This window comes from Rhizobium sp. NZLR11 (genome assembly GCF_019685115.1).
Lineage (GTDB): Bacteria > Pseudomonadota > Alphaproteobacteria > Rhizobiales > Rhizobiaceae > Rhizobium.
Genome location: NZ_JABDWD010000032.1, coordinates 1 through 53,085, shown reverse-complemented (window position 1 = coordinate 53,085; position 53,085 = coordinate 1). Strand labels below are relative to the sequence as shown.

At 62.3% G+C, this 53,085-nt stretch carries 41 protein-coding genes and 1 riboswitch; of the genes, 18 read left to right on the top strand and 23 right to left on the bottom strand.

From position 1 onward, the window contains the following. Positions 1–235 precede the first annotated feature (235 nt). Both alaS and recA read right to left on the bottom strand, forming a co-directional pair. Positions 236–2,890, bottom strand: coding sequence for an alanine--tRNA ligase (gene alaS / locus HJB83_RS31810; protein ID WP_221133176.1), 2,655 nt, complete (start codon positions 2,888–2,890; stop codon positions 236–238). Between the two features lie 165 nt (positions 2,891–3,055). Next, on the bottom strand, positions 3,056–4,144 hold the full coding sequence (gene recA, locus HJB83_RS31805) for a recombinase RecA (RefSeq protein ID WP_207580652.1): 1,089 nt from the start codon (positions 4,142–4,144) through the stop codon (positions 3,056–3,058). A gap of 229 nt (positions 4,145–4,373) precedes the next feature. Between recA and HJB83_RS31800 the strand changes: the two genes are divergently transcribed. Together HJB83_RS31800 and HJB83_RS31795 are read left to right on the top strand one after the other, a co-directional pair. Continuing rightward, complete coding sequence (locus tag HJB83_RS31800) at positions 4,374–5,318, top strand: carbohydrate kinase family protein (RefSeq protein ID WP_221117082.1); 945 nt, start codon at positions 4,374–4,376, stop codon at positions 5,316–5,318. A gap of 86 nt (positions 5,319–5,404) precedes the next feature. Then, positions 5,405–6,331, top strand: coding sequence for a pseudouridine-5'-phosphate glycosidase (locus HJB83_RS31795; protein ID WP_164014206.1), 927 nt, complete (start codon positions 5,405–5,407; stop codon positions 6,329–6,331). Positions 6,332–6,595: 264 nt separating this feature from the next. Here HJB83_RS31795 and cckA read toward each other — a convergent pair whose 3' ends face one another. Then, entirely contained in the window at positions 6,596–9,190 is a 2,595-nt protein-coding gene (gene cckA, locus HJB83_RS31790) for a cell cycle histidine kinase CckA (RefSeq protein ID WP_221133175.1), read from the bottom strand. Between the two features lie 307 nt (positions 9,191–9,497). Between cckA and HJB83_RS31785 the strand changes: the two genes are divergently transcribed. Together HJB83_RS31785 and HJB83_RS31780 are read left to right on the top strand one after the other, a co-directional pair. Beyond that, positions 9,498–10,553, top strand: a complete 1,056-nt coding sequence (locus HJB83_RS31785) for a flagellar biosynthetic protein FliO (RefSeq protein ID WP_207580656.1) — start codon at positions 9,498–9,500, stop codon at positions 10,551–10,553. Between the two features lie 413 nt (positions 10,554–10,966). Next, positions 10,967–11,611 carry a DUF1062 domain-containing protein gene (locus tag HJB83_RS31780; protein WP_207580657.1) on the top strand — a complete coding sequence of 215 codons (645 nt, stop codon included), beginning with the start codon at positions 10,967–10,969 and terminating at the stop codon, positions 11,609–11,611. 66 nt (positions 11,612–11,677) lie between these two features. Here HJB83_RS31780 and dksA read toward each other — a convergent pair whose 3' ends face one another. Then, the gene (gene dksA / locus HJB83_RS31775) at positions 11,678–12,097 is read right to left on the bottom strand and encodes an RNA polymerase-binding protein DksA (protein ID WP_164014196.1); all 420 of its coding nucleotides are present in this window, start codon (positions 12,095–12,097) and stop codon (positions 11,678–11,680) included. A 276-nt stretch (positions 12,098–12,373) separates the two neighbouring features. Here dksA and HJB83_RS31770 point away from each other — a divergent pair, with 276 nt between their 5' ends. The 4 genes from HJB83_RS31770 to HJB83_RS31755 all read left to right on the top strand — a co-directional run bounded on the left by HJB83_RS31770 (position 12,374) and on the right by HJB83_RS31755 (position 16,257). Next, a complete protein-coding gene (locus HJB83_RS31770; RefSeq protein WP_207580658.1) occupies positions 12,374–12,868 on the top strand; it encodes a histidine phosphatase family protein in 495 nt (164 codons plus the stop codon). 75 nt (positions 12,869–12,943) lie between these two features. Continuing rightward, positions 12,944–14,419 (top strand): YcjX family protein, encoded by a 1,476-nt coding sequence (locus tag HJB83_RS31765; protein WP_221117080.1) that lies wholly within the window; start codon positions 12,944–12,946, stop codon positions 14,417–14,419. After that, on the top strand, positions 14,416–15,495 hold the full coding sequence (locus HJB83_RS31760; RefSeq protein ID WP_221117079.1) for a YcjF family protein: 1,080 nt from the start codon (positions 14,416–14,418) through the stop codon (positions 15,493–15,495). The genes HJB83_RS31765 and HJB83_RS31760 overlap by 4 nt, the downstream gene beginning before the upstream one ends. 210 nt (positions 15,496–15,705) lie before the next feature. Beyond that, positions 15,706–16,257, top strand: a complete 552-nt coding sequence (locus HJB83_RS31755) for a hypothetical protein (RefSeq protein ID WP_207580661.1) — start codon at positions 15,706–15,708, stop codon at positions 16,255–16,257. A gap of 68 nt (positions 16,258–16,325) precedes the next feature. Here HJB83_RS31755 and folK read toward each other — a convergent pair whose 3' ends face one another. From folK to folP, 3 genes are read right to left on the bottom strand one after another with little or no spacing between them, the layout of a single operon-like run. Continuing rightward, a complete protein-coding gene (folK, locus tag HJB83_RS31750) occupies positions 16,326–16,844 on the bottom strand; it encodes a 2-amino-4-hydroxy-6-hydroxymethyldihydropteridine diphosphokinase (RefSeq protein WP_207584317.1) in 519 nt (172 codons plus the stop codon). After that, on the bottom strand, positions 16,837–17,202 hold the full coding sequence (gene folB / locus HJB83_RS31745) for a dihydroneopterin aldolase (RefSeq protein ID WP_003579602.1): 366 nt from the start codon (positions 17,200–17,202) through the stop codon (positions 16,837–16,839). The genes folK and folB overlap by 8 nt, the downstream gene beginning before the upstream one ends. Continuing rightward, positions 17,199–18,068: a dihydropteroate synthase gene (folP, locus tag HJB83_RS31740; RefSeq protein ID WP_207580662.1), complete on the bottom strand. Its 870-nt coding sequence runs from the start codon at positions 18,066–18,068 to the stop codon at positions 17,199–17,201. Before folP ends, folB begins: the two co-directional genes overlap by 4 nt. Before the next feature lie 101 nt (positions 18,069–18,169). On the opposite strand from folP, the gene HJB83_RS31735 reads away from it, so the two are divergent. Further along, complete coding sequence (locus HJB83_RS31735) at positions 18,170–18,796, top strand: DUF922 domain-containing Zn-dependent protease (protein ID WP_207580663.1); 627 nt, start codon at positions 18,170–18,172, stop codon at positions 18,794–18,796. A gap of 314 nt (positions 18,797–19,110) precedes the next feature. On the opposite strand, the gene HJB83_RS31730 is transcribed toward HJB83_RS31735, so the two are convergent. Further along, on the bottom strand, positions 19,111–19,431 hold the full coding sequence (locus tag HJB83_RS31730; protein ID WP_207580664.1) for a 2Fe-2S iron-sulfur cluster-binding protein: 321 nt from the start codon (positions 19,429–19,431) through the stop codon (positions 19,111–19,113). Between the two features lie 202 nt (positions 19,432–19,633). Next, positions 19,634–20,017 carry an Hpt domain-containing protein gene (locus HJB83_RS31725; protein ID WP_007629359.1) on the bottom strand — a complete coding sequence of 128 codons (384 nt, stop codon included), beginning with the start codon at positions 20,015–20,017 and terminating at the stop codon, positions 19,634–19,636. Between the two features lie 465 nt (positions 20,018–20,482). Between HJB83_RS31725 and HJB83_RS31720 the strand changes: the two genes are divergently transcribed. Together HJB83_RS31720 and HJB83_RS31715 are read left to right on the top strand one after the other, a co-directional pair. Beyond that, complete coding sequence (locus HJB83_RS31720) at positions 20,483–27,367, top strand: hypothetical protein (RefSeq protein ID WP_221133174.1); 6,885 nt, start codon at positions 20,483–20,485, stop codon at positions 27,365–27,367. Between the two features lie 303 nt (positions 27,368–27,670). Then, positions 27,671–28,231, top strand: coding sequence for a cysteine hydrolase family protein (locus HJB83_RS31715; RefSeq protein WP_207580666.1), 561 nt, complete (start codon positions 27,671–27,673; stop codon positions 28,229–28,231). Between the two features lie 133 nt (positions 28,232–28,364). Here HJB83_RS31715 and HJB83_RS31710 read toward each other — a convergent pair whose 3' ends face one another. Continuing rightward, positions 28,365–28,880 carry an AAA family ATPase gene (locus tag HJB83_RS31710; protein ID WP_221117077.1) on the bottom strand — a complete coding sequence of 172 codons (516 nt, stop codon included), beginning with the start codon at positions 28,878–28,880 and terminating at the stop codon, positions 28,365–28,367. 191 nt (positions 28,881–29,071) lie between these two features. Next, a complete protein-coding gene (locus HJB83_RS31705; RefSeq protein WP_221133173.1) occupies positions 29,072–29,821 on the bottom strand; it encodes an aminoacyl--tRNA ligase-related protein in 750 nt (249 codons plus the stop codon). A 362-nt stretch (positions 29,822–30,183) separates the two neighbouring features. Between HJB83_RS31705 and HJB83_RS31700 the strand changes: the two genes are divergently transcribed. Then, positions 30,184–31,059, top strand: coding sequence for a D-alanyl-D-alanine carboxypeptidase family protein (locus tag HJB83_RS31700; protein ID WP_221133172.1), 876 nt, complete (start codon positions 30,184–30,186; stop codon positions 31,057–31,059). 206 nt (positions 31,060–31,265) lie between these two features. On the opposite strand, the gene HJB83_RS31695 is transcribed toward HJB83_RS31700, so the two are convergent. Genes HJB83_RS31695 through HJB83_RS31680 form a run of 4 tightly spaced genes read right to left on the bottom strand, consistent with a single transcriptional unit; the run spans position 31,266 to position 35,295 of the window. Further along, positions 31,266–31,877, bottom strand: coding sequence for an ABC-type transport auxiliary lipoprotein family protein (locus HJB83_RS31695; protein WP_207580670.1), 612 nt, complete (start codon positions 31,875–31,877; stop codon positions 31,266–31,268). Positions 31,878–31,901: 24 nt separating this feature from the next. Next, a complete protein-coding gene (locus HJB83_RS31690; RefSeq protein ID WP_164014169.1) occupies positions 31,902–33,272 on the bottom strand; it encodes an MlaD family protein in 1,371 nt (456 codons plus the stop codon). A 9-nt stretch (positions 33,273–33,281) separates the two neighbouring features. Then, positions 33,282–34,124 (bottom strand): ABC transporter ATP-binding protein, encoded by an 843-nt coding sequence (locus HJB83_RS31685; protein WP_221133171.1) that lies wholly within the window; start codon positions 34,122–34,124, stop codon positions 33,282–33,284. Position 34,125: 1 nt separating this feature from the next. Then, positions 34,126–35,295: an ABC transporter permease gene (locus tag HJB83_RS31680; RefSeq protein ID WP_221133170.1), complete on the bottom strand. Its 1,170-nt coding sequence runs from the start codon at positions 35,293–35,295 to the stop codon at positions 34,126–34,128. Between the two features lie 98 nt (positions 35,296–35,393). Here HJB83_RS31680 and dgcA point away from each other — a divergent pair, with 98 nt between their 5' ends. Then, positions 35,394–36,377: an N-acetyl-D-Glu racemase DgcA gene (gene dgcA, locus HJB83_RS31675; protein ID WP_221133169.1), complete on the top strand. Its 984-nt coding sequence runs from the start codon at positions 35,394–35,396 to the stop codon at positions 36,375–36,377. Here dgcA and HJB83_RS31670 read toward each other — a convergent pair. Further along, the gene (locus tag HJB83_RS31670) at positions 36,329–37,546 is read right to left on the bottom strand and encodes an MFS transporter (protein WP_207580674.1); all 1,218 of its coding nucleotides are present in this window, start codon (positions 37,544–37,546) and stop codon (positions 36,329–36,331) included. The genes dgcA and HJB83_RS31670 overlap by 49 nt on opposite strands. 197 nt (positions 37,547–37,743) lie before the next feature. Further along, the gene (locus HJB83_RS31665; protein WP_164014159.1) at positions 37,744–38,586 is read right to left on the bottom strand and encodes a UDP-2,3-diacylglucosamine diphosphatase; all 843 of its coding nucleotides are present in this window, start codon (positions 38,584–38,586) and stop codon (positions 37,744–37,746) included. A gap of 143 nt (positions 38,587–38,729) precedes the next feature. On the opposite strand from HJB83_RS31665, the gene HJB83_RS31660 reads away from it, so the two are divergent. Next, entirely contained in the window at positions 38,730–39,479 is a 750-nt protein-coding gene (locus HJB83_RS31660) for a histidine phosphatase family protein (protein WP_221117075.1), read from the top strand. A 93-nt stretch (positions 39,480–39,572) separates the two neighbouring features. Here the strand turns inward: HJB83_RS31660 and HJB83_RS31655 are convergent, their stop codons facing one another. Together HJB83_RS31655 and HJB83_RS31650 are read right to left on the bottom strand one after the other, a co-directional pair. Further along, the gene (locus HJB83_RS31655) at positions 39,573–42,725 is read right to left on the bottom strand and encodes an efflux RND transporter permease subunit (protein WP_221117074.1); all 3,153 of its coding nucleotides are present in this window, start codon (positions 42,723–42,725) and stop codon (positions 39,573–39,575) included. 5 nt (positions 42,726–42,730) lie between these two features. Then, entirely contained in the window at positions 42,731–43,903 is a 1,173-nt protein-coding gene (locus HJB83_RS31650; RefSeq protein ID WP_221117073.1) for an efflux RND transporter periplasmic adaptor subunit, read from the bottom strand. Between the two features lie 240 nt (positions 43,904–44,143). On the opposite strand from HJB83_RS31650, the gene HJB83_RS31645 reads away from it, so the two are divergent. After that, positions 44,144–44,704, top strand: a complete 561-nt coding sequence (locus HJB83_RS31645; RefSeq protein WP_221133168.1) for a TetR/AcrR family transcriptional regulator — start codon at positions 44,144–44,146, stop codon at positions 44,702–44,704. A gap of 55 nt (positions 44,705–44,759) precedes the next feature. On the opposite strand, the gene HJB83_RS31640 is transcribed toward HJB83_RS31645, so the two are convergent. Beyond that, positions 44,760–46,199, bottom strand: a complete 1,440-nt coding sequence (locus HJB83_RS31640; protein WP_221133167.1) for an FAD-binding oxidoreductase — start codon at positions 46,197–46,199, stop codon at positions 44,760–44,762. 296 nt (positions 46,200–46,495) lie between these two features. Here HJB83_RS31640 and HJB83_RS31635 point away from each other — a divergent pair, with 296 nt between their 5' ends. After that, positions 46,496–47,122, top strand: coding sequence for a LysE family translocator (locus HJB83_RS31635; RefSeq protein ID WP_207580679.1), 627 nt, complete (start codon positions 46,496–46,498; stop codon positions 47,120–47,122). A gap of 20 nt (positions 47,123–47,142) precedes the next feature. Here HJB83_RS31635 and HJB83_RS31630 read toward each other — a convergent pair whose 3' ends face one another. Continuing rightward, positions 47,143–47,583, bottom strand: coding sequence for a GNAT family N-acetyltransferase (locus tag HJB83_RS31630; RefSeq protein ID WP_221133178.1), 441 nt, complete (start codon positions 47,581–47,583; stop codon positions 47,143–47,145). 162 nt (positions 47,584–47,745) lie between these two features. On the opposite strand from HJB83_RS31630, the gene HJB83_RS31625 reads away from it, so the two are divergent. Beyond that, positions 47,746–50,058 (top strand): NADP-dependent malic enzyme, encoded by a 2,313-nt coding sequence (locus HJB83_RS31625; RefSeq protein WP_221159773.1) that lies wholly within the window; start codon positions 47,746–47,748, stop codon positions 50,056–50,058. Between the two features lie 52 nt (positions 50,059–50,110). Here HJB83_RS31625 and HJB83_RS31620 read toward each other — a convergent pair whose 3' ends face one another. Then, complete coding sequence (locus HJB83_RS31620; protein ID WP_207580681.1) at positions 50,111–50,644, bottom strand: ribonuclease H; 534 nt, start codon at positions 50,642–50,644, stop codon at positions 50,111–50,113. Positions 50,645–50,796: 152 nt separating this feature from the next. Between HJB83_RS31620 and HJB83_RS31615 the strand changes: the two genes are divergently transcribed. Further along, the gene (locus HJB83_RS31615; protein ID WP_221133165.1) at positions 50,797–51,894 is read left to right on the top strand and encodes a DUF2865 domain-containing protein; all 1,098 of its coding nucleotides are present in this window, start codon (positions 50,797–50,799) and stop codon (positions 51,892–51,894) included. A 4-nt stretch (positions 51,895–51,898) separates the two neighbouring features. Here HJB83_RS31615 and bluB read toward each other — a convergent pair whose 3' ends face one another. Continuing rightward, a complete protein-coding gene (bluB, locus tag HJB83_RS31610) occupies positions 51,899–52,588 on the bottom strand; it encodes a 5,6-dimethylbenzimidazole synthase (RefSeq protein WP_221133164.1) in 690 nt (229 codons plus the stop codon). 41 nt (positions 52,589–52,629) lie between these two features. Next, positions 52,630–52,815, bottom strand: a riboswitch (cobalamin riboswitch). Between the last annotated feature and the right edge of the window lie 270 nt (positions 52,816–53,085).

Sequence of the window (53,085 nt, the reverse complement as noted above, 5' to 3'; positions counted from 1 at the left end):
TCAAGCCGAGAACGGTCGGCGGCGGTGACGTCAAATGTGATCCCTGTGCGCATCCCCAACCGTCGCACAATCCCAAACGGTTGGGAATCTCAGGACGGAATCTTTCGTCGCGATCAATCCACTAGCACAGGAATGGAGCGTCGGAGGAACGCCGAATGAAGAACAAGTCTACCAGCAAAAACTAAGGCGGAAGCCGAGCTTCCGCCTCTTCGAAACTCAGGAATGAACCGGCAGCTCACCCGGCGAGTGCCAAAGCCACTGCCTCGATCGCTTCGTCGGCCTTCGACCCGTCGGGGCCGCCGGCCTGCGCCATATCAGGACGGCCGCCGCCGCCCTTGCCGCCGAGGGCCGCCGAGGCGACGCGCACCAGATCGACAGCACTGAAACGATCGACGAGATCCGGCGTCACCGCGACGACGGCGCTCGCCTTGCCATCGTCGGACACGCCGATCAGGGTGACGACGCCGGAGCCGATGCTGGTCTTGCCGTCATCGGCAAGTCCCTTCAAATCCTTGGGATCGACGCCTGAAATCGCCTTTCCGAGGAACTTGACGCCGGCGACTTCGCGCACGGCATCGACCGAGCCGCCCTGCCCGCCGCCCATGGCGAGCTTGCGCTTGGCATCAGCCAGTTCTTTCTCCAGCTTGCGGCGCTCGTCCATCAACGCTTCGACGCGCGACAGAACTTCGGCCGGCTGTACCTTGAGCGAAGTGGCAAGCGCCTTCACGCGTTCGTCCTGTTCGGCCAGATATTCGCGCGCCGATTCGCCGGTGACGGCCTCGATGCGGCGAACGCCGGCGCCGACGGCACTTTCGCCGAGAACGCGGATCAGGCCGATCTGGCCGGTCGCCCCGACATGGGTGCCGCCGCAGAGTTCGATCGAATAGGACCTGCCGGCCTTGGCGCCACGCATACCCTCGCCCATCGCCACGACGCGCACCTCGTCGCCGTATTTTTCGCCGAACAGCGCCATCGCGCCTTCGGCGATTGCATCGTCGACGCTCATCAGCCGGGTTGTAACAGGCGAATTCTGCAGCACGATTTCGTTTGCCATATCCTCGACGATCTTCAGCACTTCGGCCGACATCGGCTTCGGATGCGAAACGTCGAAACGCAGACGCTCAGGCGCGACCAGCGAACCCTTCTGCGCCACATGGGTACCGAGCACCTCGCGCAGCGCCTCATGCAGCAGATGCGTTGCCGAGTGGTTGGCACGCAGCCGCGAGCGTCGGGCGTGATCGACGGTCAGAACAACCGCGTCGCCGGTCTTGAATGCACCTTCGACGACGGCACCGAAATGCACGAAGAGGCCTTCGCCCCTCTTCTGCGTGTCTGATATCTCGATCTTGCCGTGGTCGGACGAGATGACGCCGGTATCGCCCATCTGACCACCGGATTCGCCATAGAACGGCGTCTGGCTGACGACGATCTGCACCTTATCGCCGGCCTTGGCTTCTTCAGCGACGGCGCCGTCCTTGACGATCGCCTGCACCACACCTTCAGCGGTTTCGGTATCGTAACCCAGGAATTCGCTTGCGCCGTGCTTTTCCCTGAGCTCGAACCAGATGGTTTCGGTTGCCTTCTCGCCGGAACCGGCCCAGTGCGAGCGGGCTTCGGCCTTCTGGCGTTGCATGGCATCGGTGAAGCCGGAGATATCGACGCCGATCTCGCGAGCGCGCAGCGCATCCTGCGTCAGGTCGAGCGGGAAGCCGTAGGTGTCGTAGAGCTTGAAGGCGGTCTCGCCATCCAGCATGTCGCCCTTGCCGAGATCGGTGGTCGCATCCGACAGCAACGACAGGCCACGCTCCAACGTCTTGCGGAAACGGCCTTCTTCGAGTTTCAGCGTCTCCGAGATCAGCGCTTCGGCACGCACCAGTTCCGGATAAGCGCGGCCCATCTCCTGCACCAGCGTCGGCAGCAGCTTGTACATCAGAGGCTCGCGGGCACCGAGCAGTTCGGCATGGCGCATGGCGCGGCGCATGATGCGGCGAAGCACATAGCCGCGACCTTCATTCGACGGCAGCACGCCATCGGCGATCAGGAAAGCCGAGGAGCGCAAGTGGTCGGCGATGACGCGATGGCTGGCGCTCCCCTCCGCCTTGACGCCCATCGTCTCTTCGATAGTACCGATCAGCGTGCGGAACAGGTCCGTGTCAAAGACGCTCTGGACGCCCTGCAGAATGCAGGCCATGCGCTCCAGACCCAAGCCGGTATCGATCGACGGACGCGGCAGCGGGTTGCGAACGCCAGGCTCCGTCTGCTCGAACTGCATGAAAACGAGGTTCCAGAATTCCAGGAACCGGTCGCCATCTTCTTCCGGCGAACCGGGAGGGCCTCCCCAGACGTTCTCGCCTTGGTCAATGAAGATTTCCGAGCAGGGGCCGCAGGGGCCGGTATCGCCCATCTGCCAGAAATTGTCAGAGGTGGGGATGCGGATGATCTTGTCGTCGGAGAATCCGGCAATCTTCTTCCACAGCGTCGCAGCTTCTTCGTCTTCGGAATAGACAGTCACCAGCAGGCGATGTTTCGGCAGATCGAAACCTTCGGTGACGAGCTTCCAGGCAAGCTCGATCGCATTCTCTTTGAAATAGTCGCCAAACGAGAAGTTGCCGAGCATTTCGAAAAAGGTCAGGTGCCGGGCCGTATAACCAACATTGTCGAGGTCGTTATGCTTGCCGCCGGCGCGCACGCATTTCTGCGACGTTGTCGCAGTCGAATAAGGGCGCTTCTCAAGGCCGGTGAAGACGTTCTTGAACTGCACCATACCGGCATTGGTGAACATCAGCGTCGGGTCGTTGCGCGGCACGAGCGGGCTCGACGAGACGATCTCATGACCGTTCTTCTTGAAATAGTCGAGGAATGTCGACCGGATATCGTTCACACCGCTCATGCTATGCCCTTCAATGCTGCCCGAGGCAGGTAAATCTAAATCCATCGGCTTTTAACGTTCGCCTCCGCCACTGTCCAGCAGACAAACAAAACCGGCCGCATTCTGATCAGGGAATGCAGCCGGTTTGGATTTTCTAAAGGACTGGCAGAAAAACTGATCGCGAGATCACATCTCCGCGGCAGCATCACTGTCATCGGGATCCGGTCCGCCGTTCTGCAGGAAGCGGTCGGCGATCAGGCCGGCATTCTGGCGCAGCGACAGCTCGATTTCGCGAGCGAGATCCGGATTGTCGCGCAGGAAGGTCTTGGCGTTTTCGCGGCCTTGGCCGAGACGCTGGCTGTTATAGGAGAACCAGGCACCCGACTTCTCGACGATGCCGGCCTTGACGCCGAGATCGACCAATTCGCCGGTCTTGGAAACGCCCTCGCCATACATGATGTCGAACTCGACCTGCTTGAAGGGCGGCGCCATCTTGTTCTTGACGACCTTCACGCGGGTCTGGTTGCCGATCACCTCTTCGCGCTCCTTGACCGCGCCGATGCGGCGGATGTCGAGGCGCACGGAGGCATAGAACTTCAGCGCATTGCCGCCGGTCGTCGTTTCCGGCGAACCGAACATGACGCCGATCTTCATGCGGATCTGGTTGATGAAGATCACCATGGTGTTCGACTTGGAAATCGAAGCGGTGAGCTTGCGCAGCGCCTGGCTCATCAGGCGCGCCTGCAGGCCGGGTAGGCTGTCGCCCATCTCGCCTTCGATTTCGGCGCGCGGCGTCAGTGCAGCGACCGAGTCGATGACAAGAACGTCGACGGCGCCGGAGCGCACCAGCGTATCGGTGATTTCGAGCGCCTGCTCACCGGTATCGGGCTGCGAGATCAGAAGGTTCTGCAGATCGACGCCAAGCTTGCGGGCATAGACGGGATCGAGCGCATGTTCGGCATCGACGAAGGCGCAGATGCCGCCCTTCTTCTGCGCTTCGGCAATGGTCTGCAGTGCAAGCGTTGTCTTACCCGAGCTTTCCGGCCCGTAAATTTCGATGATGCGGCCCCTCGGCAGACCACCGACGCCAAGTGCAATATCGAGGCCAAGCGAGCCGGTCGAGATCGTCTCGATCTCGACAACATTCTCGTTGGAGCCGAGTTTCATGATCGAGCCCTTGCCGAACGACCGCTCTATCTGTGAGAGTGCCGCTTCAAGCGCCTTGCTTTTGTCCACCGATTTGTCCTCTACCAGCCGCAATGAATTCTGAGACATCCGATCCACCTTTAGGTTATTGAAGCCGCCCAAGCAATGTTGAGTTTGTACCCTGTTTGTTCCATTCTCGCAATAGGCGATCAAACAATTGAAAGAAAAAGGTAAAACGGCCCGTGTTCTATTTTTGTTTTATCGATGCAAAGCAACGGCTTAGACCTGAAATGCCAACACGCGCCCATCAGAATGCATCGCATCGATTCGCTTTTTCGGCATTGGGAGAGCGACTGAAATGAACAGAAAGATTCTCGTTCTCGGTGGTGCCCATATCGATAGACGCGGCCGCATCTTGGGCGAGACGGCGCCTGGCGCCAGCAATCCCGGGACCTGGTTCGAAGAGCCGGGCGGCGGCGGCTTCAATGCGGCGCGCAATCTCGCAAGGCTTGGTTTTCAGGTGACGATGATCTCGCCGCGCGGCGGCGATCCGATGGGCGAGATGGTCGGCGAAGCCGCCGATTTCGCCGGCATCGACGACCGGCCTTTCGTCTTCCTCGACCGCAAGACGCCGAGCTATACGGCGATCATTGAGAAGGACGGCAATCTGGTGATCGCCCTTGCCGACATGGATCTCTACCGCTTCTTCGTGCCGCGGCGTCTCTCCATCCGCTGGGTGCGCGAGGCCTTCGCCGTCCATGATCTCATTCTTTTCGACGCCAACCTGCCGGAGGAGACGATCGCGGCGATCGTTGCCAAGGCGCAGTCCCTGGCAAAGCCGGTCGCAGCGATCGCCATTTCGCCCGCAAAGGTCGTCAGGCTGAAACCCTGTATCGGGGATATCGACTACCTGTTCCTGAACGAGGCCGAGGCCGCCGCCCTTGCCGGGCAACAGCCGGAAGACGCTGCCGGCTGGCCGCCGCTTCTGAACGCGATCGGCATCAGGAACGCCGTCGTCACCCGCGGCCGCCGCGAGCTCGTCGCTCTTTGCGAGGGCCGCGCCGTGACGCTGCAGCCGCCGATCGCCGACACTGTCGCCGATGTCACCGGTGCCGGCGATTCTCTTGCAGCCGGCACGCTCGCCGCCTTGATGGACGGCCTGCCGCTCGAGGAGGCCGTCCGCCACGGCACCGCGGCCGCCACGCTGACCGTGCAGTCGCGGCACGCCGTCAACGAAAATCTGACGCCGGATCTCTTGAATGCGGCGCTTGCCCTTGTTCCCAAGGTCAGAATTCTGCATTGAAACGACGAAATTAAATAGTTGAGTGTGATCTCGTCCGAAACCGCTGAGACTTTCGGCATCATGCTCCATCGACGACAGGACAAATCATGACCAAGCCCATCTCGCCTCTTCTGCCGATCGCCTATTCGAAAGAGGTCGCCAGCGCCAAGCAGCGCGGCGCGCCGTTGGTGGCACTGGAATCGACGATCATCACCCACGGCATGCCCTATCCCGGCAATATCGAGATGGCCCGCAGCGTCGAGACGATCATTCGCGAACAGGGTGCCGTCCCGGCAACGATCGCCGTCATTCACGGCACGCTGCATGTCGGCCTTGAAGCCGGCGAACTGGAGCAGCTTGCCAAGGCGACCGAAGTGATGAAGGTGTCGCGCGCCGATCTCGCCTTCGCGATCGCTGAGCGCCGCACCGGCGCTACCACAGTCGCCGCGACGATGATTGCCGCCGCCCGCGCCGGCATCCGGGTTTTTGCCACAGGCGGCATCGGCGGCGTGCACCGCGGCGCCGAGGAAAGCTTTGACATCTCCGCCGATCTCGAGGAACTGGCGCGCACCGGCGTTATCGTCGTCTGCGCCGGCGCCAAGGCAATCCTCGACATTCCGAAGACGCTGGAGGTGCTGGAAACCCGCGGCGTTCCCGTCGTCACTTACGAGAGCGAAGAATTCCCCGCCTTCTGGTCACGCTCCTCGGGCATCCGCAGCCCGCTGTCACTGAACAGCCCGGCCGCCATTGCCAATTTCCAGACGGTGCGCGAACAGCTCGGCATCGACGGCGGCATGCTGATTGCCAACCCGGTGCCCGAGGCTGACGAGATCGCCCGCGAGGAGATGGAAATCTATATTGAGCGGGCGCTGGACAGCGCCGAGCGCGACGAAATCACCGGCAAGGCGGTCACGCCCTATCTGCTCTCCACCATCTTCGACCTGACAGATGGCCAGAGCCTGAAGACCAATATCGCGCTGGTCGAAAACAATGCGCGGCTGGCGGCAGAGATTGCCGTGGCGCTTGGGGAATAAGGTAGCGGGCCGGCAGGAATCGCCTCGGTAGATAGGCCATACCGGGTGAGCCCCCCTCTGCCCTGCCGGGCATCTCCCCCACAGGTGGGGAGATCGGCTGCGGCACCGGCTTCCACGACAATCAACATTGCAATCCGGCAAACGATAGAGAGGCGGGAGGAGCATGCCTCTTGTCGATCTCCCCACCTGTGGGGGAGATGGCCGGCAGGCCAGAGGGGGGTGTCTCACGGCACGCCCTCTCAAAACCTCTGAGCCACCGAACTCCTAACTATCCAGCGTTTCCTTCACCACCACCGCAAGCTGCTTCAACGAAAAAGGCTTCGGCAAGAACCCGAATTTTGCCTCGGGCGGCAGGTTGCGGGCGAAGGCATCTTCGGCGTAGCCCGAAACGAAGATGAATTTCATGTCGGGATAGGTCTTGCGCAGCTCGCGCAGCAGCGTCGGGCCGTCCATTTCGGGCATGACCACGTCGGAAACGACGATGTCGACCTTGCCGCCGAGCTCTTCCATGATGTTGAGCGCCTCGACGCCCGATCCCGCCTCGTGCACGGTATAACCGCGGGTTTCCAGCATGCGCTTGCCGCCGCGGCGCACCGCCTCCTCGTCTTCGACGAGAAGGATGACCGCCGATCCCGTCAAGTCCTCCGGCTGCTGCGGTGATGTGGGCTGGGGCAGCACCTCGATAGCGCCGTCGATCGAGCCTGCCTCGCCGGCAACCACCGGCTCCGGGATGTGGCGCGGCAGGAAGACCCGGAAGGTCGTGCCCTTGCCGACTTCGGATTCCGGCTGGATGTAGCCGCCCGATTGCTTGACGATGCCGTAGACCATGGCAAGGCCAAGTCCCGTGCCCTTGCCGACATCCTTGGTGGTGAAGAAGGGCTCGAAGATCTTGTCCATGATTTCGGGCGCAATCCCGGTGCCGTTATCGGCAACTTCGATCAGCACCATGTCCTCGGCCGGCATGTAGGAATAGTTGAAGGCAGAGACCTCTGAGGCAGTCAGGTTTCGGGTGCGCAGCGTCAGCGTGCCGCCCTCGGGCATCGCATCGCGCGCATTGACGCAGAGATTGATCAGCACCTGCTCGAATTGCGAAAGGTCTGTTTTGACAGGCCAGAGGTCGCGGCCATATTGCACGTCGAGCTTGACATTGGTGCCGGAGAGCAGCCGGTCGACCAGCATGCGCAGGTCGCCGACGACATCGGTGAGGTTGAGCACCGAGGGCCGCATCGTCTGCTTGCGCGAGAAGGCGAGCAACTGGCGCACCAGCACCGCGGCGCGGTTGGCGTTGCGCTTGATTTCCATCAGGTCGGCAAAGCTGGCATCGGCCGGCCGCGCCTGCAGCAGCAGATGGTCGGAGGAAAGCAGGATCGCCGTCAGCACATTGTTGAAATCATGTGCGATGCCGCCGGCGAGCGTGCCCACAGCATTCATCTTCTGCGTCTGCGCCATCTGCGCTTCCAGCGCCTTCTGCTCGGTCACCTCGACGGCATAGACGATCGCCGCCTCCTCGGGCGCCTCGTCGCTCTGGTCGATGACCGCATTGACATAGAAGCGGAAATAGCGCGCCTCGTCGGTCGGCGTACGGGTATCGAGCGGCGCGATGTCGCCCTGCCGGTCCTTGGCCGCCGCCAGCGCCGCAGCCAACTGCGGCCGATCGCTCTCCTGGACAATGGTTTCGAGATGCGGCGCCTTTTCGAGATCGTCGCGCGAGACGACGCTGGAAAACAGCTTCAGGAACGGCGCGTTGGTCCGCAGGATGCGCCCGTCGCCGTCGACAGAGGCGATTGCCATCGGCGTGTTGTTGAAGAAGCGGGTGAAACGCATAGCGGCAGCCGACGCGGACTGGCCGCCGGCCTCGCTCTTTTCACGCCCCAGCACGATCGTCCGGCTTTCGCCGGGTGCGCCGTCGCGCATCGAGGTGACGCTGTGAATGATCTGCACCGGCAGGCTCTGGCCATTGGTCTTGCGCAGGTCGAGATCGAGCGTTACGGTCTTTTTCAGGCCCGGTTCGGCCTGCACCGACTGGATCAGCGCCAGCCCCTCGCCCGCCACGACGTCGCCGATCGTCATCGAGCCCGGCACGAATTTGGTAAGGTCGAGGCCCAGCCACTCGGCAAGCGTTGCATTGAGATAGAAGATCTCGCCCTTCCTGCCGGCGGAAAAGAAGCCGGCCGGTGCATGGTCGAGATAGTCGATCGCGTTCTGCAACTCCTTGAAGAAGCGCTCCTGGTCGTCGCGCTCGGTGGTGATGTCGGTGATCTGCCAGATCTGCAGCGGTTTGCCGCTGTTCTCCTCGGGCTGCAGCAACCGCGCCTTCAGCCGGTACCAATGCGCGCCGGAGCTGTTGCTGCCAGGCCCGACGGCGCGCAGCAGGCGGAATTCCTCCCGGCCCTCCTTGCCCTCGCGCAGGCCGTTGACCAGCCTGTAGAGTGCTTCGTTCGATTCGCGGTGGCGCGACAGCAGGGTTTCCAGTGTCTGCACCTCGGTCGCCTTGCGCGCGCCGGTCAGCGCGCCATAGGCGGCGTTGGCATAGATGATTCGGCCCTTTTCGTCGGTGATCAGCGTGCCGTCCGGATGGCTGTTGAGGAAGGCGCGCGCCAAGCTGTCGGATTGGCGCTGCGGCATCACCTCGATGAAACCGATGACCGAGGAGACCAGGAAGAAGATGCCGACCATGGCGAGCACGCCGAGACCGCCAAGCACGACCTCGTTGTCGAGCGAGCTCTTGAAGACGACAAAGCCGCCGGCGGCTGCGATCAACACGAGAGCCAGCAGAAGAATGCGCAAAACCGTGCCAGAACGCCCCCCACGATCCACAAGCGGTGCGTTATACTCGTCGGCCTGACGCGGTTTCGTCATGTATTCCTCACATAAGCCCCTCCAGCTTCGTAGCACGAACACGAAGCGGGAATCAGGCACTGTTTCCTTCTTAGCAATTTGCTGCGTCGGCAAAAACACCGCTGGCCGGCAAGACTGCTTGAATTCACAGGCAACAGCGCCATCTGCCCCTGAAGCTCAACCCGGCCACCCGAGCGCATGGTCGCCGGGCGCCAAGCAGCGAAACACGAAATCGCGTTCTCCCGTGACTGGACAGCACCGGCGGCCCTTGCCTAAGGAACGGAAAAGTCGTCAATATGTGCCGAAATGTGAAATGGAGTGAGTGATTATGTTGGGTGATGTTGTCGGAGCTTATGGCAGCCGTTTCCTGCTTGCGGCCGGTGGCGTCGGTCTGGCGCTTCTCTTGCTCATCCTCGTGCTCTGGGTGATCCGCAGACGGGCACCCTCGCCCTTCTTGCGCGGCGGCCGCAACCGCCAGCCTCGCCTGCAGGTGCTGGATGCCGCAGCTGTCGATACCCGTCGCCGGCTGGTGCTGGTGCGCCGCGACGACGTCGAGCACCTGATCATGATCGGCGGCCCGAGCGATATCGTCATCGAAAGCCGTATCCTGCCGGGAGCGACCGAACAGCCGGAAAGCGCCAACCGCCCGCAACTCGTCGAGCAGCGGCCAATACCCCCAGCGCGGCCGGAAACGCCGGCGGTTTCTCCGCCCCACCCGCCGGTCGCGACCCCAGTCGCAGGCCCCGTTGCAGCCCGCATCGAGCCGGCGGCCGAGCCTTCCTTCTCCGCGCCGGTTTCGCCGGTGCCGCTCCCGCGCCCCGAACCGCCTGCCCCGCCGGCTGTCGCCCCGCCCGTGGCGACGAGCCCTCTTCCGGCAAACCCCATGACGCTGTCGGTCGAACGCGACTCTCCTGTGCCTGCCGCCCCGCCGCAGCCGCGCCCGCCGGAGCGTCCCGTCGCTCCTCCGGTCGCACAGCCTGCATCTTTCCACGATACAGCAAGTGCGGCCGAGATCCTCGATGCCGCCCGCCAGCGCGTGCTGCCGCAGCAGCGCATTGAACCCGAGATCTCCGCCCCGCCTGTCCACGTGCCGGCCGCCGCCCGCGCCGCACCTGGTACGGCAGAGGCCGATGCGGCTGCGCAGTCGGCAGCGGCAATCCGCGGCGATTTCCAGCGGGTGCTGGATGAGGAGATGTCGAACAATCTGACGGCCGAACGCATCGTCCCGGTGCCGGCGAACCAGGCCCCCCGCCAAGCCATACCGCAGCCGGGCAACCTGCCGCGCCGCGATCCCGATCTTGCTCCGATCACCGGCGCCGATACCGAGCTGCAGAAGGAAGTGGCCCGCATCTTCGGCGAGATGAGCGTCAACCGCGACAAATGAGGCAAACGCGTCCGCGTGAAACCGGGTTGCTGCGCCTTCGTTTTCATCATCAAGTTGCACAAAAGCCGCATGCCGCGGCTTTTTCCGTTTCCGAATGCCTCCGGCCTCCCCATCATGCCGATCATTTGGTATCGATCAGGGTGAAGAGCGTCGGCGCATTCGAGGTTACATATTGCCTAAATAAATTCCGGTCTCACTCCAGTTTCACCCGTACTGCCGCCTAGCGACACGCTGGCGGCATGCGAACATGTTCATCGGGTGGTGGCGAGAGACCGGTTTGGCATTGTTACAATGTGCCAAGTGCAGCTCCGCTGTCTCAGGTCTTCAGCCGCCCACAACATCGCCACACCGCGCCCGCAAGGGTCTTCTCACGCACCATCTCGATGGGCTTCCGAACGGAAGACCAAGACGATATGTGCAAGACGCTTCGGGTCCGATGGACCATTATTCCCAAGACAGCGCCCCGGCCTTGGATTGCATGCGGCGGATGCGGAGGCCTGAGAGCCTTTCAGTCCAGCGGCAAGATCCGGCTCAATGCCAACGGCCGCAAGCTGGACGCCTGGCTTATCTACAAATGCCTGACCTGCGAACGGACATGGAACCGGCCGATCCTCGAGCGCCGGAATGTCCGCGACATCGATCCTGCCGTTCTTGACGCTTTGCAATCCAACGATCCGGACTGGATCCGCGCGGAAAGCTTCAACCTCGATGCTCTCCGACACAAATCGCTGCGTGTGGATGAGTTTGCCGAATTTGAAATCGCGAAGGAAATGCAGCACGAAACTGCCAATTGGACGAGATTGGCAATCGAACTGATGGTGCCGTTTCCAACAAGCACCCGCCTCGACCGTCTGCTGGCCTCGGAACTGAAGCTTTCACGTTCGCGGCTGCGGGCTCTTCACGACAAAGGCATGGTCCGGACGGCTCCTGAGCGGGCAGACATCATGCGGCGGCGGATCAGAAATGGCGCCCTTGTGGTGATTGACCTCTCCATGGAGACCGAGCGGGAGCAATCGTGGAAACCTCTGGCGACAGGCAATTACGCCGTAGAACAGTGATCAACGAAAAAAGCGCCGCGATCGGATCGCGGCGCTTGTTCTGTTCTCATCTCTGCATGAAGACCATTATTCGTCGCGATAGACCTTTTCGCGGCGTTCGTGGCGCTCCTGCGCCTCGATCGACAGCGTCGCGATCGGGCGGGCGTCGAGACGCTTGAGGCCGATCGGTTCGCCGGTTTCCTCGCAAAAGCCGTAAGTGCCGTCTTCGATGCGCTGCAGTGCCGCGTCGATCTTGGAAATCAGCTTTCTCTGCCTGTCACGGGCGCGAAGTTCGATCGCCCGATCAGTTTCCGACGACGCCCGGTCGGCGAGGTCGGGATGGTTTGCGCTTTCCTCGGCCAGATGGTCGAGGGTTTCACGCGCTTCTCTAAGGATATCATTTCTCCATGCAACCAGCTTCGTCCTAAAGTAGGCACGCTGGTTTACGTTCATGAACTCTTCCTCTTCCGAGGGAACGTAATTGCTAAGATCGATCTTCTCACTCAACGCGATTCTCCTGAAGAACATCTCATCTGGCCGGGTGTATATCCCAAGCGCTAGCCGCGGTTCAAGCCAAATACGACAGGTAAACAGATTTTTAAATCTGTTACAATTTTAGGCTAACGATCTATTTTGTCATGGTTATTCCGGCTTCCGTTTTTTTCTTCGCCTTCAAAACGCCGTGTTGTCAGCCACGTTTTGCGCCGTTGCGGCATGGCTGGCGATTGACGGCGGCCGATTGCAACCGCTACTGAAAAGACCCACCCGATCCTGGATTTGCCCATGACCGTACCGCTGCCTCCGCCCAACCGCATCTATCTCCTGCGTCATGCCGAGGCCGCCTGGGCCGACCCCGGGCAGCGCGATTTCGACCGGCCGCTCAACGAAAAGGGCTTTGGCGATGCGGAGATCATCGCCGACAAGGCCGCCGACAAGGGCTACCGTCCCGATCTTGTGATCAGTTCGACGGCGCTGCGCTGCCGCGACACCGCCGGCGCCGTCCACCGGGCAATGGGCGTTGCACTCGACGTGCGTTATGTCGATGCGCTCTACAACGCCACGGTCGACACCTATCTCGAGATCGTCGATGCCCAGGATGAGGCGGCCGTCATGCTGGTCGGCCACAATCCGACCATGGAGCAGACGCTGGAGGCGCTGATTGGCCATGAGGCGATGGTCGGCGCCCTTCCCGGCGGCTTCCCGACGGCTGGCCTTGCCGTCGTCGATTACGACGCTTCCGCCGCCGTCTGGCGCCTCGCCGATTTTGTGATCGTCTGAAAGCTTTCGCGCCGCGTCTTTTTCGGGCGGCGTGCCCTTCCTATATTGCCGGCAGTCACCAACCGGAATCGCGCCTTGCCGCCACGCTTGACATCCTTTGCCGATGACGCCCGCATCGCCCTCGACAATCTCGCCGATCGGGCGAGCGGCCTCGTCAATCCGACCGTGCGGCTCGGCGTCACCGGCCTCTCCCGCTCCGGCAAGACGGTCTTCATTTCCTCGCTGGTTCACAATCTCCTGCATGGCGGCCGCCTGCCGCTGTTCGAGCCGGTGCAATCCGGCCGCGTCTCGGCGGTGCGGCTGGAGCCGCAGCCCGACGATGCCGTGCCGCGCTTCCAGTACGAGGACCATATCCGCGCGCTGGTGAAGGACCGTATCTGGCCGGATTCGACCCGCGCCATTTCCGAACTGCGCATCACGCTGGACTATCAGAGCGCCAGCGGATGGAACCGGCTGTTTTCGCCCGGTCGCCTGTCGATCGACATCGTCGATTATCCCGGCGAATGGCTGCTCGACCTGCCGCTGCTCGGCAAGGATTACCGCACCTTCAGCGAGGAAACGCTGGCGCTGGCGCAAACCGGCGTCCGCTCGGAACTGTCGCGTGGATGGCTGGCGCTGACGCATGCCGCCGATATCAACGCCGGCGCCGACGAAATGGTCGCTCGCGACCTCGCCACCGCCTTTGCCGATTATCTCAAGGCCTGCAAGGCCGACGAACGCTCGCTCTCCACCCTGCCGCCCGGCCGCCTGCTGCTGCCGGGCGATCTCGACGGGTCGCCTGCGCTGACTTTCGCGCCGCTCGCTCTGCCGCCGGACGGGCGTCCCGGCCGCGGCTCGCTCTGGACGATGATGGAACGGCGTTACGAGGCTTATAAATCGGTCGTCGTCAAACCCTTCTTCCGGGAGCATTTCGCCCGGCTCGACCGCCAGATCGTGCTGGTCGATGCACTCCAGGCGATGAACCGCGGCCCTGAAGCCGTGCAGGATCTGGAACGCGCCCTGACCGATGTGCTCGCCTGTTTCCGCCCAGGCACCAATTCGCTGCTCTCCTCGCTGCTCGGGCGCCGCATCGACCGCGTGCTGGTTGCCGCCACCAAGGCCGATCATCTCCACCATGAAAGCCACGACCGGCTCGATGCCCTGACCCGCCGCCTGGTCGATCGTGCCATCGACCGCATCGGCATGGCCGGTGCCGGCATCGACGTCATGGCGCTGGCCTCCGTGCGCGCCACCCGCGAAGCCTCGGTCAAGCGTGAGGGTCATGAACTGCCGGTCATCGTCGGCACGCCGATGGAGGGGGAAACCATTGCCGGCGAGCGCTTCGACGGGCAGAGAAAGACCGCAATCTTTCCCGGCGACCTGCCGGAGGATCCGGAAAGCCTGTTCGACCGCATCGCCTCGGGCGAGACCGGCCTGCAACTGCCCGATGTCAACGTCGTCAGGTTCCGCCCGCCGCAGCTTGAGGAAACCGGCGGCGGCATCAAGCTGTCGGTACCGCATATCCGCCTCGACCGGGCCATGCAGTTCCTGTTCGGAGACCGTCTCGCATGAGCAAGCCTCCGTCCGAGCCGCCACGCCGCCCACCGGCGGTCTTCACCTACGAGGACGAGGCCACCGAGCGTCATGATAACGGCCGCCAACGAGAGCAGCGGCGCAGGCCGGAAAGCTTCTCCGAAAACGTCGTCGTGACGGCCGATGAAGACGATCCCTTCCTCAATCCCGACAAGGATCTGAGCGCAGTGCCCGTGGCAACGCCGCTGAGACGTCGGACCTCCTTCGGCAAGATCGCCGCCGGCGCCTTCGGCATCCTGTTGTCGCTAGGCCTCGGCCTCTGGACCGACAGCCTGATCCGCGATCTCTTCACCCGCGCCGACTGGTTGGGTTATGCAGCCCTTGCCGTGCTCGCGGTCGGCATTCTCGCCGTGTTTGCCCTCGTCATCCGCGAGACATTAGGCATGATGCGCCTTGCCGCTGTCCAGGCGATCAAGGCCGAAGCGGAAGCCGCAATGGTCGAAACCCGGCCGGCAAAGGCGCGCGCCGTCGTCGCCCGCCTGATCACGCTGCTTTCCGCCAATCCCGAAACATCGAACGGCCGCACCACGCTGAAGGCGACCGAGGGCGAGGTCATCGATCCCCCGCACCTGATTGCGCTTGCCGAACGGGAATTGCTCGCTCCGCTCGACCGCAAGGCTCGCGCCTTGATCGTCAACGCCTCGAAGCGCGTCTCGATCGTCACCGCCGTCAGCCCGCGCGCCGTGGTCGATCTGCTCTATGTGCTCTATGAGGCCGTGCGGCTGATCCGCGCCATGGCCGAGCTCTACGGCGGCCGCCCCGGCACGCTCGGCATGTTCCGTCTGCTGCGTGACGTGTTGGCGCATCTGGCGGTCACCGGCTCGATCGCCGTCGGCGACAGCCTCGCCCAGCAGGTGCTCGGCCACGGGCTGGCCTCGAAGCTCTCGGCAAGACTCGGCGAAGGCGTCATCAACGGCCTGATGACCGCCCGTATCGGAATCGCGGCGATGGATCTCTGCCGCCCGCTCGCCTTCCACGCCCTGAAGCGACCGGGAATCGGTGATTTCATCGGCGATCTCGCCCCCTCCATGTCGCCGCGCGGCAACACTCCTTGAACGAAGCAGCGATTCCGCGGCTTTCTCCTCCCCTTGCGTAAAGCGGAAGAAATTACAGCGGATTCAAAGCGATAATGGCGGTATGCTGAAATTACAGCCGCGCGAAAGCCCTGTGCCGCATCGCATTTCGACATGATTGAAAGGAAGGATTAACCATTCTTCGGCAAAACTTGCAGCCAGTTCGTGAGTGGTGTTTGCCAAGGAAAATCCATGTATTCGCGCAAGCTTCTTATTATATGCGGTCTGGCCGCCGCGGCACTGTCTCCCGTCGCAGATGTCGCTCCGGCAGCCACCGCTGCAACCCGTGACAAGGCCTTCTTCGATTCCGTCACCGGCTCCTGGAAGGGCCCGGGCGAAATCGTTGCCGGCAAGTACAAGGGCACCAAATTCACCTGCAATCTGATCGGTGAGCCGACTGGCGACAGTGGCGCCGGCATCAAGCTCGACGGCACCTGCCGCGTCGGCGTCTTCAAGCAACCGATGACCGCCGTCATCTCGCAGTCGGGCTCGACCTACAAGGGCAAGTTCCTCGACGGCGCCGCCGGCAAGGGGCTTGACGTCGTCTCCGGCGCCGTTTCTGAGGATACCGTCGTCGTCGGCATCAACCGCGCCAAGCTGAACGGCGCGATGATCGCCCGGGTGCGGGACGACAAGACGATGAATGTCACCGTTTCCGTCAAGGTCGAAAGCCAGATGATCCCGGTCATCGGTCTGACACTGACCCGCCAGGTCGACGAGATGGCCGTCGGTTCTATCGAATAGATAAATCGTATAGTGGATTTTCCTGAAGCGGCGGGTTTCCCGCCGTTTTCCGTTTCAGGATCTCCGCTTCAGCTTTTGAGCCACCAGTCGCGGCTGTTATCGGCGACTTCGATGCCCGCCACATCAGCATCCGACAGCCAATCGCTGATCGCCCTGCCCTTGACGAAAATGTCCGCCGCGATATCGGCGAGCGGCATCAGCACGAAACCGCGATCGGTCATGCGCGGATGCGGCAGTTCCAGCCGCGGCGCCTCCTGAATGACGTCGCCATAGGTCAGCACGTCGATATCGAGCGTGCGCGGACCCCAGCGCTCGATGCGCTCGCGTTTCATCTCCCGTTCGATCGACAGGCAGACATCGAGCAAAGCCTCGGGTTCCAATCGGGTCTCGACGGCGGCGCAGGCGTTGAAGAAGAAGGATTGGTCGGTCTTGCCCCAGGGCGGCGTGCGATAGAGCCGGGAGACCGCCGTCACCCGGCAGTCATCTCGTTCGTCCAGCCTCTGCAGTGCGGCGGCCATCGCCTTGACGGGATCGCCGACATTGCCGCCGAGACCGAGTGTGGCCGATTGCCATGCGGCCTCAGGCAAAGTGCTCAACGCTCACCTGCACGAAATCGAGCACGCCGGGCACCGGCGCGTTCGGCTTGCGCACCGTGATCTTCGCCCGCCGGACCTGCGGGAATGTCTCGCACAGCCCCTTGGCGATATCGAGCGCCAGGGCCTCGATCAGGTAACGCCGCTTGCCCGTGACGATCTGCTCGATCACGGTGAAGGCGATGCCGTAATTGACGGTATCGTTGATCGAATCGCTTTCCAGCGCCTCGCCGGCAACGACATCGAGCTCGGCATCGACGAAGAAGCGCTGGCCGAGGAATTCCTCCTCGTCATGCACGCCGTGGCGCGCAAAGAAGGCGCAGTTCTGCAGCGTGATCGTGTAGGTGGTCATGTCGGCCGCTTCCTCTCGAATTCCTGGCGCGCATTCAGCATAGCATCGACGATGTCGAGCGCATCCCTGTTGATTGCGACATTGTGCACCCGAAAAACCGCAGCGCCTTGAAGTCTGAGCAGGGCGCTGGTGACAGCCGTCGCCGCGTCTCGGTCCGGCGCCTCACGTCCCGTCACCGCGCCGAGGAAGCGCTTGCGTGACGTGCCGGCGAGCAGCGGCAGGCCAAAGCGGGAAAGTTCGGAAAACCGCGCCATCAGTTCGAGATTCTCCTCCGCCGTCTCCTTGGCGAAGCCGAAGCCCGGATCGAGCACGATGCGATCGCTGCTGACGCCGGCGGCCTGGGCGATCGCAAGCGACCGTTTCAGAAAATGCACCTGGTCGGCGATCACATCGGGAAGCTTCGCCCTGTCGCGGCCGGTATGCATGATGCAGAGCCCGGCCCCGGTCGCCGCGGCGATGTCGGCGATATCGGGCTCCTTCTGCAGCCCGAAGACGTCGTTGACGATATGGGCGCCGGCACTGACCGCCAGCCGCGCCGTCTCGGCGCGATAGGTATCGATCGAGATCAGCGCCTGAGTGCGCCCGCGTAGCGCCTCGATGACGGGCAGCACGCGCGCCTGCTCCTCGGAAGGGCTGACGGATGCTGCGTTCGGCCGGGTCGATTCGCCGCCGATATCGACAATCCCGGCCCCCTCGCTCACTGCCCGCAGCGCGTGTTCGACCGCCGCCTCGACGGTTTCAAAACGTCCGCCGTCGGAAAAGGAGTCCGGCGTCACGTTGATGATCGCCATGATGAGAGAACGACGGCCGAGTTCGATCTGCCGGCCATGGCCCACACGCCATAAACTGCCTTCGAGCCCTGTCACCAGACTTATCCCATTGATCACGAAAAAAGCGCCATCCGATATTGCGCTTGTGGTGGCTATGCCCCAAGCTCCGGTCGATTTCAACACGGGTTGCGTTCAGAATGCCGCTTGCAGTGCGTTATATGGTCCTTCCTATCGCCTTTTCCATTGCTCTTTCCGTCTGCAGCCCAGCGGCGGCAGAAGTGATCGCATCGAAAAGCTACTCCTATTTCGACATCCGCGGCAAAACCGCGGATGAGCTCGACCGCGAACTCAGCCGGCGCGGCCCGACGTCGAGCGGCTCCTCGGCGCGCCATCCCGGCGCAACGAAGATCCGCTTTGGCGGTGAAGCCACCTATATCCAGGATAACGGCCGTTGCCGCGTTGGCAGCGTCAAGGTCACGGTCCACACGCAGATCATCCTGCCGCGCTGGAGCAGCCGCAAGGGCGCCAGCAAGGAGCTGTCGATGATCTGGGATGCCCTGTCGAGCGATATCAAGCGCCACGAGGAGCGCCATGCCGAAATCGCCCGCGATCAGGCCCGCGCCATGGAACGCGCCATTCGCGCGCTGCCGCAGCAGCGCAGCTGCGAGGCTATGCAGGAACTCGTCACTGGCGAATCAGCTCGCGGTATAGACGAGCACGATCGGCAGCAGGCGCGATTCGACCGGGTCGAAGCGGTCAATTTCCAGAAGCGTATGCTGAGGTTGCTGAACAATCGAATCAACGGCCGAGCCGGCGAAAAATAAGGCTTTTTTAGTCTGGTTGCGAGCGGAAAACCTTAGCTGCACAACAAAACTTGTGCGAAACTTGCACCCTCCCCAGTGATTTAATGGTCATTTTTCATCCTGGCAGACTCAACCGGAACGCGTTAATATGAACACATTCGAAAGTTCAGGTACGGCATCTGCACTTTCATCGCTGGGTTCTCCTGGCGCGTTCCGAAGCCGCGGATGTTCCTCCCTCATCCGTAGGTAATGCGCCCGCCTCGCCTCGCTCGCTCAAGCGCGCGAGGCGTCTTTTTTTCTGGACGAATTCTGGCGAAGTTTGAAGCGCAGCGCGCTTAAGCCTGGCGTTCCGGCACGTGCACCACGAGACCGTCATAGACAGACTTCATGCGGATCTGACAGGACAGCCGCGAGGTCGGGCGCACATCGAAGGCGAAGTCGAGCATATCCTCTTCCATCGCTTCCGGCTGACCGACCTGTTCGGTCCACGCCTCGTCGACATAGACATGACAGGTCGCGCAGGCACAGGCGCCGCCGCACTCGGCCTCGATGCCGGGCACCGAATTGCGCACGGCATTCTCCATCACGGTGGAGCCTTGGTCGACGTCGAGGTCGAAGCGCGTGCCGTCGAAGGCGACGATGGTAAGTTTGGGCATCAGGACTATTTCCGGTCTTCAAATGATGGGCGGATTTTCTTCCGACAATTCGACGCGTCAGTCAACATCGGGAAATTCACTATAGCCTCGCAGATTGAGGTTTCACCCGCCGTCTCCAAAGCGTCATGCCACAGGTCGCAAAAAGACCCGTGGTTCCGCAATGGAACAACGGGTCCTTGTTTGAACGGTCTAGAGAAAGAAATCAGCCGCGGCAGAGCTTCAGAATGAAATTCTCGGCGTCGATGACGGCTGCACCGAGCGCTGCCGTCGCACCGGCATCGCCGCCGTTTTCCTCGACGGCCTCAGCCGTCTGCGACACGCGGAACGCGCCGACCGAACTTGCCGCGCCCTTCAGGCGGTGCGCGGCCGCGCCGACGCGGATGGTTTCGCCGCTCGCAATATCCTGCAGACATGCACGAGCCTGGCGCGCAAACATCTGAAGGACTTCGATTTCCAACGTCTTGTCGCCCATCGTCTGCTTGGCGAGATGAACCAGATCGATTGGCCGGACCTTCGAGGGACAGGGTCCCTTTGCATTATCCGGCGCCTCGAATACGATGTTCAATGCTGCCATCTGAGCTGCCATTGCCAATTCTCCCGTCTCGTGTCGTGCGCAGTTCCAACAGTTCTGCGTCAGGAGGGTGGCCATCACGTTAAATTCCGGCACATTCAGGGCGGAAATCTCGCCACATGGTTAACGTCCGTTAAATATCGCTAAATTATTGGTTTTTAAGCGGTGCTACGGATTTAAAGATGTTAACAACGGGTTAACGAGCCTCAAATCTCAAGCCTTCATTAATTGTGTGAGGAGCCCAGATGTGTCACTACGATACTGGTGGAGCGGGTTTATGGTACGCGCCTTTGCCGAGTGAGTGGATAATGGTAGTGTTTTGATACCTTCCGTTTGAAAAAGCGGCTATCTACTCTGAAATGACATGCTTAATCCGTCCGTCGTTGGGATGGAAGGCTGGAACGGCAAAGTTGTTCCCCGGGTGAGGCGGAAGCCCGGGATTGCGCTGCCAGACCGGCCGACAGTAACGAGGCGTAACCAATGGCGAACAACAAATATAACGAGTCGGTTGAGGACAAGGCGTTCAAGGCATTGGACGAGGCGCTCCAGATCGACTTCGGCAAAGATAACGTGCCGTCTCGCCGCGGCGACGCGCCTGAAGCCCCGGAGGCTAATGTGTCTGATCCAGTGAACGCGCGTAACCAGCAGGCCCAGGAAGAAGCGCAGCGCCGTAGCCGCCGCGCCGCCGCCGGCGAGCAGACATCCCGGGGGCCGGCCTTCGCGCCCGCAAACGATGCCAGTCGCAATACGCCCGCCTCGATACTGAAATCCTTCGACGGCGCCTCCAGCCGCTCAGCGGTGCGCACCGCCACCCTCTTCTCGGTGCTTTGGGTCATGGGCGGGCTCGGCCTGATGTCGCTGCTTTATGCGCCTCAGATCTGGCAGATCCGTTCGCTCGCCGATCTCGTCGCCCTGCCGGGCGTCATCGCCGGCCTCGTCGGCATCATCATTCCCGTCATGATGTTCTATGCTTTCGCCATCATGATCGCCCGCGCCCAGGACATGCGCAACGCCGCCCGTTCCATGGCAGAGGTGGCATTGCGCCTGGCGGAGCCCGAAACCATCGCCTCCGAGCGCATCATGACCGTCGGCCAGGCCGTCCGCCGTGAGGTCTCGGCGATGAATGAAGGCATCGAGCGCACCATCGCGCGTGCGTCCGAGCTGGAAACGCTCGTCCATTCCGAAGTCAATGCACTTGAACGTTCCTATGCCGACAATGAGTTGCGCGTCCGTGGTCTCGTCCACGAACTCGGCTCCGAGCGCGAGGCAATCGTCAACCACGCCGACCGCATCCGTACCTCGATCGGCAGCGTCCACGACCAGTTGAAGGAAGAGCTGTCGCTTGCGACCGAAGAGATCGCGGTGCGGCTCTCCACATCGGGCGAAGCCTTCGCCTCGCTGATCGACACGCGCGCCGCGACGATTTTGGAACGATCGGACAACGCCCTGCAGTCGATGGGCAGCCTGCTCGCCGCCAAGACCGATAGCCTGTTGCAGACACTGAACGCATCGGGTTTCGCGCTCGCCACCGAATTCGACAGCCGCCTCGAAGCGCTCTCCGTCAATCTCAACGACCATGGCGAAAGGTTGCTCAGCCAATTCGAGACGCGCGCCTCGACCATGGACAGCAGCACCGAGAAGCTGAATGCGGCGCTGAACGAACGCACGCATCAGCTCAGCGAGATCCTGATCGCCCGCACCCGCGAGATCAATGAGAGCCTGAAATCAGGCGAACGCACCATCGGCGGCACGCTCGACGACGTGCTGTCGAAGCTGAACAGCGCCCTCGACGAAAAGGGCGCGAGCTTCCGCCAGAGCCTGCAGACCACCGCCGACGATGCCGTCATGGATCTCGACGTCCGCTCCGGCTTCTTCGAAGAACGGCTGCAGACGACCGTCGCCCAGCTGTCGACCGCCTTCGACGAACGAGTCGCCGAATTCACCAGCGCCTTCGACAAACGCACCGGCTCGCTCGACACCAAGCTGATGGAGAGCCTCGCCCGCATCAACGAGACGCTGACCGGCGGCTCGGATTCGATCGACGGCATCCTGAGTTCCGGCATCGACCGGCTCGGTTTGTCGATGACCGATCAGTCGCTGGCGCTCGCCACCACACTCGCCACCAGTCACGAAGTGCTGGAAAGCACGCTCGGCACCCGGGCGGATGAAATCACCACTGCACTCACCAGCCGGACCGGCGAACTGACCTCGGCGCTGCAGAGCGCCACCTCGGAAATCGCGCTGACGCTTGCATCCGGCACCTCCGAGCTGCAGAACAATCTGCAGACCCGGACAGCCGAATTCCGCGACACGCTGCGCACCACCACCACCGATCTGACGACCGCCGTTGCCGCCGGCACCGAGCAGGTGACCGCTGCCTTCGGCGGCCGCGCCGAGGAACTGACCGGCGCGCTTGCGGCGCGTGCGGCAGAAATCAGTGAGGCGCTCGGCACGGCCCACGGCCGCATCGACAGTGTCATGGCAGAACGCGGTGGCGCGTTGGTCGAGGCGCTCACCACACATCACGGCCGCTTCGAGGAAGCGCTGACGACCCGCTCCGACGCCATCATCAACGCCGTCTCCAGCACCCATGACCGGCTTGCCGAGACGCTCGACGAAAAGGCGATGGCGCTCGCCATCTCTCTGAACGAAAGCCAGGCCCGCATCGAGGATACGCTCGAAACCCGCTCCGAAACGCTGCTGAGCGCCGTATCCGGCACGCATGACCGCCTCTCCGAAACGCTCGATGAAAAGGCCATGGCGCTCGCCATCTCCCTGAACGAAAGCCAGGCCCGCATCGAGGATACGCTCGAGACCCGCTCCGCGGCCCTGTTGACCGCCGTCTCCGGCACACATGACCGCCTGTCCGAAACACTGGACAGCAAGGCAACCGCCCTGACAACCTCGCTTGACGAGCGCAGCGCCCGCATCGAGGGTGCGCTTGGAACGCGTGCGGAGGCGCTGCTGAACGCCGTCTCCGGCACTCACGAGCGCCTCTCCGAAACGCTGGACGGCAAGGCGGCAGCTTTTGCCACTGCGCTGAGCGAAGGCCAGACCCGTATTGCGGATACGCTCGAAACCCGCTCCGCAGCTCTGCTGAACGCCGTCTCCGGCACGCATGATCGTCTGTCCGAAACCCTGGACGAGAAGGCGATGACGCTCGCCATCTCGCTCAATGAGAGCCAGTCGCGGATTGAAGACACGCTTGAAGCGCGCTCCGAAGCCTTCCTCAAGGCCGTGTCGGGCACGCATGACCGTCTTTCCGAAACCCTCGACCAAAAGTCGGCAGCGCTCGCCGCCTCCCTGAACGAGGGTCAGAACCGCCTGCAGGACACGCTGGAGAGCCGTTCGGAATCCTTCCTCACTGCGGTCTCCGCCACCCACGACCGCCTGTCCGAGACACTCGACGACCGGGCAATGGCGCTTGCCATTTCGCTGAACGAGAGCCAGAGCCGTCTCGAAGAGACACTGACATCAGGCGCCGATGCAATTATCAATGCGGTCTCCGGCACGCATGAAGGCCTGAACGGTGTGCTCGACCAGAAGGCCGCCTCCCTTGCCACCTCGCTGAAAGAGGGCCAGGCCCGCATCGAGGAAGCCTTGGGGCACCGCACCGCTGCAATCATCGGTGCCGTAACGGCAACTCACGACCGGCTCACCGATACGCTCGACGAAAAGACCATGGCGCTCGCCATTTCGCTCGACGACAACCAGAGCCGCTTCGACAGTGTGCTCGAAGCGCGCAGCAACGCCATCATGGAGGCCGTCTCCGGCGCCGAGTCACGCGTCGCCGGCGCCTTCACCGACAAGACCGATGCCATCCGCGCCGCCTACACCGACAATCAGCAGAGGCTCGAAAATGCGCTCTCCGAGCATAGTGCCGCCCTTTCCGGCGTTCTCGATTCCGGCGGCGCCCGCTTCGAGGATCTCGTCGGCGGCTTGACCGGCCGCATCGAAGGTCGCCTGACCGACGCCCATGTTCGGCTCGGAGGCCTCGCCGACGAGGCCGCCGCACGCATCGAAGGCGGACTCACCTCTGCCCATGAGCGCATCCGCACGACGCTTGAGGATCGCGCCAACGCCATCGACCTGTCGCTGAACCAAGCCCATGCGCTGATCAACGATACGCTGACCGAACATGCGACCAGCATCGGCACCTCGGTGGCAACGAGCGTCAGCATGCTCGAAATGTCGCTGGAGGACCGTGAAGCCTCGATCCGTCAGGCCATCGATGCCAGCGCCCAGACATTGGAAGATCGCATGCATGCCGGCGCCGGCCAGATCGCCAGCCGCTTCCAGGAGGCGGCGAATGCGATTTCCAGCTCAACCCAGAACTTCTCCGCTCATCTCGACCAATCGGTCGAAAGCCTGACTGGCCGGGTCGAAGAAACCGGATCGCGTGTGGAAGCCGGTCTTGCGGCCATCGAGACCCGCATCCGTGACGGTGTCGGCGGCGTTGCCGAAAAGGTTGAAGCCGCCAGCGGCCACCTGTCCGGCGTGCTGGCCGACGGCATATCCCGTATCGGCACGCTCAGCGACGACGCCACTCAGCGCATCTCGGCAACGCTCCAAGGCAGCGCCGCAAACCTCACCCAGGCGATCGACAGCCGCACCGCCAACCTGGCCGAGACGCTCGACAGCCGCGCCACGACCCTGACGGGCGCCATCGACGGCCGCACCGCGAGCCTTGGCGAAACCCTTGACCGCGGCAATGAACGCATCGAGGAACGCCTCTCCACCATGGATCGCGCGTTGACCGTCGGCCTCGAGGCCGTCAACCGCACCATCGAAGGCAAGGCCGTCGGCCTCGCCTCGACGCTACGCAGCGCGGTTGCCGAAGCCGCCCAGGGAATGGAAGGCGAAGCAACGAGGACCACCGAACTGCTCGGCAAGACCGGCCAGCAATTCGCTGTGGATCTCAATGCGAAAAGCGACGAATTCACCCGCACCATGGATGAACGCTCGTCGCAGATCGTCACTCGCGTCGCTGAAGCCCAGAGCCGGCTGGCAAGCCAGGCCGCTGCCGTCGCCCAGACCTTCTCGGAAGCCGGCAACGCAATCGTCAACAAGGTCGCCGAGGCCGAAACCATCGTCGGCACGCAGGTCAATGCCATCTCCAAGGCGCTGTCGGATGCCGGCCAGTCTCTGGAAACGCGCGGCGACGCCATCCGCTTGACGCTGTCGGGGGCCGGAAGCGAGATTTCCGCCACCATGGCGGATGTCGACCGGGCGCTTGAAGCCCGCAGCAGCGCTATCCGCTCCAATCTCGAGGAGCGTGCTCGCGAGATCGATACGACCTTCTCCGAGATCGACCGGGCGCTCGAAGCGCGCGGCAATTCGATCCGCTCGACGCTCGACGAACGCACCCGCGACCTCAACTCGATGCTGTCGGGCCGTTCGGTCGAATTGACGCGCATCCTCGACGAAACCGCCCGTCCGATCATCGACCGGTATACCGACGCCGGCGAGCAGGCCGCCGCCCGCATCACCGCCGCAGCCAACCTCAGCGCCGACCGTCTGCGCGCCGAAAACGAAGCGCTCGCCAGCGCCGTTGCCGCCCGTACCGAAAATGTCGCCAATGCCGTCAGCGCCATCGAAAACAGCCTGGTCGGCAACGTCAATGGCCTTGTCGAGCGCATGGCGGAAAGCAGCGCGGCGATGGCGATGATGATGAACCGCGCCGCCGAGCAGCTGACCACCGTCGACGGCCGTCTCGGCGACACCACCACGCGTTTTGCCGAGTCCGCCAACAGGGCCGCCGAAATGGTCTCGGCCTCGACCAGGCTGCTCGAAGGCAAGGTCGACCGCCTCTCCGACATCTCGGGCCAGACGCTGTCGCAGGTCGGCGGCATCATCGGCCGCTTCGACGAACACTCCAAGGTCCTCACTCAGGCCTCGCAGCTCCTCGGCGCCGCCCAGTCCAATCTCGCCTCGACGCTCGAGGAGCGCGAAAGCGCCCTGCAGACGCTCTCCGTCGGCCTCGTCCAACGCTCCGCCGAGATCGAAAAGACCATGCTCGGCCTCGGCGGCATGATCGAGACTGTGTTCGAGCGGGCAGAGCAACGCTCAAGCCAGGTGACCGGCAATCTGCGCCAGGGCGTGCAATCCTCCTTCGCCGATATCGGCCGCATTCTCACCGAAACCGAGAAGCGCGCCCAGGAAGCGGCCGAGACGATGCGCGAGGCAATCACCCGCGCCGGCGACGAAGCCAATACGACGATCGACGGCACCTTCGCCAATGTCGAGCGCCGCTCCGGCGATCTCTCCAACCGTATTCGCGGCGGTCTGACGGCCTCGCTGTCGGAAGTCGAGCGCATGCTCGGCGAAGCCGGCCGCGCCTCCGACGGCGCCGCCCAGAACATGCGGGAGGCGTTGCGCGAGGCGATCGATGATGCCGTCGGCCGCTTCTCCGGCGCCACGGATGATATCCGCCGCTCCGCCGCCGACATCCGCAACGAGCTCGACGCCACACGCGCCGAACTGAAGCGCGGCGCCTTCGATCTTCCCGAGGAAGCCAAGGAAAGCGCCTCGGCCATGCGCCGGGCCGTCGCCGAGCAGATCAAGGCGCTGCAGGATATCTCCCAGCTTGTCGGCCGCTCGAGCCAGCAGCTTGAGATTTCCGAGCCCGTCGCCCGCACGCTCGCCCAGGCGCAGCCGGCCTCGCGTGCCGCCCAGCCGGTCGCAACCCGGCCGGTTGCAAGTCAGCCGGTCGTAAGTCAGCCGGTCGCAGCCCAGGCGCCGCAGCCGGCAGCGCCCCCGCCGATCGAAGCGACGGGTCTGCGCGGAACGATCGCGCCGACAGCACCCGCTGCCGCCCCGCAGCGCGCCGCCCCGCAGCCTCTTCGCCAGGACACAGGGCGCCAGGAGCCGGCTCCTCCGGAAAGCGGCGGCTGGATCAGCGATCTCCTGCGCGGCGCGTCGCGTGAGGAGGCCGCCGACGAGGCGTCTGCCCGCGCTCCGGCCCGGCCGGCGGAAACCGCCGCACCGGCCGCGCGCAGCAATGACAGCCGCAATCCGCGCCACGTCGTCGAATCGCTGAACTCGCTCTCGGTCGACATTGCCCGGGCCATCGACCACGACGCCTCGGTCGATCTCTGGCGCCGTTACCAGCGCGGCGAGCGCGACGTCTTCACCCGTCGCCTCTACACGCTGAAGGGCCAGCAGACCTTCGACGAGATCAAGCGCAAATATGACCGCGAACCGGAATTCCGCACCGCCGTCGATCGCTACATCGGTGACTTCGAAAAGCTGCTTGCCGATGTTGCCCGCACCGACCCGAACCGGACGGTGACGCAGTCCTACCTCACCTCGGATACCGGCAAGGTTTACACCATGCTCGCCCACGCCGCAGGCAGGCTCAGCTAAGTTCGCTGATCTGAACTGGAATTGGGAAAGCCGCTTGAACATATGTCAGGCGGCTTTTCTTTTGCGATGCCAGTGGAACTAATGCATGTCGCCCGGAAGTGTGCAGCGGTTCCGGGATAACGACATGCATAAAAACAAAGGACTAAAGCGCGTCGCATGAATCAAGTTTGATGCGACGCGCTTTAAGAGTGCGACTAAGATCTCTCCGGCTTCACTGTCCAGATAAGATCTCCAGCAGCCATTCGTAAGCAATACCGCCACCCAGACCCGACTTTGCCATCCAGTCACGGAAACCTCTCCCGAATGACCCAGGCCCTTCTGATCATCGACGTGCAGAATGCGATCCTCTCCCGAAAAGCTACGCTGGAGAGGCAGCCTCAGATCGATGCAGCACTCGACGGCACCGTCGCGCGGCTGGCCGCACTGCAAGAAAAGGCTCGGCAGGCAGGCGCGCCGATCGTGCTCGTCCAGCATGACGGCGACACCGGTCATCGATTGGCCGTCGGCACGGCGGGATGGGCACTGCGCGAGGAGATTGCGCCGAGACAGGGCGAGGTGGTCGTGCGCAAGAAGAGCGCCGACTCCTTCTTCGAAACCGATCTTGCCGAACGCCTGAACGAACGCTCGGTCACCCGCCTCGTCATCGGCGGCTGCATGTCGCAATTTTGCGTCGACACGACAGTCAGGCGCGCCGTTTCCCTCGGATATGATGTGACTTTGATTGCCGATGGCCACACCACCGGCGATACGGCGACCCTCACCTTCTCCGCGATCATCGCCCACCACAATGAAACGCTCGACGGTTTCGACGCGGGCAAGGCGACGGTGGATATCCGCCCGGCCGCCGACATTGCTTTTTCATAAAACGTCGGCAGAGACATATCGTCCGCCGGCAGAGAGGGACCGATAGTCCATGCCTCCTGTATTCTCCCGCCTTATGGGGGACATGCCCGGCAGGGCAGAAGGGCATTCACGGCACGCCCTACAAGACCCGGCATCAAATCGAAAGCGGACGATCAATCCCCAGCCTGACGATCAACGCGTCGACGATCTCTTGCACATCCTTCGCGGCCGTATCGACAACGATCGGCCTCCGCTCCCAATGGTCATACACCCGCTCGACGGTTTCCTGCCACGTCGGTTTGACAAGCCCTTCGACGTCGGTTTTACGCGTCTCGACCCGGCGGCGATGCTCGATCTTGTCGGAACATATCACCTCGACTTCGACCGCGGTCACCGCAGATCGCGCCGCGACTGCCAGCCAGGCGTCGCGCGTTATCTGAAGAGGATTGACCGAGTCGGCGATCACCATACGGCCGAGCGTGAGATTATCCTCGGCAACCCCATAGGCGACAACATAACCTGCCGGACCGACGTCTGTTGAAGGGACACCCGCTCTGATCGCCTGCTCGATGGTGTCAACCCTCACATACACGGCTCCCAGCCGTTTCGCGAGCGCGCGGGCGACAGTCGTTTTTCCACTACCCGGCAAGCCGCCGAAGATAATCAGCATGGTTTCCGATCCTGTCGTTGAGTGAATACATCTCGGGCGAAGGAGAACGACAATCGTGCCCCTTCGCTGATCATAGCTCTTACCAACGAGATGCCCGAAGGTCCAACGCGCCGGCGACGACAGAACCCCGCTACCCCGCGCATCGCCATCGCGGAGAGCCGGAACCGCCACCAGCGTCCCCGGCTCCATTCTTACCGATCCGCTGATATGTTCCAGTTGTAGATGCACCGATCGAGGCCGATGGCGATCTCGAGCACGAGGACATCATGGTCGACGGCAGCTCCCTTCTTCGGCTGCGACCGGTAGCGCTGCGGAAAATCGGTGCGCCGCGAGATCGAGCAGACCTCCATCCACTTGTTGCCATTGTCGACCTCGATATCCATCGTCACCTCGGAATAGGCCGGCAGCCGGTCGGAGGCCACGATCCGCGTCGGCAGAGGGATCAGCGAGGCGATCATGCGGCGCACCGATTCGAGGCAGGCGGCGTGATTGTCGTTGCCGCTGTCGGCCGTGAAGGCGCATTGGAATTCGAGCTGCCAGAACTCCTTCAGCCGCATGTGTTTGGTCGGCTGCTCCTGCTCACGGCGATAGGATCTGCCGGCCTGCCAGACGCAGAGCGGTAGCCGCGTCTTCGAGTGATTGCCGAGAATATGCTGCATGTAGGCATAGGTCGATGGCGTGGTCTCCGGCCTCAGTACCAGCGCGGCATCACCGGCTGACAGCTGTTCCTGGACCCAGATATCGGCATTCGAATAAGCGCTCGAAACCAGTGATCGCGGCATCAAGGTGGGAGCCTCGACCCTTCGAACATCCCAGGCCGGATTGACCGATCTCAGAAAACTGCGGACCTCTTGCGAGAAGAAGCCGATCATATGATCGCGCAGATGGATCTCGCGCTCCTCCCAATGGACGAGCGAATTGACATGATAAAGATTGAGCACGGTGCCTGTCTCCCTGGCAACCTGGATTGACGTGGTGAGGGGCTTTACGTCCAGCCGGACGCAGAGAGCGCCCCGACGTCACAGCAGGACGCAGAGACCTCGTCCGTCAAAAGCGCACACAATCGCAGCCTGCAGGCAGGTGCTGATATGGCGGGAGAAAGGCGCGCGCTTCATGCTCATGTTGAATTTCTACGTGCCCTGCGCGCCATTGTCAAAACCCAAGACGGTAAGACAAAAGCAATCAGCTGTGGATGGGGCCTTTTTATTGCCGCCTGTCCTTCATTTCGTCACAAACTTTCTGGATCCGCTTGCGTTTAGCCGATGGCTCACCCGACCGTCCAACGACAGAGACAGTAACATCGATGACCAAGACGACCTCCCGGCTCCTTGCCACCGCGCTCTCGTCCGCCATGCTGATGGGCGCTTTCACTCTGGCCCAGGCCGGCCAGGCAAGCTTCGTCGTCGATGCGCACTCCGGTCAGGTCCTCGAAGGCTCCAATCAGGACGAATTGAATTATCCGGCGTCGTTGACCAAGATGATGACTCTCTATCTCGCCTTCGAGGCCCTGCATGAGCGGCGCCTCAACTGGGAGCAGAAGCTCACCATGTCGGAAAATGCCGAGAGCAAGGAACCCTTTAAACTCGCTGTCGGCGCAGGCCGCCAGGTGACGCTGCGCGAAGCGGTCGAAAGCATCGTCGTCTTGTCTGCCAACGACTCTGCCGTGGCGATCGCCGAACAGCTTGGTGGCTCCGAACAGGCTTTCGCCATGGCGATGACGGACAAGGCGCGCCAACTCGGCATGAAGGATACTGTCTTCAAGAATCCCTCGGGCCTTCCCGATCCCGAGCAGGTCACCACCGCACGCGATATGGCGACCCTCGGCGTCTCGCTGATGCGGGATTTCCCCGAGGAGTTCAAGCTATTTTCCATGCGCGGCTTCCAGTTCCGCGGCATGAAGCTGCGCGGCCACAACAACCTCATGTATCGCTATGACGGCGTCGACGGCATCAAGACCGGCTTTACCGATGCATCGGGCTACAATGTCGTGACATCGGCGCTGAAGGATGGCCGCCGCGTCGTCGGCGTTGTCATGGGCGAAAAGACCGCAGGCCTGCGCGACGACAAGATGGCAGGACTGCTGGACAGCACCCTGTCGTCGTCATCGAGTGCGACAGCTTCCACGACACCGGGCAACCAGCCGGGAGCGACGATGACGGATTCGCAACCGACGAAATAAGCGCTCGATGCACGTCGCCCGAAAATGCCCAGCGTTTGAGATAACGGCATGCAGGAAACAGAAACCTGCCGACAGGTTTTTGCTGCCGGTTATCTGAAAACTACCCTCAGGCTAAATTGGATAGGGTGACAATCCAGGCGCCGTCGGGACAAATATTTTTAAACGCCGGCAAGGTCACATTGCGGCGTTCTCCTGCAAACACCGGATCAGATCGAGCGCAGCGTCCAGTTGACGATCTCGGAGGCAACCATTGAGAAGGCACGGTCGAGACCCTTGACGAAGCCGCCATTATCGCCGCCGGCCGGCGCCGTGGCGCGGAATACCTTCTGGGCGCGCACCGAGCCGTTGCGGTCGTTGAGGATCTTGGCGGAGATTTCGACCACCGCCTGGTTGCCGTTTGAAGCGTCGATCTCGAAGGAGCGGATATCGGTGACGACCTGATAGTCGATCGCCAGTCCCTGCCCCGGCATGCCGACGCCACCGAGCTTGCCGGAGTTCTCGAAGGCTTCCACCAGCTTCGACTGCACCATGCGCGGCAGCTTGTCGCCCCATTGCGCCCGCGAGAGATACTGGATTTCCGAGGACGAGACGCGGATGACGATCTGCTCGCTGCCGAGCGCACTCAGCGCCGTTGGCGATGCGATCAGGATCTGGCGGGATTTGGCCGCCGGTCCGTCGCCGTCGACGGCGGCGGAAAGGTCATAGGTATCGTTCTTGGCCGCAGTGCCGCACCCGGAAAGGATCAGCGCCGTCAGCGGCAGCGCGATCACCGTTCCCCTGATCCATGAACGGCGCGACAACAGATGCGATGCGACCATATTAGGCTACCCCTGACTTCCCAGTTAACGCCGCGTCCGGCCGTCATATTGCTTCACCGTGTCCCCGCCGAAGATCAGCCGTTGGGGATTGCGGTCGAAGTTGGTGATCGTATCGTTCAGATTGTTGACGGTTCCACGCATGTCGTTGACGAGCGTCTGCACGTCGCGCAAACCGCCGCTTGAGAATTTCTGCAGATTGTCGGCGATCGGCCCGATGCGCGCATTCAGGTTGTCGGCGACCTTCTTGAAGGATTCCAGCGTATCGCGCGCCTCGGTAAACAGCGATTGTGTGTTGTCGGTTCCAAGCAAGGCATCGACTTTGATCAGGATACCGTCGATGCGGGTCGAGGCCGAATTCAGCTTGTTGGCAAGCTGCGAGACGTCCTGGATCGTCTGGTCGATATCTTTCTGACGCCCCGAAACCGTGTTGGCGACATCGCGGATCGACGCGACCGCGGCGCGTGCATCCTTGGTCGCCTGCGAGATATCGTCAACCGAGCCCTTCAGCTTGGCCGGGTCGATCTGGGCGACAAGCGTGTCGACGCGGTCGAGCGTCGCCTGTGCCTGTTTTCCGAAATCGTTGAAGGTGGTGGCCGTCTGGTCGAACTTCTGGATCGCCCCCTTAAGGTCGCCAGAGGCATCGGCGACATTGGCGGTGATCTTGTCGGCGTTGGAAACGATGTTGTCGATCTTCTTCGCATCAACCGCCTTGACCAGCGATTCCACAGCTTGAAGCGTCGAATCGACACGGCCGGAGACCGCCTTCACCGTATTGGAAAGCTCACCCACACTCTGCAAGAAGGCGTCGATATTGCCGGAATTCTTGGCAAGCGCATCCGAGAACGTCTCGGCATTCTTGAACGTCTGGGTCAGCGGCGCGCGTGAATCCTCGATGAAACCCTGAAGCTCACCGACCGCATCATTGGCGCGATCGAGGATCTTGTCGGCGGTCGCCAAAAGATTGGTGACGCTCGACTGGTCGGCGACGATGACAGCGCGTTTGCCGTTGTCGAGCGCATGTTGGAGGATGCTTTCCTCGCCCTTGCGGCCACCTGAAAGTTCGATATAGGCAGCCCCGGTCAAGCCCTGGATTTCAAGGGCGGCTTTGGTGGAAGGGTAGATCGGCGCATCGGTGCGCACCTGGGTGAAAGCCAGCGAATATTGCGGATCGTCGGCATCGATCGACAGTGTCTGCACCGAGCCGATCTGAATGCCGTTGAAGCGCACCGGCGAGCCGACGCTGAGGCCGTTGGCCGAACCCGGAATACGCACGATCAGCTCGGTCATCGGGCCACCACGGCCATATTCGGCCATCCAGTAGACGAAGCCGAAGGCCGCCGCGATGACCAGCACCGTGAAAAAACCGACAATCGTATAATTGGCTTTGGTTTCCATCTTATCCGGTCACTTCCCGCTGCTGCCGTGCCGCGCGCCATCATCCTGCGGCACGATCGAGCGCGCCCGCTTGCCCTTGAAATAGGCTTGCACCCACGGATCGTCGTAGGCCAGCATGTCGTTGATCGTGCCTTCCACCATTACCCGTTTCTTTCCGAGCACGGCAATACGGTCGCAGACCGAAAACAGGCTGTCGAGATCATGCGTTACCATATAGACGGTCAGTCCCAGACTATCGCGCAGGTTGGCGATCAGTTCATCGAATTCGGCGGCGCCGATCGGGTCGAGACCCGAGGTCGGTTCATCCAGGAAGACGAGTTCAGGATCAAGCGAGAGTGCACGGGCAAGGGCGGCGCGCTTGATCATGCCGCCTGACAGTTCGGACGGGTATTTGTCGGCGGCATCGGCTGCGAGCCCGACCATGCGGATCTTCAGATGCGCCAGTTCGTCCATCAGCGAGCGCGGCAGGTCGAGATATTCGCGCATCGGCACCTGGATGTTTTCCTTGACCGTCAGCGACGAAAACAGGGCCCCCTGCTGGAACAGCACGCCAAGCCGCATGTCGAGCGCGTTGCGCTGCGGTTCGTCGAGTTCGTCGAAATCCTGGCCGAGGATCTTGATCGTGCCGGAGCGGCGCGGCAATAGCCTCAGCACCGTGCGCATCAGCACCGATTTGCCGGTGCCCGACGCGCCGACGAAGCCGAGGATTTCGCCGCGATAGATGTCGAGGTTGAGATTGTCGAGCACCACCTTGGAGCCGAAGGCGACGGTGACGTCGCGCGCCGAGAGCACGATGTCTCTCTCGTTTCTGTCTTCCGTATCGATTGGTTTCTCGTCCACGCGATTCGCCATGCTAGAAGTCGATCGCTGCATAGAACATCGCAAAAAGCCCGTCCATCAGGATGACGACGAAAATCGCCTTCACCACCGCGGCCGTCACATGCTGGCCGAGCGATTCCGCGCTGCCGCCGACCTTCAGCCCTTCGACGGCGGCGACGATGCCGATGACCAGCGCCATGAACGGCGCCTTGATCATGCCTGAGAGCACCGTGGACAGCGTCACCGCCTCGTGCAGGCGCGACAGGAAGTTGGCGAAGGTGATGCCGGAATAGCCCCAGGCGACGGCGGCCGCACCACCGAGCGAGGCGAAATTTGCCAGCACCGTCAAAAGCGGCAGCGCGATGGTCAGCGCCACCAGTCGCGGGAAGATCAGTACGCCGATCGGGTTGAGCCCCATCACCTTCAGCGCGTCGATCTCCTCGCGCATCTTCATCGAGCCGATCTCGGCGGTGATCGCGCTGCCCGAACGGCCGGCGATCATGATCGAGGTCAACAGCACGCCGATTTCGCGCAATTGCAGGATGCCGACGAGATCGACGACGAAGACCTCGGCACCGAAGTAGCGCAGCTGGAAGGCGCCCTGCTGGGCAATGATCGCCCCGATCAGAAACGACATCAGAAGGATGATCGGAACGGCGCGAACGCCCATATTGTCGATTTGGTTGATGATCGAGGCCGGCGAAACGCCGCTGCCGCGGCCGAACTTCATCTGTGCGCCGCGCACCGCCGAGCCGAGAATATACATGGCGGCGGCGAAATTGTCCCAGACGTCGTAGGCCATCTTGCCGACCGGCGCGAAGATGCGCCCAGCAAGCGACACCTTCTCCTTAAACTCCGGCTCCGGTTTGGCCGACTCCTCGGAGAACATCGCCAGCATTTCGTCGATATGCTGATTGGTGCCTTCGAAGCGGACCGACCGTCCGGCCGCCTCCTCTTCCTTCTTCAGCCGGCACAGCAGCCAGATCCCGGCGGTATCGATATCCGTAATGTCGGAAAGATCGACCGTCAGGTCACCGGCCTTCTGGTGCAGCAGCTTCTCGAAGTCACGCAGCACGAAATGCACATAGGCACTACGCCAGCTGCCTCTGAGACGAACATGCTGCCCCGAGCCATCGGACTGGTCGTCCACGTCAAGTGAGGCAACGTTGCGATTCTCGGCGTTCAAGATACCTATGTCTTTCAAGGCTCACGGCGACATTGCCGACTCGGCGGATCGTTCGCCGCCCGGCGCGTCAATATACAGAAGCAACGTGCGAATTCCATGCTCACAGGACAGCAATAATGCCGCGCACCCTCGATATCCAGATGAATTCATTTCCGATTGCCGGGACCTTCACCATCTCGCGCGGCGTAAAGACCGAGGCCGAGGTGATTACCTGCACGCTCTCCGAAGACGGTGTACAAGGGCTTGGCGAATGCGTGCCCTATCGCCGCTACGGTGAGACCATGGAGAGCGTTTTTGCCCAGATCGAGGCGGCGCGTCCGCTGATCGAGGCCGGGATCTCCCGCCGCGACCTCTTGTCCGCCATGCCGCCGGGCGCTGCCCGCAACGCCGTCGATTGCGCCCTCTGGGACCTGGAAGCGAAACAAACGGGTGAAAGCGTGGCGGCCCGTCTCGGCCTTGCCGATCTGAAGCCGCTCACCACCGCTTACACCATCTCGCTCGGCGAGCCGGAGGTGATGGCCGCAAAGGCGCGCGAACATGCAGGCCGCGCGCTGCTCAAGGTCAAGGTCGGAACCGGCGACGATGAAAGCCGTATCCGCGCCGTCCGCGCGGCCGCACCCGATGCCGCCATCATCCTTGACGCCAATGAAGGCTGGCCGGAAGCCGTGCTCGAACGACATCTCAACATCGCGGCGCAAGCGGGTGTGGCTCTCGTCGAGCAGCCGTTGCCGGCCGGCCGCGACGCTCTGCTTGCCGAAATCCGTCGCCCGCTTCTCGTCTGCGCCGACGAAAGTGTCCACCACACCGGCGATCTCGCAAGCCTTGCAGACCGCTATGACGCGATTAACATCAAGCTCGACAAGACGGGAGGCCTGACGGAGGCCCTGGCGATGAAGGCCGAGGCAGAACGGCTCGGTTTCAGCATCATGATCGGCTGCATGGTCGGCACCTCGCTTGCCATGGCGCCGGCCGTGCTGCTCGCCCAGAATGCCGATTTCGTCGATCTCGACGGTCCGCTGCTGCTTGCCCGCGATCGCGAACCCGGCCTGCGCTACGCCGCTTCCCTGGTCTTTCCGCCTGAAAGCACGCTTTGGGGCTGAAGGTAGTAAGCTGAGATGACGAGGCCGAGACCTGAGAACGCGACGAGCGCCATGACGTAATAGCTGACGACGCCGAGCCAGGCATAGAGATAACCCGACGCCAGCGTCATCAGCGCCATTGCCATGCCGACATAGAAGAAGTAGGCGCCTTGCGCCGAGGATTCCTGCGTCTCCTGCACCGTCGCCATGATCCGCCGCTGCACCCCGGTATGCACGAAGGCATAGGTGAAGCCGTGGAAACATTGCAGCAGGAAAAAACCGGCAAAGCCGGTATTCATCGGAAACAGTATCCAGCGGCAGACGCTGACCGCGCAGCCGAAGCGGATCAGGGTCCAGGCGTCGAAGCGCCGGTTGAGACGCTTCGACAGGAAGAACACCGTCACTTCGGAAGCGACGCCGACGCTCCAGAGCAGGCCGACCTCAGTGCCGGAAAAGCCGAGATGATGCCAGTAGATCGATGAAAAGGCGTTGAGCACCGCATGGCTGGACTGCTGAATGGCGACACCGATCAGCAGCAGCAGCAAGTGCGGCTCGCGCAACCCGCTGCCGGTGGCGGCCGGAATGTTGATCGGCTGGCCACGCCGACGCGTCGGCCCGATGCGCGGGCAGAAGATTGCCATGACCACGGTCATGGCAAAGCCGAACACCATGATATCAAGCACCATCCCGCCGCCCCACCGGCTGATCAGCTGGCCACCGACCAGCGTCGAGACGATGAAGGCAATCGAACCCCAGACGCGCATTGACCCGTAATCGAGGCCCCAGCGGCGCACGCCCGAGATGACGATCGATTCGACGACGGGCACATAGGGCGCGAAAGTGGCGCCCTGCAGTGCATAGACGATCGTCACCGGCCAGAAGGTCGTCGTCCAGAACAGCGCGATCGCCGTCAGCAGCGACAGGCTGCCCGACCAGAGCAGCACGTCGGCGCGCTCCTTCAAACGGTCGGCGATCATGGCGACAACAGGCGCCACCAACACGCGAACCACCATCGGTATGGCAAGGATAACGCCGATCTCGTGGTCGCTGAAGCTGTGGGTTGCGAGCCACATCGGAAAGAACGGCAGAACGATGCCGTTGACGAGCAGTGGCGCGCAATAGGAAAGCGCGCTGAGCAGCCGGAAGCGCGGAGGCGCTCCCTCACTCGGGGAATGTTGAGCGGGAATCATCGGTGGACCTGAAGGAAACTGATCGTTGTCCTAACACACCACCCTGGAGGCGACCATTGCGAGAAATAGCCCTACTGAAACGTTTTAGAAAATAAATAGTGCCTGTCGCCTGACGGTAACGGCTAAACTCCTGGAGCGCGCGGCGCTGATACGCCGGCCCCAAAAATCAGACGGCCCTCAAATCAGGCGCCCCCAAATCACGCGGCCTGCGGGGCGAACTCGCCCTGGTCATGCATTTCGATGGCGGCAAGCGCCGGCACACTGCTGGCAAGCGCCCGCCAGGTGATCAGTTCGAACGTGCCGTCGTCGTGCTCGGCCACCGCCGTGCAGCTTTCCACCCAATCGCCCGTATTGATGTAGCGGATGCCGTCCATGTCCTGGATGATGGCATGATGGATGTGTCCGCAGATCACGCCGTCGGCGCCGCTTTTGCGGGCTTCCTCTGTCACGACGCGCTCGAACTCACCGATGAAGTTGACGGCATGCTTGACCTGCAGCTTCGCCCAGGCCGAGAACGACCAGTAAGGCATGCCGAGGCGTCGGCGCACTGCCGCCAGGAGGATGTTGATGCGGATCGCAGTATCGTAGGCCCAGTCGCCGAGATAGGCGAGCAGGCGTGCGTTGCGGACGACCACATCGAACTCGTCGCCGTGCAAAATCAGGTATTTTTTGCCGTCGGCGCCATCATGCATCATGCGGTCGACGACCTCGATGCCGCCGAAATGCATTCCCGGGAAGTCGCGCAGGAATTCGTCGTGATTGCCGGGGATATAGACGACGCGTGTGCCCTTGCGGGCCTTGCGCAGCAGCTTCTGGACGACATCGTTGCAGACCTGCGGCCAGTACCAGCTGCGCTTCAGGCGCCAGCCGTCGACGATGTCGCCGACGAGCACGATCGTATCGGCCTCGTGGTGGCGCAGGAAATCCAAAAGGAAATCGGCCTTCGCGGCCTTCGAGCCGAGATGGACATCGGAAATGAAGAGCGTTCGGAAATGTCTGGGTTCCATCATGTCTATCACGAGCTGTCGCTCATGCCCCATCTTTCATCTAGCCTTCCAAAACCAGACTCGTGTTTCAGGAAGATGACAGACTGGGGAAAAGCCCTGCGCGCCGGCAATATTGCCCTCTCCATCGAGCGCGTTCATGATGAAGGCGACTCATATCCGACAATGCGGGATGGCTGATGCGTCTCTTTCTCGTTCGCCACGGCGAATCTCTCGGCAACCTCAACGAACAGGCCTATCGGCAATTCGGCGATCACAATGTGCCGCTGACCGAGTGGGGTCACCGCCAGGCGGTGGAAGCCGGCGGCGCGATCGCCTCCTATTTGAAGACACTGCCGGGCGCGGATTTCCGCAAGCTGCAGATCTGGTACTCGCCATTCCTCAGAACACGGCAAAGTAAGGATGCCTTGCTTACAGCCCTGCCGGAAAGCTATGTCGGCGAAATCCGGGAGGATTACCTGCTGCGCGAGCAGGATTTCGGTCTGTTCACCGAAATCTATGACCATGCCGAACAGAAGCAGAAATTTCCCGAGGAATTCGAAAAATGGGCGAGACTGCGCAGCAACAGCGGCAAGTTCTACGCGCGGCCGCCAGATGGCGAGAGCCGGGCGGATGTGGCCCAGCGTGTCCGCCTTTTCCTTCAGACCGTCATGCGCGACGCTGAAAATAGCAGCCACAACGTCGTGATCGTCGGCCATGGCGTCACCAACCGGGCGGTCGAAATGAATTTTCTGCACCGCCCCGTCGAATGGTTCGAGCGTTCCGACAATCCTGGAAATGCCGATATCACGTTGATCGAGGGGACGCGCTCGCAAGGATACGTGTCGACCCTGCTGCACCAGGCGGCCGACCGGCAGCCGGGACAGGAAAGTGAACTGCGCGATGCCTATGGCGCCGACGTGACGATCACGCCGAAGCCCGGTGGATAGGTTTCTGGCGGATTACACAAGGCAACCCGCCAACTCCTCACCTCAGGTTATTCGTCGCCTCGGGTGAACCTTCACCTCGGGTGACTGGTCACCCTATGTCGGCGACGTCACCGTTGCCGGTTCCTGCCCGGCCGGTGCCTCCTCGTTCACAGTCTCCGGCCGCTTCATCCTCAAGAGACGCAGCACGAAGACGAAGAAGACGGGAACGAAGAAGATCGCCAGCACCGTCGCCGAGACCATGCCGCCCAGCACGCCGGTGCCGATCGCATTCTGGCTGGCCGCACTTGGGCCGGTGGCGATTGCCAGCGGCACCACGCCCAATGTAAAGGCGAGCGAGGTCATGATGATCGGCCGGAAGCGCAGCCGAGCGCCTTCGATCGCGGCATCCATCAGCGATTTTCCCTCGGCAAAGCCGTCCTTGGCGAATTCGACGATCAGGATGGCGTTCTTCGCCGACAGACCGATGATCGCGATCAGGCCGACCTTGAAGTAGATGTCGTTGGACATGTCGCGGCTCATTACCGCGAGCACGCAGCCGATGACCCCAAGCGGCACGACCAGCATCACCGACAACGGGATCGACCAGCTCTCGTATAGCCCCGATAGCAGCAGGAAGACGAAAAGGATGCTGAGACCGAACAGGAAGGGCGCCTGCGATCCCGATTTGAGCTCCTCCAGCGACTGGCCGGTCCATTCGAAGCCGAAGCCGTCGGGAAGCTCGGAGGCCAGCCGTTCCATTTCGGTAATCGCCGCGCCCGATGAATATCCCGGCGCCGGAGCGCCCGAAATGCGAACAGAGGGATAGCCGTTGTAACCGACGATCTGCGCCGGCCCCTTCTGCCACTCGGCGACCGCGAAGGATGAGAGCGGCACCATGCCGCCGCTCGCATTGCGGACGTTGAGTTTCATCAGGTCTTCGGCCTGAAGCCTGCTCTTGTCCTGTGCCTGCACGATGACGCGCTGCATGCGGCCGGAATTCGGGAAGTCGTTGACGTAGCTCGAACCGAGATTGGCGGTGATCGTGCTGTTGATGTCGGCGAAGGCGACGCCGAAGGTATTGGCCTTTTCGCGATCGATGACGAGCACCAGCTGAGCCGAATCAGGCATGCCCTCCGGCCGGATACCGGCGATGATGGGGTTCTCAGATGCCTTGCCGAGCAGCATTCCTGCCGCCTCGGTCAGTGCCGCCTGGCCCTTTGCCCCGCGATCCTGAAGGCGGAAGGTGAAGCCGTTGGTCGTGCCGAAGCCTTCGATCGGCGGCGGCGACAATGCGAAGGAAGTCGCATCCTTCAACGCAAACAGCTGCATATTGACGCGGTTGGAGATCTCCTGCACCGAATTGCCCGCGCCACGCTCGGCCCAGTCCTTCAGGGTAACGAACACCAGGGCGGCATTCGGCCCCTGCCCCGAAAAGCTGAAGCCCTGGATCGCCACGACGTTGGCAACCGCCGGCTCCTTCTTGAAGATCGCCTCGATGCTTTCGAGCGAGGCGACCGTGCGGTTACGGCTCGCCTCGGGCGGCCCCTGCACGTCGACGATCAGGAAGCCCTGGTCCTCGTCCGGCACGAAACTGCTCGGCAGGTTGACGAAGAGATAGCCGAGACCGACGACGACCGCGACATAGACCGCCATGACCCGCCAGGAGCGCTTGGCCAGTCCCTCGACGGCGCGGGCGTACCTGCCGGTCAGCCGTTCGAACTTTCGGTTGAACCAGCCGGCGATGCCCTTCTTCTCGTGATGGCCCTTGATCGGCTTCAGGAAAGTCGCGCAGAGCGCCGGCGTCAGCGACAGCGCCAGGAAGGCCGAAAACAGGATCGAGACGACCATGGTCAGGCTGAACTGGCGGTAAATGATGCCTGTCGAACCCGGGAAGAACGCCATCGGCACGAAGACGCAGGAGAGCACCAGCGTGATGCCGAGGATTGCGCCGGTGATCTGCCGCATCGCCTTTTTGGTCGCCTCCTTCGGCGACAGGCCTTCCACCGCCATCAGACGCTCGACGTTCTCGACCACGACGATGGCGTCATCGACGAGGATGCCGATGGCAAGCACCATCGCAAACATCGTCAACACGTTGATCGAGAAGCCGGCGGCAAACATCACCGCCAGCGTCCCGAGCAGCGCGACCGGCACGACGAGCGTCGGAATGATGGTGTAGCGGAAGCTTTGCAGGAAGACGAGCATGACGATAAAGACGAGGGCGACGGCTTCTGCGAGCGTATGCGCCACCTTCTCGATCGATGCCGAGACGAACGGGCTGGTGTCGTAGGGAACGGAATATTCGACGCCCGCCGGGAAGAAACGCGACAGCTCCTCCATCTTCGCCTTGACCAGATTGGACGTGTTGACGGCGTTGCCCGTCGACGACAGCTGGATGGCGATGGCAGCGCTCGGTTGCCCGTTCAGCCGGGTGGAGAAGCTGTAGCTCTCGCTGCCCTCTTCGATCCGCGCGACGTCGCGCAGCCGGACGTTCGACCCGTCGGCATTGGCGCGCAGCACGATGTTCCCGAATTCCTTGCTGTCGGTCAGCTGACCCTTCACCAGTACCGTCGCCGTCAGGTCTTGCGAGATCGGATTGGGTGCGGCGCCGATCTGGCCCGCCGCAACTTGGGCATTCTGCGCCGAGATCGCCCCGCTGATGTCGGAGGCGGTGAGGTTCAAGCCGACCATCTTGTCGGGATCGATCCAGATGCGCATCGCCCGCTGCGAGGCAAACAGCTGCGCCCGGCCGACGCCGTCGAGACGGCGTAGCTCGCCGATGACGTTCCGGTTGAGATAGTCGCCGAGCGCCACCTCATCGGTCTTGCCGTCGGTCGAGGTCAGCGAGATGAACATCAGGAAGCCGGACGACGCCTCCTCGACTGTGACGCCCTGATCCTTGACGGATTGCGGCAGCCGCGGCTCGACGCGGCGGATGGCATTCTGAACGTCGACGGAGGCCTGGTCGATATCGGTGCCCGCCGCAAACGTCGCGGTGATCGTCATCGCGCCCGAGGTGTCGGAGGTCGATTCGAAATAGGCAAGGTGCTCGACCCCGTTCAGCTCTTCCTCGATCTGCCGGGTGACGCCCTGATAGATGTCCTGCGGCGATGCGCCGGGATAGCTGGTAGTAATGCTGAGCTGCGGCGGCGCGACCTTCGGATATTGTGCGACCGGGAGGAACGGCAGCGCGATCAGGCCGGCGATGGAGATGAAGATCGCAAAGACCCATGCCAGGATCGGGCGATCGATAAAGAAACGTGCCATTGATCTTACTCCGGCTTCTTGGCGTCGCCGGACGCGACTTCGCCATCCCGCCACGCTTCCGGCGCGACCTTGGCGCCCGGCTGCAGTTTCTGCACGCCGTCGACGACCAGGCGTTCGCCAGCAGACAGGCCGCTTTCGACCACCCATTCATTGCCGGAGGATTGACCGAGCTCGACGTCGCGCGGCTGCGCCACGTCTCCGTCCTCTACGACATAGACCTGCGCCTTGCCATCGGCCGCACGGATGACGGCGCGTTGCGGGATGAGGATCGCCTTCTCGCGGACGGCCTGCTCGATGCGGACCCTGACGTAAAGACCCGGCAGCAGATCGCCGTTGGGATTGGGGAATTCGCCGCGCAGGGTAACCTGGCCCGTCGTCGCATCGACGCTGGCGCTGCGGAACAGCAGTTTTCCGGCCTGGGCGTAGACCGTGCCGTCGTCGAAGACGAGTTTGATGTCGGCTTTGCCTTGTTCCGTCGAGGCGAGGTTGCCATTCTCGACCGCCCGCTTCAGCGCCAGCAAGTCGCCGGAGGATTGCGTGAAGTCGGCATAGACGGGGTCGATCTGCTGGATCATCGCCAGCGCATCGCCGGCATCTGCCGTCACCAACGCGCCTTCGGTCACCAGTGCGGCGCCGATGATGCCTGAGATCGGTGCCCGGATTTCGGTATAGCCGAGATTGATCTTCGCTTCGTCGAGTGCTGCCTGCGCCAGCGCGACATCGGCGTCGGCCTGGGCAAGGGCGACAGCCGCCGCATCATATTCGACCCCGCTTGCGACATCGCGGTCGCGCAGCGACTTCTGCCGATCCAGCTGCTGCCGGGCATTCAGCTGCGTCGCCCTGGCGCGCTCGAGGCTGGCTTCGGCGCTGGCGACGCGGACCCGGAACAGGGCCGGATCGATCCGATAGAGCACGTCGCCCTGATGAACGAGACTGCCCTGCTCGAACACCCGTTCCTGCAGGATGCCGGAAACCCGGGCCCTCACCTCCGAAACACGCGTCGCGGCGATGCGGCCGGGCAATTCGCTGACAACGGGAACCGGACGCGCGTTCAGCGTCAGCACGCTGACGGCGGCCGGCGGCATGGCGCCGCCTTCCTGGGCGTGAACCGGCAATCCCACGCCGAGGAACAGCGCCAGCGTTAGTGCGTAACGCACTGTTTTCGTATGAAAATGCATAATCCACTAGCCTTCCTGATGGTCCCGCTGAGGTCCAAAAAAGCACAGCCCGCCGAAATGACGTTCGGCGGGCCTCCTGTGCCGACAGATAGCCAATCTTATTTCGGATTGCAAGATACCTACCGGTTGGTATGATAGCGACATCACTTCTTTTGGTATGATAGCTCCGCGATCCCGGGAGTGATACTGATCCCCTCCGGTCTTCTCGTCACGAAACGCATCTCGAACCCAGGTCATGCATTGATAGATAGTCCCCGCAACAGAAAGAAACAACCGGAAGTCGTGCGGCAGGCTCTTCTCGATTGTGCCACCAAGCTGGCACTGGAGCAGGGTCTGGCCGCCGTCAGCCTGCAGGCAGTCGCAAGTGCTGCCGGTGTGACAAAAGGAGGTCTGTTTCACCACTTCCCCAATAAGCAGGCTCTTATTGAGGCCGTGTTCGACGGTATGATGGAAAACCTCGACCGCGAAATCGACCAGGAACTGGAAAGGGACAAGGGCGGCCACGGCACATTCAGCCGCGCCTATGTCCGTACTCTTTTTTCCGATCGCGCTCTCAACAACAGCCCATGGTCGGCGCAGACGATGACCGTGCTGGCCGACCCCTACTCCAAAAGCCTCTGGCACAAATGGATCAATGACCGGCTGGTCAGGCACGCCGAAACCGACGCGGGAATGCGGCTCGAAATCATTCGCCTGGCGGCGGATGGCGCATGGCTCGCCCATGTCCTAAGGCCAGACGACCGCGCCGGCTCGGACGACACGGCTCTGCTGAAGGAATTGATCGAACTCACCGAGGGGTGACAGCCGATCGGCATCCCGCGCCCGAGCGCTGTCACTTGAGCGCGGGATGATCCGGCTAAGCAGCCCGCACGGCCACCGTCGGTTTGACGTTCTGGTTCATGCGGAACAGATTGTTCGGATCGTAGCGCCGCTTGATTTCGGCAAGCCGGCCGTAATTGGCGCCATAGGCGCTTTCCACCCGATCGGCCTCGTCCTCAGGCATGAAGTTGATATAGGCGGTTCCCACAGCATGCGGCTTGGTTGCCTCGAAAAGCTCACGCGCCCAGCCGGTGCAGCTTGCATCCATCCCGCTTTCCCGCCAGCGTGCATGCACGTTCATGACGAAATGCGAGCTGCGCTGCGGAAATGCGGTGGCCTCAGTCGGAATGCGGCCGGCCGCACCGCCGACATGGCCGATGAAGATTTCGCATTCTGGTCCCGGCAGCTTGCGCACGGCGTTGAGCAACACCTCGATCGCTGCGTCGGAGAGCGAGGCGAAATCCTGGCTCTTCCAGTAATTGCGCGCACCTGGCGTCAGCAGCGGGTCGAATGCCTGCTGCCAGCCGGTAAACGGTACCGGGCCGACGACGTCGGCAATCGGTTTTCCGATCGCCCGCAATCTTTCCGTCGCTTTTTCCCCGGCCGCGATGTCTCCGCAATAGCACATCGCAAGCACCACGACCTCTTTGCCATGCCATTCGGCCGGAAGGAACGGCAGCGGCGGCGCCTGGCGCATCACCACCCAGCAGGTCAGTTCATCGGGTGCGGCTTCCAGCGCCTGCCGATATTCCCTCAGCACCTTTTCCGCGTCAGCGAACGGATGCACCACCAGCCCGGCGAGGACCTCTGTCTTGAGCGGGTTGAGCTGGAATTCGAAGGAGGTAACGACGCCGAAATTGCCGCCACCGCCGCGCAACGCCCAGAACAGGTCCGGTCTTTCCGTCTCGCTCGCCTTGACCAGCTCGCCATCGGCCGTCACCACATCCACCGAAATCAGATTGTCGATCGTCAGCCCGAATTTGCGGGTCAGCCAGCCGAAACCGCCGCCGAGCGTCAGGCCGGCTATGCCGGTGGTCGAATTGATGCCGGTCGGCAGCACCAGCCCGAAGGCGAGCGTTTCCTGGTCGACGTCGGCAAGCGTTGCCCCCGGCTCGATCCTGGCGCGGCGCGTCTCCGGGTCGACCCGCACCGATTTCATCGCCGACAGGTCGATGACGACGCCGCCCTCGCAGACGGCGTTGCCGGCAATACCGTGGCCGCCGCCGCGCACCGAAACGAGCAGATTATTGTCGCGCGCAAACCGCACCGCGCGCACGACATCGGCAGCGCCGGCGCAACGCGCGATAAGCCCGGGCCGCCGGTCGATCATCGCATTCCAGATCGCCCGCGCCTCATTGTAATCCATGTCTTTACTGGTCAGGAGATTGCCGCGAAATCCGGCGGCAAACGCATCGATGGCCACGTCATTGACCATCGTCTGCCCCTTTTGCAGGGTCGTCAGGTTCAAATTGTCCATGGTTTCCTCCATGCGACCGGCGCCCCGCACCGTCGCGGCCGGGATTTTGCGCCCGTTGCCTTCGGCAAACAAGTTTCGAAAAGGATTAGCTAACATAGACGTGGTAGAACGAAGCGTATCTCGTTGAGATTACTTTTAAAATTTGTACCGGCGCCGACGGACGGCGATCCTTGCGTGGTAGCCCGTTGCGATCGCCGCGCAAGTTCCTACTTTGCAACCTCGTAAATGGCGGGATGCAAATTCGTTGCTTTGATTTGCCATTGCGATAGACAGGATCGCCAACCTGGAGAAGATCGATGGTCAGTTTCGGTGTTTTGACAACCTATGTCCTGGTGGTGCTGGGTCTGATGATCATTCCGGGGCCGGCCACACTCCTCACCCTGGCCAGAGCCATCAGCGGCGGCAAACGCGCCGGAATGGCAACGGGCCTCGGCATTGCTGCGGGTGATCTTGTCCATACGACGATGGCAACCTTCGGCCTGTCGGCATTGCTTGCCACGTCAGCCCTGGCGTTTGAAATCGTCAAATATGCCGGCGTCGCTTACCTGATTTATCTCGGATTCCGGGCCTTCTTCGAGAAGGCGCAAAGCCTCGACATGCCCAAGGCACAAGCGATCAGCCCCATGCGCGCCTTTCGTCAGGGACTCTTTACCGAGATCCTGAATCCCAAGACGGCTTTGTTCTTCTTGGCTTTCCTGCCGCAGTTCATCCATCCGGAAAGCGGGTCCGCCATCGCACAATTCGCCCTGCTCGGAATCATTTTCGTCGGGCTCAGCATCTGCGTAACGTCGCTTCTGGCGATCGCGGCCGGTTCTATTGGCGGCTGGCTGCAGAGCAACCGTCGGGTTGGGCGGTGGCAGGGAAAGGTCGTCGGCACGGTTTACATGGCCTTGGGTGCCAGGCTCGCCCTTCAGCAGCAGTAACCTGCTGCTTCGCGCAAATATCAGCGCACGCTGGAAAATAGCTTTCTCAGGAAGAAACGGCGCGGCGTTTGGGCGTCGCCTTCAAGTTCGCCGAACTGCTCGAAGCCCAGTTTGAGATAGAAGGGTTTCGCTTGAAAATCGAAGGTGTCGAGAAAGATACCCAAACAAGCGCGCTCGCGGGCTATGCGCTCTGCCTGCTCCATCAGCTTGGTACCAAAACCTTCGCCTCTGCGCGCAGCTGGAACAACCAGGTATTTGATAAAAAGCCAATTGTACTCCTCCACGGCATAGAGACCCCCGATGATGTCGAAAGTGTCGGGATCTCTCAGGACTATCCCGAGATCGGGCTGGTCGATCAGGTGAGTCGTGTGCGGAGCGTTGAAGTCCAATAGCAATTTGAGCACTTCGTTCCGCTCTTCGGCGGTTGGCTCATTCGGGAGGATTTCGAGGATGGGCAGCATCACCAAAGGATGAGGCAGCGATCGCGCAGTGTCCAGCTGTCAATTGGAGATGCCCCTCCGCCCGCCCGTCTCACGAAAACTTCTCCCATCCCTATTTCCATACTGTCGCCGCTAACCGATTGATGTATGCAGGGAGCACAAAAGACGTGCACGGAGGCGGCAATGGATCACCAGGAAAAATCCAAGACGGAAAAGAACCTGACAGGCGGCGATCTCGACGAGCAGGCGCTGTTCTTCCACCGCTATCCCCGCCCCGGCAAACTGGAGATCCAGGCAACCAAGCCGCTCGGCAACCAGCGCGACCTGGCACTTGCCTATTCGCCCGGCGTCGCAGCCCCCTGCCTTGCCATCCGCGACAATCCCGAAATGGCGGCCGAATATACCTCGCGCGCCAATCTCGTCGCCGTCATTTCCAACGGCACGGCAGTGCTTGGCCTCGGCAATATCGGCCCGCTGGCCTCGAAGCCGGTGATGGAGGGCAAGGCCGTGCTCTTCAAGAAATTCGCCGGCATCGATGTCTTCGATATCGAAATCGACGCCGCAGGCGTCGAGCAGATGGTCTCGACTATCGCCTCGCTGGAGCCGACCTTCGGCGGCATCAATCTCGAAGACATCAAGGCGCCGGAATGTTTCGAGGTCGAGCGGCGCCTGCGCGAAAAGATGAAGATCCCGGTCTTCCACGACGATCAGCACGGCACGGCAATCATCGTCGCCGCCGCGATCCTCAACGGGCTGGAACTCGCCGGCAAGGCGATCGAAAACGTCAAGATCGTCGCCTCCGGCGCCGGTGCAGCCGCCCTTGCCTGCCTGAACCTGCTGGTGATCCTCGGCGCCAAGCGCGAAAACATCTGGGTCCACGATCTCGAAGGCCTCGTCTATGAGGGCCGCATCGAGCTGATGGACGAATGGAAATCCGTCTACGCCCAGAGGAGCGAGACGCGTACGCTCGCCGAAAATATCGGCGGCGCCGACGTCTTCCTCGGTCTGTCGGCCGCCGGCGTACTGAAGCCCGAGCTGCTGGCGCAGATGGCCGATAAGCCGCTGATCATGGCGCTCGCCAATCCGACGCCGGAAATCATGCCGGATCTTGCCCGTGCCGCCCGCCCCGATGCGATGATCTGCACCGGCCGCTCGGATTTCGCCAACCAGGTCAACAACGTCCTCTGCTTCCCCTATATCTTCCGCGGCGCGCTCGATTGCGGCGCCGAGACGATCAACGAGGAAATGAAGATGGCGGCCGTGAGTGCCATCGCCGCCCTTGCCCGCGAAGAGCCGTCGGATGTCGCTGCCCGCGCCTATTCCGGCGAAACGCCCGTCTTCGGCCCCGACTACCTGATCCCCTCGCCCTTCGATCCGCGCCTCATCCTGCGCATCGCCCCTGCGGTTGCCAAGGCCGCCGAACAGAGCGGCGTGGCGCGCCGCCCGATCCAGGATTTCGACGCCTATCTCGATCAGCTGAACCGCTTCGTCTTCCGCTCCGGTTTCGTCATGAAGCCGATCTTCACCGCGGCCAAGGCAGCAGAACGCAAGCGTGTCATCTTCTCCGAAGGCGAAGACGAGCGCGTGTTGCGCGCCGCCCAGGTGCTGCTCGAGGAAGGCCTCGCCGAACCGATCCTGATCGGCCGCCCGCAGGTCATCGAGACCCGCCTGAAGCGCTACGGTCTGCGTATCCGCCCGCTGCAGGATTTCGAGGTCATCAATCCGGAAGACGATCCGCGCTTCCGCGAATATGTCGATCTCTATTTCTCGCTGGTCGGCCGCCGCGGCGTCATTCCCGAAGCCGCCCGCACCATCGTGCGCACCAACACCACCGTCATCGGCGCACTGGCGCTGAGGCGCGGCGAGGCCGATGCGCTGATCTGCGGTCTGGAAGGCCGCTACGAGAAGCACCTGCGCGACGTCCGCCAGATCATCGGCAAGCGCAAGGATGTTCGTGATTTCTCGGCCCTCAGCCTGATGATCTCACAGCGCGGCGCCACCTTCTTCACCGATACCTACGTCACCTTCAATCCGAACGCCGAAGAAATCGCCGAGGCAACGGTGCTGGCGGCCGAGGAAATCCGCCGTTTCGGCATCACGCCGCGCGCTGCCCTCGTTTCGCATTCCAACTTCGGCTCGCGCGAATCCGAAAGTGCCACAAAGATGCGCAACGCCCTGCAGCTTGTGCGCGAGGCCGCCCCAGATCTCGAGGTCGACGGCGAGATGCACGGCGAAAGCGCCATCACCGAAGCGCTGCGCAAGCGCGTCATGCCGGATACGACCCTGCACGATGAGGCAAACCTTCTGGTCTTCCCGAACCTCGACGCCGCCAACATCACGCTTGGCGTGGTGAAGTCGATGACCGATGGTCTGCATGTCGGGCCGATCCTGCTCGGCACCGCCCTGCCTGCCCACATCCTTGCCCCCTCGGTCACCTCCCGCGGCGTCGTCAACATGGCGGCGCTGGCCGTCGTCGAAGCATCGCAACCGGCTTAAGCCGGTTGCCGGCAAGCAAACGACAGGCGCTTGAGACCGGCCCGACGCCCTGTCAACCACCCTCTATCGACAGGCGTCCTCTGCCCGCGAGCGCATCCGCGCGTTCGTTGCCGATAATCCCTGAATGACCCTTGCACCAGGCAATGGTCACCAGGGCGTTCCGGGATAATTGAAGATCGATCGCTTTCCAGAGTTCCGCATTATCGATCGTTCGCCTTCGGCCATGTCCATTCGGGCTGCTTTTCTTCCAGCCATTGTTCTTCCAGATATGTCGCCGGCTGTTACAGCCTTTGACGGCATAGACGGAATCGGACCAGATGGTCGCAGCTTCGCCGGTTGTTTGGCTGTTGATCCACATGGCCGCCCTGAGAACGGCGGTCAATTCCATCGAATTATTGCTGGAATCTCCAACGCCACCTAAGTCCGCCGCGATTTCCACCGCATCGCGATAAGCGACAAACGACCAGCCTCCATGCCCGGAACCGGGCTCAAAACAACCGTCCGCGAAGACGTGAAGGCCGTGTTGGGTTTCCGCTACGCCTGATGTCGGTGCTGAGGGTCGGATCTCGTCGGGAATGCCTGTCATTTTAACCGAGTCCCAGGCGATTGCTGGATAAGATTACGAAAATACGGTAGGATTTTCTCTGAGCTTATTAAGAGAAATCCGTTAAGGGAAAACGCGCGGCCGTTGACGTCGCATTCGACCCACCGACCGTTTGCTCATTCCGGGACGACGCCGTGAAACGCCGAAACCTGTCTCTCGCCGTCCTCCTCGCTTTCTCAGCGCCCGCCGCCGCGCAGACTAGTGCCGTCTGTGAGGACCTGCGCGGCCGTCTCGCCGACCTGCCGCGATCGATCGGCAATGGCAACGGTCCGGAAGCCCGCCAATATTCCAGCGCCATGGCCGAGCAGAACCTCGAGCTGCGCAAGGTTCGCAACGACCTGCGCAGTTACGGCTGCACCTCGGGCAGCATGGTGGTGATCGGCGGCCAGAATGCCGATTATTGCGCCGAGCTCTCGGACTCCGAAGCCCGAATGATCGACAATATCGGTTACCTCCAAGATCGCCGCAACGAGCTGACCGGCCGGAACGGCGCCGATGACGGCGCCCGGCGGGAGCTGATGTCTGCGCTCGATAGCAATGGCTGCAACAGCGAGAATTTCTATGCGCCTGACGAGCGCAGCGCCAACGACCCTGCCCCGAGCGTCGAGGAACAGGCGATGCGCTCCGATACCTTCATACCGCTCGGCGGTGGTGAGGAGGCCGACCCGCGCTACGGCCTGCCGCGAGCCGAGATGCTGTCGCCGGTCAGCACCATGTGCGTGCGCAGCTGCGATGGCGGTTTCTTCCCGATCAGCTCGAACGCCACTTCGGTCGATTTCGGCCGCGATGCCCAGACCTGCGCCAAGATGTGCCCGGGGATCGAAACCCAACTGTTCTATCGCGAGGTGACGAGCACCGAAGCCTCGAACATGATCTCGGTCGCGACCGGCACACCCTACAGCGCCATGAAAAACGCTTTTGCCTACAAGAACCGCACGCCCGGCGAAAAGACCTCCTGCGCCTGCAATCTCACCGCCTATTATGACGAGATGCGCGGCAAGCAGGCGGTAAGCCAGCCGCCGCAACAAGGCTCGATCACCACCATCCACACCAATCCGCCGGTGAAGGATGGTACGGCTGCCGCGCCGCAGCCATCCGTGCCGGAGCGCCCGTACGACCCAACGCAGAACAAGGTCCGCCAGGTCGGCCCGCAGTTCCTTGCCGGTGACCAGGGCTCGATCGATCTCGCCAATCCTGCCGCACCTGGCCCCCAACCCCAGCAGCAGCAGTAATTGGCTACGGCTCGGTCCGCCCCCAGCCGTCGTGGAAGACGAGTTCCTCGAGCGGCAGCCGCTGCCGCCAACCTTTGACGGAGAGTTCCGGCTGATCATAGAGCCGATCGACAAAACCGGCGCAGAGCCAGGCGACCACCTCGATATGCTCGGGTATGCCGAGAATCGTTTTCAGGTCGCCTTCGTGAAAGATGCTGACCCAGCCGATACCGATCCCTTCGGCGCGCGCCGCAAGCCAGAGATTCTGGATGGCGCAGACGGTGGAATAGCTATCCATCCGCGGATTGTGCGTCCTCCCCAGCACCACGCTGCCGCTGCGCGTGGGATCGCAGGTCACGCAGATGCCGAGCGGCGCCTCTGCGATGCCTTCGAGCTTGAGGGAGCGGTAGGCCTGCTGCCGTTCGCCCTCAAACATCAATGCCGCCTCTTCGTTCGCCTTGGCAAAGGCATCGCGGACGCGCGCGCGCACCGTTGGACTTTTCACCAGAATGAAATTCCACGGCTGCATGAAGCCGACGGAGGGTGCGTGATGAGCGGCCGCCAGCAGCCGTTCTACGACGTCGTCCGGCAAGGGGTCAGGCAGGAACTGGCTGCGAACGTCGCGCCGCGTCAAGATCGCATGATAGACGGCCTCGCGTTCGGCCAAGGAAAAACCGGACGCCGCCGGAAGGGCATCCTCATCAAAGGGTCGCATCGTCAAATCCCCAACAACGCAACCGCCCGCCGTCCGCGCGGGTTGGGTCTATCTTGCCAGGCCGGTCTTCTGACTTGGCGTCATCCGTCTGCCGCAGCCTTCCCGGCAAAGCCAGTGGCATGATTAGCGGCAGACGTCAGCCTTACAGCGTTGGGCACGTTCCGGTCTTGCACCGGATTCCCGATTCTCCCGCCTGGCCGGCGGGCACCTGACGGCGCATCTATTTCAGGAAAGCAGCGCTACGGCAAGCCGGGAGTCCCCTTCTCCCCAGCGGGGAGAAGGTGGCCCGAAGGGTCGGATGAGGGGGCCGCACGGCACACCATTCATTGCCCTTCGCCCGCGCTCACCGCATTCGCGACTTCGCCGCTCACCCCCTTGTATCTGCACGTTAGAGATTTTGTGCGATGGAAGCGATTGAGCCTCTGGCCGGGTGGCCACCCGGCCAGAGGCGTGACGAAGTCGCCCGTTCCCCCTCTGGTTACAACCGTGGATGAGCC

Excerpts from the sequence above, each read along its gene's own strand:
- HJB83_RS31690 (WP_164014169.1), bottom strand. The coding sequence starts at position 33,272 with ATGGAAACCAAAGCCAATTATACGATTGTCGGTTTTTTCACGGTGCTG.
- HJB83_RS31730 (WP_207580664.1), bottom strand. The coding sequence starts at position 19,431 with ATGCCCAAACTTACCATCGTCGCCTTCGACGGCACGCGCTTCGACCTC.
- cckA (WP_221133175.1), bottom strand. The coding sequence starts at position 9,190 with ATGACGAAACCGCGTCAGGCCGACGAGTATAACGCACCGCTTGTGGAT.
- HJB83_RS31670 (WP_207580674.1), bottom strand. The coding sequence starts at position 37,546 with ATGATTCCCGCTCAACATTCCCCGAGTGAGGGAGCGCCTCCGCGCTTC.
- HJB83_RS31695 (WP_207580670.1), bottom strand. The coding sequence starts at position 31,877 with ATGGTCGCATCGCATCTGTTGTCGCGCCGTTCATGGATCAGGGGAACG.
- HJB83_RS31655 (WP_221117074.1), bottom strand. The coding sequence starts at position 42,725 with ATGGCACGTTTCTTTATCGATCGCCCGATCCTGGCATGGGTCTTTGCG.
- HJB83_RS31700 (WP_221133172.1), top strand. The coding sequence starts at position 30,184 with ATGACCAAGACGACCTCCCGGCTCCTTGCCACCGCGCTCTCGTCCGCC.
- HJB83_RS31735 (WP_207580663.1), top strand. The coding sequence starts at position 18,170 with ATGCCGCTTGCAGTGCGTTATATGGTCCTTCCTATCGCCTTTTCCATT.
- HJB83_RS31755 (WP_207580661.1), top strand. The coding sequence starts at position 15,706 with ATGTATTCGCGCAAGCTTCTTATTATATGCGGTCTGGCCGCCGCGGCA.
- HJB83_RS31800 (WP_221117082.1), top strand. The coding sequence starts at position 4,374 with ATGAACAGAAAGATTCTCGTTCTCGGTGGTGCCCATATCGATAGACGC.
- HJB83_RS31620 (WP_207580681.1), bottom strand. The coding sequence starts at position 50,644 with ATGACAGGCATTCCCGACGAGATCCGACCCTCAGCACCGACATCAGGC.
- HJB83_RS31785 (WP_207580656.1), top strand. The coding sequence starts at position 9,498 with ATGTTGGGTGATGTTGTCGGAGCTTATGGCAGCCGTTTCCTGCTTGCG.
- HJB83_RS31795 (WP_164014206.1), top strand. The coding sequence starts at position 5,405 with ATGACCAAGCCCATCTCGCCTCTTCTGCCGATCGCCTATTCGAAAGAG.
- folB (WP_003579602.1), bottom strand. The coding sequence starts at position 17,202 with ATGACCACCTACACGATCACGCTGCAGAACTGCGCCTTCTTTGCGCGC.
- HJB83_RS31685 (WP_221133171.1), bottom strand. The coding sequence starts at position 34,124 with ATGGCGAATCGCGTGGACGAGAAACCAATCGATACGGAAGACAGAAAC.
- HJB83_RS31625 (WP_221159773.1), top strand. The coding sequence starts at position 47,746 with ATGGATCACCAGGAAAAATCCAAGACGGAAAAGAACCTGACAGGCGGC.
- HJB83_RS31720 (WP_221133174.1), top strand. The coding sequence starts at position 20,483 with ATGGCGAACAACAAATATAACGAGTCGGTTGAGGACAAGGCGTTCAAG.
- HJB83_RS31660 (WP_221117075.1), top strand. The coding sequence starts at position 38,730 with ATGCGTCTCTTTCTCGTTCGCCACGGCGAATCTCTCGGCAACCTCAAC.
- bluB (WP_221133164.1), bottom strand. The coding sequence starts at position 52,588 with ATGCGACCCTTTGATGAGGATGCCCTTCCGGCGGCGTCCGGTTTTTCC.
- HJB83_RS31640 (WP_221133167.1), bottom strand. The coding sequence starts at position 46,199 with ATGGACAATTTGAACCTGACGACCCTGCAAAAGGGGCAGACGATGGTC.
- HJB83_RS31725 (WP_007629359.1), bottom strand. The coding sequence starts at position 20,017 with ATGGCAGCTCAGATGGCAGCATTGAACATCGTATTCGAGGCGCCGGAT.
- HJB83_RS31635 (WP_207580679.1), top strand. The coding sequence starts at position 46,496 with ATGGTCAGTTTCGGTGTTTTGACAACCTATGTCCTGGTGGTGCTGGGT.
- recA (WP_207580652.1), bottom strand. The coding sequence starts at position 4,144 with ATGTCTCAGAATTCATTGCGGCTGGTAGAGGACAAATCGGTGGACAAA.
- HJB83_RS31665 (WP_164014159.1), bottom strand. The coding sequence starts at position 38,586 with ATGGGGCATGAGCGACAGCTCGTGATAGACATGATGGAACCCAGACAT.
- HJB83_RS31780 (WP_207580657.1), top strand. The coding sequence starts at position 10,967 with ATGTGCAAGACGCTTCGGGTCCGATGGACCATTATTCCCAAGACAGCG.
- HJB83_RS31630 (WP_221133178.1), bottom strand. The coding sequence starts at position 47,583 with ATGCTGCCCATCCTCGAAATCCTCCCGAATGAGCCAACCGCCGAAGAG.
- dgcA (WP_221133169.1), top strand. The coding sequence starts at position 35,394 with ATGCCGCGCACCCTCGATATCCAGATGAATTCATTTCCGATTGCCGGG.
- HJB83_RS31770 (WP_207580658.1), top strand. The coding sequence starts at position 12,374 with ATGACCGTACCGCTGCCTCCGCCCAACCGCATCTATCTCCTGCGTCAT.
- alaS (WP_221133176.1), bottom strand. The coding sequence starts at position 2,890 with ATGAGCGGTGTGAACGATATCCGGTCGACATTCCTCGACTATTTCAAG.
- HJB83_RS31650 (WP_221117073.1), bottom strand. The coding sequence starts at position 43,903 with ATGCATTTTCATACGAAAACAGTGCGTTACGCACTAACGCTGGCGCTG.
- HJB83_RS31760 (WP_221117079.1), top strand. The coding sequence starts at position 14,416 with ATGAGCAAGCCTCCGTCCGAGCCGCCACGCCGCCCACCGGCGGTCTTC.
- HJB83_RS31710 (WP_221117077.1), bottom strand. The coding sequence starts at position 28,880 with ATGCTGATTATCTTCGGCGGCTTGCCGGGTAGTGGAAAAACGACTGTC.
- HJB83_RS31715 (WP_207580666.1), top strand. The coding sequence starts at position 27,671 with ATGACCCAGGCCCTTCTGATCATCGACGTGCAGAATGCGATCCTCTCC.